A 54,040-nucleotide genomic window follows, 5' to 3' on the forward strand; every position below is an offset into this window, starting at 1 on the left:
GGGAACGCCGAGCCGACATTCACGAAGCGTTCCTCAAACTGGCCTGCTGCCTCATCACCCACCGACAACTCAGGTCATTGTGTTAGCCGTTCTTAACCTTCGTAGAGCAGTTCGTGCCTGCGGCCCTGGAAGAACGACTCGGCAACAGCATTGTCGTAGCCCGAGCCGACCCGCCCATGCTGCGGCGGATGCCGTGCCTGCGGCACACCTTGGCGAAGGCGGCCGTGCTGTGTTGTGCCCCTATGGGTGTGGAGGACGACGCCGTGGGCCCGGCCGCCGGGGGCAGCCGCGGCCATCTCGATCGCATCGGTGACCAGCGAGGTGCACCTGAGTTGCTAGATCCGTTGTTCACCGCCAAGTGGGCCGAACCGTACGGGCGCCCGGTGCACCTGTGCTCCCGGCCCAGACACCCTATCACTCAGCTGACCGCAGTCGCTGCCACGCATCTGACCGGGCAACCGTACCCGCACTCGAAGCGCTGCTCTCTGCCGCAGCAGTACTTCGTCGATGCCCGTAGGCGCGTACCGCCGCGCACCGACAAGGACGGGCTTCCCGCCCGGCGCCATACGCGTTGGAGCGGCTATCTGCTGCACATCACGGAAACATGTACCTCGCCCCCTGTAACCTGGCGGGTGCGAAGCGGCGTTGGTAGCACGGTGTCCTACCCGCCTCCCTGACGAAGTAATTGACACGACCGGAAGGGGCAGGAATGCGTGTTGAGGGCGACGCGTGGGAGGACATTTCCGATCTATCGGAATGGGGCGGGATAGTATTCGTCGACATCGACGGAACCCTCGTACCGGCTCCCGGCTCCGCTGTCCACGTGGCCCGCTACCTCGGCACGGAAAGGGAGATGACGAAGGCCGAAGCGGCCTATGCGGCCGGCCTGTTGACCAACCCTGAAGTCGCGGCGGCCGACGCTCTCGCGTGGGCGGGCCACACCGAAGAGGAAATCGACGGCTGGCTTACTCAACTGCCGCTGGTCGACGGGATTGCAGAAACGGTTGAGTGGTGTCGCGCACATCGCCTTCTGCCGGTACTGGCGACCTTGGCCTGGCAACCGATCGGAAGACATCTTAGCAAGAGGTTCGCATTCGCGGCGTACTGCGGACCTGAACTGGAATGCGTCAACGGGTCTTTCACTGGCCGAGTCCAGGCACCCCTCGACGAATTTGGTAAACGCGACTTCGCGCTGCGCTATGCGAAGCACCTCGGCTTCAGCCCATCCCAGTGCGCCGCCATCGGTGACAGCCGATCGGACCTTCCGTTGTTCGACGCAATCGGCCTCAGTATCGCCTACAACGCGGACCAACAGGCGCGCGACAGGGCCTCGCTGACGGTGGACGGTGGCGATCTGATGGCCGTGACACCGCTGCTGATGAACTGGCTATCTCGCAATCGATGAAGCGACCACCCGGATACGACGGGCTTTCCCATTCGTACCCGGTTGGTGCTGTTTCAGGCATATAACGAGAGCGACCCTGTCATATCGGACGTGCAACCAGGACCCGGTGACCGGTCGGTGTCATGGGCCGGAGCAGAGCGTCCGCGTCCCGCGCGGAACGAGTCTCTCGATCCCAGATCTCCACCTCCCATCCGTTCTTCTCAAAGTGCGCAATCTGCCAGTCTCTTGACTTCGAGAATTCAACGACGACCGCTCCATTTTCGGTAAGCAGCCGCTTCCCCTGCTCCGCAAATACTCGATAGAAGTGGTCAGCCGCCCCACCGGGCCCGTAGAGGGCTTCGTCATCCGTATCCAGCCGGATCTCGTCGCTCACGCTGTCGTCCGCACTGAGGCGAGGAGGGTTGGAAACGATGATATCCACCGGCGGTACGCCGATGAAGGGACTCAGCACATCGGCATGTTCCCGCGCCAGGACGAACTCTACCTGCTCCCGGCGTTCGCCGAGAATACGGTTGGCGTTTCTACGGGCGACTTCCTGTGCGATTGGGCTGACTTCCGATGCAGTGATAGACACAGAGGGCAAAAGACGGGCGAGTTCGATCGCCACTTGCCCGACACCGTGCCCGACCTCAATCGCCCTAGGCCGACTCCGCTCCCGGATCTCATCTGCGGCGATCAGTACAAGCAGCTCACTGGCCGGATGGGGCACGATAACGCCCGAAGCCACTTCGTAACTGCTGCTGAGGAAGTCCTCGAAACCCACGATCCGGCAGATGGGAACTCCGGAAGCACGCCTCCGGGCGAGGCTCAGGATCTCATCTAGGGCCGTTTCCGAGACATGTTGCGGCGAGTTCTCGTCTGCGGGTGTACCACCCAGTGCGAAGGCAACGATGGTACGGCTCTCGGCCGGGAGGTTCATGGTCAGACCGGCCCTACCACGGTGATCACTCCTGGCCAGGATGTTGTGTGCCAGGTCCACGGCGACTGCGAATGACGTCACAAATGATCCTTCCAGAGTGAGTGTTCCGGGGGCCGATCCATTGCGGCAGCGGACCGCGCAACTGCTGGCATCGCAAGATGAGGTCCTCCCAGGGGGAGAGGGCCAGACCGAGCGGACGTATGGCCTCGGCGACGTCGTCTGCGTTAAAGGACGCCGAACAAATCGATGCCACCCGCCGCAGAGCCGTTGCCTCGGCGGTTCCCACGGCGAGCTCGACCAGTTCGGCCTGGCGCCCCCAAATCTGCTGCAACTCCGTCAGGACGCCCTCCGGCTTGGTCGACATGCGCGCGAGGGCGGCACCCTGCTCCTGCCATTTTGCGTAGCCTTTAGGAACAGCGCCGCAGAGACTGTGCACGGCCTCAGCAAAAACCCGACAGGCGACCCACAGCGCACTGGGGAATTCCCTTTCCGGGGTCGGGGCGTCCGAGTCCTGATTCGGCGCCACCTCCCCGCGAACAAAGGACGAAACACCCAGGATTTGTAGTTCCTTCACAGCATGGGCAAGAGAGTCACTGGAATGCATGCAGTTCATGACGGTGTTTTCTGCACCGAGGAGATGCCGAAGGTGCCCAGGACGGCATTCCGCTGGGTCCTTGTGTCCCTTCAGGACGCGAAGGGTGTCGACGAGTGATGGGCCCGAAAAATGCGGCGCCGTCAGCCAGCAAGCGAGACTAGGCCCGCTGGTGAACAGCCTGTCCACCAGGATGTCCTCAGCACTGTCCGTGCCCATACGGTTGGACCCGTAGAGTTCGGCAACCTGACTGTTGGTCACCTTAATCCAACGGAATCCATGGAGCCCGATCCCCATCCCATTCAGATAAGCCAGGGCATCGACGTACGTTCCACTGGCGACCGAGTCGGGCGCGAACAATACGAAGGCGTCCTTCTGACTCGCGGTGAACGGGCCGGCGTCCCCGCACTGGACCATGTCGGCGCACGACCCGCTCATGCCGAGCCACGCGAGCTGTTGGCGACCGGATACACAGTGGTTCCCTTGAACGCCCCTCCCTCGAACCATCCGACGACGCTCTCGATGTCGTGACCGTGCAGCACGGTACAGGTCAGGTCAGCCTCCTCCAGGTACGGAGCAAGGCATTGGTCGATGCTGGTGTGCCCCATCGTGATCGCTTCGGCCGTGTCCACGCTGGTGAGATAAGTCTTCGTCTCGTCTCCAGGACGATAGATACCGGGGACGTTGGTCATGATGGCGAACTTGCTCGCGTCGAAGAACTTGGCGAACCACGCCGCGCAGGAATCCGAAGTAATGTCCCAGGTCTTCTCGAAGACATCCAAATCGATGATCTGCTGCATGGGTAGCATGATCGCGGCGTGCCCAGCGTCGAGGATGGGTTCAAGCTCCACGGGCCGGGTAAAAACCTCGGAATCGGGGCAGAGGTGGGAGAACATGAGCCCAGTCTGATCCTGCGCCCGTGCACAGGCCTGATGGTGAATTTCTGGAGGAAAGTGAAGCGTACGGTCGATTTCCTCGATGTAGTTGTCGATCTCTCCACCACCGGGGAACACAATGACCCGGTTCGTCTTCGCCAGTCGTGAAAGCTCCTCTCCGAGTTCGCGCGCAGCATCTACGTCTTTCATCAAACTGCCGCCGAGCTTTACTAGCACATCGACACCAAAATCACGGAAACCAAGAAGCTTCTTCATTTTCCTCTTTCGCGGAGAATATAATTACATACCGTGCGCGCGCATCAGCGCCTCGAATCTGTCACACATGAGCGTTGCTTCATCCGCAGTGATGATCAGCGGAGGCCTGAACTTGAGTACATTCCCCAGACCGTTCCGGGAAGTACGGATGATCAAACCGAACTCCATCGCTTTGTCAGCTAGATGATTGGTGAGCTTTGCGTTCTCCCTACCGTCCGCGTCTATAATTTCCACACCAATCATCAGGCCGACGCCGCGGACATCACCGATGCAGGAGAAATCGGATTTCAGGGATTCCATGCGCTCCATGATGAGCGCACCCGTACGTCGCACGTTCGCCAGGAAGGCCGGATCGTCAATGACGTCAAGCGTCGCGACGGCGGCAGCCGCAGACATGATATTGGCCCCGAACGTGAAGGAGTGATCATCGGCCGGCAGACCCGAAAGTCCGTCACTGGCCAGGATGGCCGCCACCTGAGCCCCCGATCCACCGAGCCCCTTGCCAAGGGTCATGCCGTCGGGTTCGACTCCGAAATACTCGGCGGCGAACATGTGACCGGTACGGCCGATACCCGTCTGGAGCTCGTCAAGAATGAGCTTGATGCCATGCTGATCGCAGAGATCACGAAGTTTTCCGAAGTATCCCTCCGGAGAGACGATGTTCCCGCCGTTTGCCGAGATGGGCTCGACGAGAATTGCAGCCACGCTGCCGCTACTCGCGAACTCGATAAAGTCGTCGATCCGGTCGACACACATGAGTCCGCAGCTCTCCCTCTGCTGGCCGTAAAAACAGCGGTAGCAGTACGGATCAGGGACCTGAGTGCCAGTGTCCGAGGGAAACGGGACACTCGCCTTGCGAAACGCGTTGCCAGAAAGACTTGCCATCGTCATGGTCTGTCCGACGTGGCTTCGGAAGAGCGTGATGATGTCCCTGCGCCCGGTCGCCCGCTGCGCCATCCGTATGGCGCCCTCGTTGGCCGTGGAGCCACCCGTCACCTTGAGATGCGCGCTAGTGATGCTCTTAGGGGCGAGCCCAACTAACCTCGAGGCGAGCGTGTTGATGAGAGGGTGTTGGAATCCCGACCTAGCGTGGATCAGCTGGTCCGCCTGCTCCTTGATGGCCTCGACCACCGCAGGGTGCGAATAGCCCAGGGAGAGATTGAAGCTCCCCGAGGCACAGTCTATGTATCCATTCCCGTCACTATCATAAAGGTATATCCCTTTCCCCCGCTCCATACGTGAGTCAGAAACCGCGTAGTAGATATCTTTGGCGCTCGTCTGATTCATGCAGTCCGCCTCGGTGTGATCGGTTCGAGTTGGATTTCTGGTGAACGTGCGTTGCGTAGCTGGGGCGCTGAGGCCGGTCAGGTACCGCAAGGAGCACATCCTGCACTGCTCCCGGTGGGAGGAAAGTTGTCCGTCAGGTGCGGTCGTGTTAGCAGAGGACAAAATGCAACGACGCAACACAGGAAGGACAGTGTTTATACGCTGGTGGGTTGCCGGTGCGCCGGGCACGACGCGCGGGATTTTGCTCGCGCGCTGTGACTGGCTCACGCACTGTCAAGGATGACGGAACGGCTCAAGTGGCGCGGGTTGTCGGCGTCGAGGCCACGGACAGCGGCGAGTTGGACGGCTAGTCGCTGGGCGCGGACCAGTTCTGCGAGCGGGTCGAGCGGTCCCTCGATCCACGTGGCCCCAGTGGCGCGGACCTGTTCAGCGAGGCCGGCTGGGGCAACGCCGAACATCCAGGTCACCGTGGACCGCGTCGTGACACTGATTGGGCCGTGGCGGTACTCCAATGCCGGGTAGGCCTCGCACCACGACAGCGAAGCTTCCCTCATCTTCAGTGCGGCCTCTTGGGCCATACCAACGCTCCAGCCCTGCCCCAGGAAGCTGAACTGCGTGGCTTCGGTAAGCGCCGCTGGCAGTGTTTCCGTCAGTGCGCGGCGTCCGTCTGAGATGACGGAGTCGGAGTGCATACCGAGGTGCGCGCGAAGGAGCGTGAGAGCCGAGGTGGCGAACCGGGTCTGTACGACGGACTTCTCGTCGGCGAATTCAAGGACGATGACGTCGTCCGCCGCGTCCATGATAGGCGCCCGCGGGTCCGCGGTCACGGCTGTCGTCCGGGACCGCCCGCGCACCTTGACCAGTACATCGAGCACCTCGGTCGTGGTCCCCGACCGGCTCAGCGCGATCACCTGGTCGTAGTGTCGTGTGTGAGGGAACTCTGATGCCGCGAAAGCATCCGTCTCGCCCTGGCCCGCCGCTTCGCGCAGTGCGGCAACGGCCTCGCCCATGAAACGTGACGTTCCGCATCCCACAATGGCCACCCGCTCTCCGGGTGCTGGGAGTACGGCGGACCAGGTGGCCGCCAACTCGGCTGCGCGCTTCCAGCACCCGGGCTGGCTCTCAAGCTCGGCCTGGACATGGGTCACGCTAATCTCCTCGCAGTAGGTTGATCTTTGCTGCAATATATAGTTCAACTTCGCGCACGGTATGGGACGATTATTTACATCTGGCGAGTGGGCAGCCCCCGCGCTTTGGACTCCGCAACGACGTAGGCATTGTTGTTGGCGGTGGCGTTTGCGTGAGTGGCGCGCAGGAATCAGCGGGTCGTAGCTGAGCTGACCACCGCCTGTGGCCGCGCACATCTGTCAGGCGCAAACGCGTCGTGGCCATACCGGGGTTGTGGCATCAGCGCATAACCCAAGTAGCGAGCCGTTCCAGGTGTCGACCTACCACGGGCGGTGTCACCGGTTCAACCTCAAATTCTCTTCGATTCCTTTTCCGGATTTTTCCGGTAGTACCGATCGAACTCTCACTGTGGCTTCACGTACACCCGACCATCATTGTCCGCGTATCCCAAGTATCCCGTACGAATCAGTTCGGGTTCTGTAGAAACATCTCCATCAGCCTCATCTCCGGACAAGTAGCCGTGCATCGCATAAGAGGTACGGGCACAGAGCTCCCCTACACTTCCATCTTCTTCAAACTCCCTATTTTTCGCTTTAGGAGAGCGGATTTCCATATCGACCCCCCTTACGGGTGTGCCGACACATCCGGGCGACAAGGGGTCACGCCCGGCCAGCCACACCGTGAGAATTGGTCCGCACCCTGATGCGCCCCAAGTCTGCACTATATCCACTTCTTTCATTCGACTTGCTAGGTGCGGCAAAAATTCTTTCGTGCTTGCGGTGCCGTCGATGGAAATCTGACGGAGCGTAGGCACCCTGGCTAAGGCGTTCAACATTGCGTCACCCAGCAGGTCGGGCAAGAGTGTGACATTTGTGGTTCTTACATCCTGCATCTCCCGGACCAAATCATCAGGCGATATCATATTGGATGAAAATGCAATTCTTCCCGCAACTAACATGTGTGCCAGAATTTGGCCAGTGTGGCAAATTCCTAATGTCGGTGAAATCATTATCATTGTCACATCGTCAGCATTGAGGCCGACGGAGTTTGCATATGCGGATGCATTCCCGATGAGTCCCTCCGTAGTATGTATCGCCCGTTTCGGTTGCCCCTCGGCGGCTCCCGTGGGTAGGAGGACACAGCTGCCGTCGTCGAGTTCGGCCAGATACGGAATACAATGCGGCGAGAGACCGCTAAGCTTGGATACTTTAATCGAATCGCCAGGAACCAGGTAAAATAATACGCCATAGCGTGCCATTTCACGTTCGAGCTCTTCTGGGCCAGTTGATGCATCGTACGGAAGAACGTTAGCGCCGAGGTGAAGTGCCGCAAAATACGCCGTCAGGTATCGCGTATTTTGAGTTGCCTCAATCATTACTGGTGCGCCCCGGTGGACACCTAAATTGGCTAGACGCCCACCCTCTACGAGCACCTCCTGCAAAAGCTCCGTATAGGAGAGTTCGCGCACTGTATCCCTCAGTGCCCATCCTGAAGGTCGTCTACTGCTGGCTTCGATTAAAAGTTGGATAATCGGATGCCTGGGCGTTGCAGGGATGAGGCTTCGATATTCGGGACTAATCATTAGGTCTTCCTCACCAGACGATCGCTTCGGAATCAGGGCTAATGACCACATCACACATTTTGAAGGCGTATTTAATAAGCGAATATTACGGATGGGGATAGATTCCGCCCTTCCGGATCGATCGCCTACTCCTAGAAATAATAATCCGAGCGTGATTGAGGGTATTTGAATTCTTCGCTGTACACAGCATCCTCTCATGTCCTCGAAACCAATCGCAAGAGGCTGATTGCTGTGTGAATTGGCATAGACTGCACAGGTCTACCGTTTCCCCATATTTGATAGCGATAGCGAGATCTATCCAACCTTGTGATCCTGGCCGCAAGTCAGATGGTTCTGCGGATCGAAGAAGCCCCTGATAGACGGGTTCTCGGCCAAGGTCGTCTGTGCTACGGCGTCTCAACTACTGAACTTGATTGGGTGATGTCGGGGTGGTTCGCCTGACGACGGCCGGGCGGTGCCGGTAGCTGTGGGGTCCGTGAGGTACGCGCAGGGCGGCGGGTTGACCGACGCTGAGAGGCCAGCGCGAGAGCGGGTGCGACTAGAGGCTGTGGAACGCTTTGAGCGTCCGTCAGATCCGACGTGCGCCCATTGCGCGATGACTACTCCTGCCGCGATCAGCAGCAGAGCCGTCACCAGCGCCACCTCACCGGCGAAGGCGTCTGCCGCCCCATGGCTCTCCTGCTCACGCTGGTCCAGTGGGGCGACGCCCCGCAGATGATTGAGGTCCTGGACCGGATCCGGGTCCCCGGCCGCTGGGCGGCCGGCCCCGAACCCGGCCCGATCATGTCAGCGGCGACAAGGCGTACAGCTCCCGACGCAACCGCCGCTACCTGCGAAGACGCAGGATCAAGCACACGATCCCGGAGCCGAAGGACCAGCAAGCCAACCGGCGACGCAGAGGCAGCACCGGTGGCAGACCTGCCGGGTGCGACCGCGAGCGCTACCGGCGGCACAACGAGGTCGAGCGGACCATCAACCGGCTCAAGAACGCCACCCGTTACGACAAACGCGCCTACGTCTTCCACGGCACGGTGACCGCAGCAGCTATCCGCTTATGGCTCCGCCCGTGATCCGCCGGACAGTACCTAATGCCCAACCTGCAAGTTCAGTCCCTTCAGCCCCTTCGCAGTGGTGCACACCACCGCTGAGCTGGGGTCATGTTCCATAGAGGTTCGGTGCTGAACTTCGCTCCTCGATCGGTCGACCCCTGCGGCGGCCCGTGAGCACCTTGCCGTCGAGCAAGCACGGTGCTGCCGTAGATCCTTCCGGACTCGGCGGCCGCTCAGTTCTCAGAGGGGAGCCGTGCGGCGATCTCTCGTGCGAACCAGTCGGCTTCCTCGCTCAGCTCCTCCAGGCCCTCCCCCGCGATCACCTGGAGAAGGCGCAGCAGATCGTGGCCTTCGTCAAAGGTGAGCATCTCCAGGCCGCGGTGGTCGCCATCCTGGCCGGGATGGGACTGGTTGCGACGCTGGGCTCGTGAATCTCCATGCCGGCTTAACGCGTGACGGTGTCGGCGGATACCTAATGTGAGGGTACTCGGGCAATTGCGGCGCTGGTGCATCCGGCTGGCCGAGGCCTTGGCGCAACAACTTGTTGTGAAGTCGCACAGACGGCAGGCTGTGCCGGTTGACGCCGGAGCCAGGGTGGGGCGCTTTACGCTACGGCAACCTGAACATTCGGCCCCTTCAGCCCCTGCTCAACATGCAACCCCTGCGAGATGACGACCCATAACCGCCGCAGCGAGCAGCGGAGCACATGCTGACGTTAGTGGTCAGGTTCCGGTCGGCATTATCTCTGCGGTGCGCTGGGAGCGTTCCGTCTTTCTGCCGACTTTGCCCGGCTCCACCGTGCAAGGGTCGATTGCTTCCAGGGGTGAGCCGACTTTGTACGGGCCGTCGGGGTCGTCGGGCTGGTTGGGTCGGTCGTGCGGGAGGAGGTAGAAGGTGCGGCGGGCGAACAGGCCGCTGTGCGCGCTACGGGGGGCCTTGGGGCCGAGGTTGGTGTAGCCGATGAGACGGCCGTCGCGCTCGTAGCGCGGCTTGCCTCTGCGAGTGTTGACCTTGTCAAGGGCCTGACGGACGTAGTCGAGGTCGGCCGGGTCCTCGAGCCACACGATCTCGACTTCCTGAGCAAGGTCGCTCTCCTGCGGTAGCGCGCTCATCGGCCCTCCTTCGTGTGGGTGGCCGGGGGTCGGCCTGGCAGTACGGCGCCGGCTGAATGGTTTCTGGCACGCAGCCAGCCTGGGACGCTGTGTCCATCGTACGGTCGTCTTGTGGGAGCGGGCAGTGGCTCTGGGCTCGTCATCGGGTCATGCTTCCGCTGTCGGCGGCTTCCTCGGGGAGCAGGCCGAGCCCGGGGTAGAGCTTGGCGGCATTGCTTTTGATCATGTCGGCGGGGGAGGCGAGGCCCAGTTCCTGACGGATGCGGCTGGCGAAGGCGCGCGGGGTTGAGGCGCGGATGCCTTCATCGGAGCACCAGCGGCCGTAGGTCTCGTAGAGCAGTTTCTGCTCGACGCGCAGCTCGGGGTCGGGGTGTCCGTCGGTGGTCCGGGTGCAGCGCTCGCTGATGAAACGGCCGACGTGGTCTTCGGTGGTCTCGTAGGCGGCGGTGGCTACGCGTACGGAGGCCGGTCCGTGCAGGCGGTCGCGGGTGGCCAGGTAGCGGCGTGCGCCCTCGATAAGCCAGTGCAGGATGCCCGGGCCCTCGTCCCGGACCAGTTCGTCGGCCAGGTTGTCGATCTTGCGTTCGTCAGGGACCCGGCGTTCGAAGGGGATGATCCGCATGCGGCGCCAGAACGCGTGCCCGCCGGTGCCCACTTCGGGCCGGTGGTTGCCGAGCAGCCAGAGCTTGTGGGTGGGCGTGAAGGTGAAGAAGTTCTGGCGCATGCGGCGGGCAGTGATGGTGTCGCCGCCGGTCAGGAGCTTGACGCGGGCCTCATTGAACTTGTCGTTGGGCTTCAGCTCGCTGCACACCACGATGCGGCGCCCGTGCAACTCGGTCAACTCGGTGGAATGCTCAGTGAACTTGCCCTTCTCCATGAGGAACCCGGGCGGCGCCGCGTTCGCGTAGTCACCCAGGATGCGCATGGTGACTTCCAGGAGCACGGACTTGCCGTTGGCCCCGGACCCGTAGAGGAAGGGCAGGACCTGCGCGCCGACGTCGCCGGTGATCGAGTACCCGAGAAGCAGGTGAAGGAAACGCCGCGTCTCTTGGCCCTTGGCATCGTCACCGAAGGTATCGAGTAGAAAGCTCTCCCAGCGCGGGATCGGCATCTGCTGGGGAGCGACGTTGGTGGCCCGTGAGTGCATGTCGGTGAACGGATCCGGCTTACGCAGCTCTCCTGTCCGCAGGTCGACGACCCCGGCCGGGGTGCACAGCGCATAGATGTCGCCGTCCAGCACGTTGGGATCGAGGCGCAGACTCGGAGCGGCCTGCGCCTGGAACAGCATCGCCTTGACGCCGGCCGTGGACTCAGAGTGCCGTCGGTGCGCGGCGAGCTTGCTGGGCGTGAACTGTCCGCTGGGGTCATGGTCCGAGATCTGCTCGGCCATCTCCCCCGCGGCCCAGACTGCTGCTTCGTCTCCACCGATCAGTTTCCAGCGGTAGGTGTCCCAGGAGTGCCAGCCCATCCCGATGACGTAACGGAACTGGTCGCTGTACAGGCGGGCAAAGAGCTTGGCGTTGCCACGGTCAGTCAGCGCGGAGGGCAGCAGCACGTCGGTCGGCGGCGCAGAAAGGGGGCGGTCCTCCTGGGTCTGGGCGGGGAGTTTCGTCGCGGTTTGCTCAGGAAGCCCGAGTTCGAGCGTTGTCTGGCGGATCTGCTCGGCAGCACGCTTCGGGTCGAAGGCGCTGGACTCCTCGCTCATGAGCATCCCCGCAGGCCGGACAGAAGCCTGGCACGGGCAGCAGAGCTGCGAGCGATCAGACGGGCAGGGCCTGTGTGCACGCATGATCCGGACACCAGATCGTCCTTACCCATCGTCAACAACGGTGTGCTCTGAGGGTGTAAGGCGCCGACGCAGTGCGCCCTACGGGGCTGACGGGGCTCATTTTTCGAGACCGCAGGACAGAGCCTAGCCCACAAAAAGCAGCCTGCTAGGAGGGGACACGCCTATGCCGGAAGTTCAGCCCCTTCAGCCCCGCACTGGGCTGGGGCTGAAGGGGCTGAAAGCCTGCCAGCCGGGAGGGAGGGGCTGAGCCCCGTCAGCCCCTCAACAAAAAGCTGCAGGTCAGCGGTGTCCAGTATCCCAGGTGCGGGGCTGACGGGGCTGAACCTTGTAGTTATGAGCCGTACAGAGATTTGGGGCTCCTTCACGTACACGCGCACGAGAGGCTCCTATGCTGGTGATAACTGTAAGGTTCAGCCCCGTCAGCCCCGCCCGGTGTGCCGAGGCAGCTCTGACCTGCACATTTCCTGCGGGGCTGAAGCGGGGCTGAACCTTGTTGACCTCTGCACCTTGCTTCAGCCCCGGCTGCTCGTGAAACTGACGTCAGTTGGTTGATGCGGATCGGCTCCGAACCAGGCGCCGAGCATGAGGCTGGATCCGAAGGCTTGTCTGCCCGATCGAAGCAGGCAGCGAAGCGGGAACACCTCCTTCTCCCTGGCCGCTTCCTCGCGTGCTGCTGCATGATCACGGTGCGGGATGCCGTCCCCGCTCAGGATCCTCGAAGAACGCGGTCAGGAACCGCAGCACGACGCCCAGGACAGCGCGGCCACCCGCACCCGCCAGGCGATGCACTGGCGACGGCTCAACTGGTCACAGGGAGATGTCCTGATGATCTGACGGCAGGTTGAACAGGGCATGAGCCAGGTGGCGGTGGACGATCTCACCTACGGGTGCTGTCTCCCCGGACACAGGATTGGTAACCGGATGGGTGAGCAACCATGTGCTCACGAGAACGGCGAGAGCGGTGTGCCGCTCTCCCAGGGCCTGCAGCAGTCGTTTCTCGAGCTGTGCCAGCCGAGCAGCGGCAGCGCGCACGATGCGCTCGTCCACCTCGTGTTCCATGCCAGCGCCGTGCTCCTGCAACGTGCTGAGGATATGTGTCACGGACGCTGGATCCCAGGCGTCCGGTGTTGCCCCCAACCAGGCAACAAGGCTGCTCAGTTCGTCCTCGTCGCCGTCTTCTGTGCCGTTGTGGGTTGCGGAAGAACCGGACAGTGTGTCGTCGTCAGTCTCGGCAGGCTCGGGCAGAGTTCTGATGATGTCGGGCAGACTGGTCTTCGTCGGGACGAGGTTCAGGACCGTGAAGAAAAGGGTCCTGGTCATCGCACTCAGGCCGCAGCCTGCCACTTCATCGAAGGGCTTGAGCTCCCAGTCCGGGTCGGCAGCAGCTCGCTGTGCATCGGTCTCGAACCGGTTCACCGCGTGCGTGCTCATGTGACCGCGTGGGGCACGCGGGTTCTTCTGCGCCGCCTCCGCGGCCCCCCGGGTAGCCCGCCAGGCCAAGTTGTACATCTCACCGAGATTGCGGTGGGCGGCCGCGCGGTACGCGGCCTCGCGAAGGCGTTCCACGTGCAGGTCCGGCACTTCGGGAAGATTCAGGTCCGCGAGCCGGGCGGTGAAGTAGCGCAGTGCTTCCTCGGCGATCAGTTCTCTGGCCAGAGCCAGCAGATCATCGTGCTGGCCTGCGGTCAGGTGCTCCGGAGCAAGCCTCGCCGTCATCGTTGCATCCAGGCGCTGGCTGCCCGTGCCTTCGCTGGTCCCGAACGGTGCGTAGAAGCTGGCTCTGAGCGGATAGAAGTCGTCTGTCAGCTGCGGTGAGGGGATTTCGTCGCCTTTGGTGTCCGCTGCCATCCTTGCCTGCTCGAGAGTCTCCGGCTCCCACACCATGGCCGACGGCGGGCTGTCAGGATGGATCTGAAGCAACTCGGCGCGCACCAGCTCGCCGAGCAGGGGTACGAGCTGCTCGCGGTTGGGATACCACGGGTCGGCCCAGGCGCCGGCCTTGGACAGGGGCGTTGTGGCGGGGGCGTAACGCATCAATGCGAGCGCGGCTGTCATCTGCCGCACCGACGCTCTTGGGACCTGTTCTTGGAAGACGAGTGCGTAACGCTCTGCCATGACTTCACGCTGTGCCGACGTCCAACGGTCAAGATCCTCCTCCAGCGCCCGCTGCTGCTGTGCACGCTCTCGCGCAGCATCACGCTTGGCCTTGCGCCGGGGGTCGAGCACAGCTTCCACAGCGGCGACGAGGGACGGTGTGCACTTCACGCACGCGGGCACGACGCCTTCGAGTAGCTGAGCAAATGCGGTGCGCGAGGAAAGACTGAGCGGCCCCTCGCATTGCGGGCATTGCCGCCCGCTGACGACCGCGCGTACACCGGCGGCGGCCACGGCGTACAAGGGCTTGCCCCAGCCCTGGGTGTCGATCACTGAGGTTTTCTCACCCCACGCCGGCACGTTGGTGTCGGGGTAGAACCCAGCCAGGTGCCAGTACCTCTCCCCGATCGCCACCAGCTCCGGGTCGGCGCCCTCCAGGGGGCACACCTCCACCGTCACACCGTCCAGCGCGTGACTCGTGCACGGCTCTCCTGCATCACTCACGCTTCGTACCTTACGCACGCGTGACCGCCGAGCCGACCGCAGAATCATCGGCGTCACCGCGCAGCCGAGGCAAACACGCAAAGTGCGTTGCCTGAAAGAGTGACTCTGCTGTAGCCGAGCAGACCCGGGATGTGCCGTCGCATGCCTTGGTGCGCCGAACTCGCCTCAAGTGGAGATGAGTTCAAGCTGGGTGAGTCTCACCTCGTGGTGCGCGGCGATCGCGTCCAGGCGGGCGTTGAGCAGCTGCTCGGCCTTGCGCTGCTCAGCTAGTTCGGCGGCCTGGTCCGCATCCCGCGGCGGTGCCTGGGGGGAGCGAGCCCGGTGGGCCGCGTGAGCGGCATCACCGACCTGGATCACCGTCGCCGAGGTGCGCAGTCAGTCCAGAGCGCTCTAGCTGCGCTCGATGCGGATCCGGCGAGCCACCCGCTCCTCGAGCTCACCCCGCGCAACGTCGGCGCTGACGTAGGTGTTCGGCGATGCGGCTATCAGGGAGCCGCACCGCCAGGCGCTTGGTGCGCGCGCGGGTGCCGGTATAGCCGATGACGACGGCATCGGCGACCCAGGAACGAGAGGAAAGGAAAGGGACGCACGGCCTTGTTCACGGGTAGCGGCTCTGGATCAACTTCTGTGGTCCGTGACTGTGGCTCACCGATTGAGCTTGTCGGCGAGTGAGTCGAATTGGCCGTGAAGGTTGCCCCAGATGACATCGGAGCAGTAGTACTCCCCGCTGCGGGAGGCGCGGTAGCGCTCCAGGTAGCTGCTCTGCACAACGCTGAGGCCTTCGGTCATCAACTGGGTCCACGGGACGTGCTCGTGCTGCTGAACGCTCATGGTGGGCTCCCTCGAGGCGACGGCATGCGCTCGGTGCAGGTCGCCTTGAGCATCCCCTTTACCAGCCTTTCCCGTCGAGGGTGCCGAAGGCCTTGCGCCGGCAGCCTCAGCCCTGCCTGATGGCTCCGCTGAACTCGTAGAGCACTTCCTCCACCAGATGGAACAGCAGCTCCAGGATGGCGTTGCAGGCCGGGTCGGTGCGGGACAGGCAGTGGCCGGTCAGCGCCATGCAAATGCTGCGCTGCACGGTCCGAGGCGGTCCGCTGCGCCCGGCCTCCACGACCAGGCTGGACCTGCTCCGCCGCACCGGCGGTGTGCTGAGTCCGAACCAGCGCTTGGTCGTCCTGCTCTACGCGGCCGTGCCACAACAGCCGGACGGCTCCGTCATGACCCGGGCGACCGAGCTGGCAGAGACCGTGCGTATGACGACGCCGTCGTTCTCCCGAACCCGTAAGGAACTGGTCTCTCTGGGCTGGCTTGAGCAAGCCGGCCGGGTGGCGCAGGTCAAGATCTACCGGCTGGCTGAGCAAGAGGATGAGGCACAGGGCCGCGGGCGTGAGTACCTGCGGGTAGTGGGCTGACACCCGCCTGTCAGAGACGGCTCGTGCGGCTGACAAGTCGTGACGGCTTCTGTTGCCCCAGTGCCTGCGCGGATCGCGTCGGCTCGCCTACGGTCGCCTGTATGAGCAGCGACGGCGTGGTGGTGGATGAGGCGGTCCGTGCGGCGTGGGACAGCTATCGGGTCTTGGAGAAGCGGACGCCCGACGCGGAGCGCCGGGAGGCGCAGCAGCGGGTGAAGGCTGCGATGGATTCCGTGGGGCGTGAGGAGGTCTCGCGGGGCGCGGTGTTCTTGGTGGGGGTGCTGACCGGTTACTTGATCGCTCAGCCGCCCGGGGGCGGGAAGCCTCTCGATCCGCTGAGTGACCTCATCCCGGCAGTGATGCGTAAGCTGCCCACCTTCGAGATGGTCGACCCTGAGCAGGTGCCGATGGCCACTGGGGTCCTGATGGCGGCCGCGATGGGTATGGACACCGTGGCGTGGCGCGACCGGTTCGGGGTGATCGAGCCGAAGGAGGCGATGGTCCACGGCTTCGTGCTGTGGCTGCTCGCGGACCTCTTCGACCCCCTCATCGGCAAGCCGGGCACCATCGACCAGTTGATGCGCGAGACCTTCGAGAGCATGGGCAGGGAGGACGACTGACGTGGGCCAGCCCTGTGGGCCCTGCTCACACGCGGGCGCGATGCTGGTCCGTACCATCCCGGGGTGACCTCGTCTCTCATATCTACCCCGCGCCGTCAGCTCGCCACCTTCGGCACTATCGCGGGCCTGTGCCTGTTCGCCTGGTGGGCCGTACAGCCCGTCGGCGGCGCCTGCCCCAACGAAGGGCTGACCCTGTCTTCCGGCCCCTACGGGTCCAGCTACGACCCTGCCGACACCAAGTCCCAAGGCGACATCGAGTACGAGGGCCGGTACGTGCCGCTCAACGGCCCAGCACCCAGCCCCGGCGTGAGCACTGACCCCCGATGGGACTCCGATACCGCGCTCCGCCCGGGCGACTACGACCCGTGCGGAGCGGAAACCCGGCACCCGCGCCTGTACGGCTGGGTCGGCCTGTAGACGACCGCCTGGCCTGTGGTCTCCCCGTTGATCAAACTCACCTGGCACACGGTCGAGACCACCTGTCAGAGGCCAGTGACGCTGCGCCTCACAGACCCACAGCTCACCTCATAGGAGTCTGTCTACCTGGGAAAACAGGGATCTCGCCTCACAGATATCTGGGACCTTCGACATATTCCGGGCGCGAACTCACAGACTTCCCGACGCGCACCTCAAGCCCCCCGGGGCCTGCACGCCAGGGGCGTCGGTCGTTTGGCGCCGTGCGCAGGTGAGCGGCCCGTCTGCCAACGGGCCGCTCCGGGTACTGCGGTACCCAGACCGCGTGCCGACGGTCGCCCTGCTCGTCGGAGTGCCAGCCCCCGCCATGCTGCTGGAAGGGACGCCGGTCAGGCAAGGCGAGCCGTGGGACACGAGACGGAACGTGAACAACGACCGCGCCGACCGACCCGGGCCGGGCGCACGTCAGGCCCGCGCGAGGGCTGCGGGCCTGACGGTGTCACCACGGGGGACGCGGTTGACTGCGTATCAGGATTGCCCGTCCCAAGCCGGAAGTTCGGCAGCGGTGACGATGCTGCGGACACCCAGATCCGCCCGCAGGGCCGGGGACGTCTGGTCGACGATGACGGAGCAGCCGGCCCACTGCCCGCCACACTCTTCGACCATCGAGCGCACGGCCGACGCCTGGCTGCCCGTCTCAATCCAGTCGTCGACCAGCAGCGCCCGCTCCCCGGGGCCCACCGCCGCCCGCTGTAGACGCAGCTCCTGGCGAGTGCCCCGGTAGTCGGGGGCGCTGCGCCGGGTGACCTTCTCTCCCGGAAAGATCCCCTCGCCTTTGCGTACTGCCACGAAGCCGACGCCGAGCTCGACGGCCACCGCCGCGCCGAGCAAAAATCCCCGCGACTCGATGCCGTAGACGGCCGTGGCGCAGTCGTCCCGGAACGGCCCGGCCAGCCCGCGGACCACCGCGGCGAGCGCCTGGGAGTCGCGGAAAATCTGCCAGACGTCGGCGTGGCCACCGATCCACCGGAAGCGTTCGAGAGTCAGGGCACGTGCATGAGACATCATGATCGCGAGTCTGCGGACGAACTGTCAGGCCAGGCAACCGGATTCTCGTTCAGGGAACGCAGACTGGTGGGCGGCACACCGCCTTCGCAGCGATCCTGATCTGGACCCGAAGCTGACCAAAGAGACAGGCCCTAACGGGGCCATTAGGCACGGGTACGGACTTCTCCCCCAGTCTGTAACCCTCAGTGAAAGAAGTGGCGGAAGCGCCGTTCTGGCTCCCAGATGCCCCAGCTGCCTCCCAGCTCTCTGTCTACCTGGGAAAACACGTGTCCTATGTCCCAGACATTTGGAGTACTTACGGCATTCCTCGCGTGAACCTCCCAGCGTGTCCCAGCCCTGTCCCAGAGCTGGGAGGTAACGCAGAGCAACGCTGAGACAGAGCTGGGAGGTTCACGCCGCCGCAGCTTATGGCCGGACGCGGGTGAGGAGTGAGGCGAGCGCGCCGGTGGCGTGGGGGTCCGCGGTCGCGAGCCGCGCGGCGAACGCCAGCTCGTCGGCGTCGGCGTTGGGGACCAGGCGGGCCAGTTCGGTGAGGAGCGCGGCGTGGGCGAGGACCGGCGTGGGCAGAAGGCCCGCGGCGGCCTGGCGGGCGTCGGGGTCACGGTAGTGACCGAGGCGGGCGGCCAGGGCGTGGGCGAGCCAGCCGTCGACGTCGTCCTGGGCGTAGCCGCCGGCTCGCCGGGTCAGCTCCTCGCGCACCACCTCGTCACCCGCGCGGGGCTCGGTCTGTTCCAGCGTGCCGAGCTCGCGCAGCGCCTGGACCTCGTCGGCGCGGGCCGCGATCCGCGCGGCCGCGCGCAGGTCGGCCTCGCGCGCGGCGGCGGCCGCGGCGTCGGCGGCGAGCTCGGCCTGGACGACGACGTCGGTGTCCGGGTCATAGACGCTGCCCGCAGGTGCGGCTGCGAGCAGCTGGTCGATGCGCTCCCACTCGGCGAGCTCCGCCGGGCCCCGGACGTCATCGGCCAGGGCCTCGTGCCGGGACGCCTGCCGCGCGTCGAACCGCGCGTCGAACCGTGCGTCCGCGAGGGCGGCCGCGACGGCGACGGCATCCATACCTCTCGCCCGCCGGCGCACGACGCGCCGGCCGATGCGGGCCGGATCGACCGGCTCCCGTACCGCGGCGGTATGTGGCGCGAGGGGCCGGCGGGCGGCGACCCCGGGGGGCCAGATCCTGGTCATCAGCGGTCTCGATTCGCGGGACGGATTTCAGAACGGGCCGCCGCCAGAGCGAGATTTCGGCGGCCCGCTGATTGTTTGTAGCAGGCCCTTAATGCGTCCGGCTCAGAAAGGAACCTGGGTGGCTTGAACGACCGCGATATCGGCCCGCGGGCCCGCGGCGCGGGTGCCGCATTCCGTGAAGTACGGCTGGGTGAGGGGCATCCGCACCGAGGGAGTGATCTCGCCGCCTCTAGGCTGGAGCGTGTTCTCCGGCCGGTGTGGGTGCGCTACTCCTGGCAGGGGCGGGCCCGTGGGGCACCGGTCGGGGAACAACCCGGGACGCCGTGCACGGTTGCCGAACCGGATGGTGAGTGGTGTGGTCAGCAGTCAAACTCCCTCACGGCACGCGGGCGGGAGACCGCAGGGGGCAGTTCAGTCGGCTTGGAGGGCCTCGTTGCACAGGGCGCGCAGCAGGGTCAACGCGTCCTGATTGTCCGCGTCGGTGAAGGCGTGGATCGCGAGCAGGATGGATCCGCCGATCCGTTTGGCGGTGACGAGGTCGTCGCCGGCGAGGACGGCCTGGTGGTGCAGGGAGTCGTTCAGAAGGAAGACGATGCGTGCCATCGGATCGCCGTTGAGTTCCGTGAGGCGTGGGCCGAACGCGTCACGGGTCATGGTGGCCTCGATACCGAACACGGCGAGCAGGACGCGCTCGAGCGTATGCTTCCCGTATGCGGCGAGCAGCGCCGCCAGCCGCTCCTCTTGCGGGGCGCCTGCCAGAACCTCCAGGGCACTGTCATCGTTCTGGACGATGGCCTCCAGCGCGGCTAGGGCCCGGAGATGGTCATCATTGGTCATCTGCTCGGCATCCATGTCCCCGCACCCTAATCCGCCGTCCGCGGCACGCGCCGGTGTTCACTGCAACCGCCCACACCGGCACGGCCCGCGCTCTTGCGGCGTTCAGAGGTACTGCTGTGCCCAGTAGGCGAGCAGGCCCATCACGGCCGTGCCCGCTCCGTAGGCCAGGCCTCGTACGAGGTGGGCCAGCACGACCCGCGCGGTGCGGCGCCGTTGCCGGGCGGTGGAGGGGGGTGGTTCGGATGGGGCGAGCGATTCGGACATACCGATCTCCCAGTGGTGATGGTGGTGGTGTCGGGGCGCGGGACGGTTGGGTCAGTGGCTGCACAGGCGGAACAGGTCGAGCGGGAGGGGCTGGTCGATGAACGTGCGCAGGTCCGTCGGCCAGGGGTAGTTGGTGGCGAGCTCGCTGGCGATCCGTTCGCGGGGCCGGTCGCAGTCCTGGACCAGCTGGGGCAGGTGCCGGCGGCCGCGGTAGCCGAGGAAGCGTGCGTACCAGCGCCAGATGCGAGCCTGTTTGAGGGTGGTGTCGTCGATGGCGTAGTGGGTGGCCAGCAGATGTGCGGCCAGGGCGTCGTCGGCGCCGGCGGCGAAACCCCACCAGAAGACGGCGCTGTGGCGGCGGCCGAGCAGGTAGAGCATGCAGGCGAAGGTGCGGGCACCGTCGCGTTCATACAGCTCGAGATGGGTGTCCTCGGCGTTGCACAGGACGGTCTCACACGCCCCGAGCAGGTAGGCACGGGTAGCCGGGGGGCTGGAGAGAAGCTCGCGACGCATCAGGGGAGTCGGGCGCTTGCGGCGTGCTCGGCGGCTGCGAGGGCGGGCCATGTCGTGCCGGGCGATGGCAGGTGGCTGCGCCGGGGGCGGGAGGGGTGCCTCCCGGCCCCGGCCGTCTTCGACGGCGCCGTCATCGGCATCGAAGACGGCGCGGCGCACCCGCGGTGGGCGGGCAGCTTGTTCGGCGATGCGGTGGGCCAGGCGGTGCATGAAGTCGTCGGTGTCGTGGGTGAACACCATGTCGTCGACGGCGCGCGCTTCAGCACGCAGCATCTCCTCGACGTCGGCGTCGTCGGGCTGGGCCGCCGTAGCCTTGGGACCGTCCAGAGGGTGGCTGGTCACTGGTCTCCTTCTTTCCTGGTCGGGCGGAGCAGACGCTGCAGATGCCGGCGTCCCTTGTGGAGGTTGGCGCGAACAGCGGCGGCGGTGGAACCGGTGCGCTGGGCGATGTCGGCGATGGTCAGGCCTTCGAGGTAGTACATGCGGATGCAGCGGGCCTGTACGGGCGCGGTGCGCTCGAGCGTGGCCATGGCGTCGTAGAGCTCGTCGTAGCCGCGCTGCTTGAGCAGTTCGTCGACGCTGCCGCCGTCGGTGATGTAGGGCTGCACGTCGTCGGCGAGGATCTCGCGGCCTGCGGCGCGGGCCTGCTGACGGTAGTGGTCGACCAGGAATCCGTAGACGATCGTGCGGACCAGGCCCATCGCGTTGCCGCTCGCCTCGATGTAGGCCCACCGCTGGTAGACGCGCAGGGCGGCCCGCATCAGGATCTCGTCCGCGTCATAGACGGTGCGGGTCTGCGCGACCAGGTAGCGCAGCAGGGTGTCCTTGTTCTCCCGGAAGAACCGGTCGAAGGAGGCGTCGTGTCCCGGGTAGGAGACGTGGCCCTCCTCGAACGCGTCGGCGTCGCTCACCGTGGCCCCTCCTGCCGGATCGTTCCCGTACCGGACGCGGCACGCGGGGTGCAGCTCTGCCGGCGCCTGTCTGCATGGACCAGGCTGAGGCGGGGGGTGGGACGGCGCGTCGTTGCGCCGATGGCGGTCGCTGCGCGGTAGGAGCGCGGGGTGCGGTAGTCCTCCCGGCGCCCGAGGCGGTTCAGCCTCACGGGGTTCTCCTTGATGTGTGCGCAGGTTCCGTCGATACGGATGCGTCTGCGAACGCGTCGTCGCGTTGTGCCTATAGAACCGATCGCGAGGCGCTCAGAGTTAACCGATGGGCATACCGGATAAGCGGAATGCGATCTTCCATTCAGTTACACAGCGTGTGACCTGCGGCTGACGCTCCGCTCCGAATCGTGATGTGATGCATCCCACGTAGAGGTCACGCGGGCTCCCTCGTAATCGCCACCCCACGCCAGCCCCCGCCGGTGCACAACCCACCTGACAAGGCACTTGGTGCAAGAACAGCCGCACGGAGGCCAGACTCAGCCACCGCGCACCACGGTCGGCACATAAATCTGCCGGTGCAGACCGGGCCCCATTCCGGCACGCAACCCTTCGCCAGACATGTTGCGCTCAGTAATGACAGAAATTGATCGAAAAGCTTCTCGATCCTGCCTGTGTGACAGGCCGCGGGCGTTCGCATGTTCAACGACCAGACGGGCGGCACCCGATGCCACCTCGCCGCGACGCGACCACGCCGATCGCCCGGCACCTCGGCGTCGACCGCTCCACTCGTTACCGGTTTCTGACCGCGTACGAGCCCTCGCAACTACCACAAGTTGGGTCACTTTGTAGGCACACACCCCGCATTGCGGGGTTTCTCATGGTCAAACGGCCGCCCGACTGCGGCCAGGGAAGGGCTAGAAACCGTCGCGTTACCTCAAGTCCGGGTGGGGAGGTATGGGCGGTCGCATGCCCGGAGTAATCAGGGGGTCACGTGGGGTGGAAAGAAGCGTTCGGCGACGCCATGAAGGAACTGGAGGCGATACGCCTGCAACTCGCACGTCTCGATCGTCTCGAAGACCCGACGGTCGGACTGACCGCCCTGCACGGTGACGTCGCGCAGAGCCGCCTGAAGATCCTGGAACAGCTCCAGGGAGGCGTCACCGGGTTGCGGGAGGAAAACCGTGAGGTCCGTCGCCGCCAGGACCGCATGATCAGCGACTTGAATGAGACGCGCGGTGAACTCCGCCAGCTCCTGGACCTCATCGACGTCCTGCAGCCAACCGCCCCTGAGAGGCCAAATGGCACGCCCGGCGAGGGTACGCAGGCCCGTCCCGAGCCGACTGCGCAGCCGCCCGAACCCGAGGCCGGCTACGGCTCGTCTGCCAGCGCCGAAAGCCATCCGTCCGTCTCAACCGGCACCGCCTCCCAGGGGGGAACTATGGACAACACCGGGCACCCGCCCCAGCCGGAGACCGGCGAGGACCAAGACCTCGTGCTGAAATGCGCCATCGAGGCCGCTTACCAGGGCACCGGCACCTCGCCCGGCCAGCAATCTGCTGCCACGCCGCAGACCTCCGTCGGCGGGGAGGATCCGCAGGTCGCCCACGGCGTCCTACTGCTGAAGGCTGCCGGGGTGGCGTCCGCTGAACTGATCGCACACCGCGATACCTGGGAGTGGCTCACCGCCCTGGCTGTCGACCACAGTCACTTCCGCACCCCGCCCTCAGTGGAGGACATCAAGGAGGGCCGCGTCCAGACCGTCCTGTCCGGACGCTCCCTGATCGCCCTGCTCATCGAGCTGTGGAACACCCGCTCCACTGCCACGCCGTTGCAGGGTGACTGGGCACTGGCCATGACGACCTACAACCGCATTGCGGCCGAACTCACCGACGTCACCGGACAAGGCGAGACCATCCGCATCGTCCTGGACGACGGTCTCCCCGCAGAGTCCGGCGACTGACACTTTGTGCCCTCACTCCAGTTCCAGCCGGTGAGGATGAGTGAGGGTAGATAGGTCAGGCCGATGGAGAGTGAGTCTGTGTAAGAAGCAAAAGGCCTGAACTTGTCTACGTAATGCCCCCAACACCAGGGGGTCAGTGATCCTGGAGAGGCGGATTCCTGGTCGGCTTCCCATCACGCCGCGAATCCGATGTTGGTGACGTGCTCGTACTGGCCCCACTGGGAGCCGAGGTCGACGACGTGGTCGACCCAGGCGGCATCCAGGGCCTGGTCGTCGCCGTCGGCCCAGGCCTGCACGAGGCCGTCCCAGTGCCGGACGTTGAGGGTGCGGTGCTCGATCACGCGTTGTTGGGGGCGGGGGACTTGAGCCTGGTTGAGCGGGTGTATCTCCACGCGGGTGCCGCGCCCGGAGCGGTTGAGGCGGGCGGCCAGATGCCGGGCCACGTTCTGCCGGCGCACCTGCCGGTAGGCGTCGTCGATCCGCGCCAGGTTCGCCTTCGACGGTGAGCGCCGTCCGTCCAGCCATGCCTGGATGGTGCGCTCGGTGGCGGTCAGGCCGGCCGCCCGGGCCGCAGCCCGGGCCCGGTCGCTGCGGGTGAGGTAGCGCAGGCGAGCCAGCAGCCCGCGGCGCTGGCTGACGGGCGTGGCGATGAAGCCGGCCAGGGCATCGAGTTGGCGGGCGACGGCCTGGTAACCCTTGATGCCTTGGGCGCCGAACCTGCCGAAGTCCAGGTTGCGGTTAGGCATGGGCGAGCTCCGTTTCGTGGTGGGCGGTGAGCTGGTCCAGGCGCTCGTTGAGCAGCTGCTCGGCTGTGCGCTGTTCGGCCGCGAGGGCGGCCTGCTCCGCGTCGTGCTTGGGGGCGAGCGGGAACCGCTCACGGTGCGCGGCGTAGGCCGCGTCCCCGGCCTCAACTGCCACCGCAGACCGGCTCAGCCGCGCCACGGCGGTGCGCCTGCGCTCAAGGCGGATACGGCGCGCCACCTGCTCCTCAGCCTGGGCCAGCGTTGCCGGGTCATCGCCCCCTGCGGTGCGGGTGAGCAGGGCTCGGGTGTCGGCAGTGCACCGCGTGAGCAGCCCGGCCACCTCGCCCGGGTCGGTGACGTCGGTGCGCGCGGCGAGGGCCAGGTCGACGGCGTCGCGCAGCAGGCGTGCGGTGCTCTCCCGGCTCGCGCAGGTCGTGCAGTGCCCGGCTGCGTCCGGCGCGCCGCAGGCCTGGCAGGGCTGCGCCTGCCGCAGGGCCTGGGCGGCCGCGGCCGCCGCGTCTTTCTGCTCCTGGCGGGCGAGGCGGGCGGCGTGCGCGGCCGCGGCCTGCTGGCGCTCCACCGTGATCCGCTCGCGCCTGCGCTCCAGGGCCTGCGCGTGGGTGGCGGCCTGCTCACGCAGCCGTTCCTCGAGGACCTGCTGGCGCTCGCCGGGAGTCAGGTGCGGCAGCTGCCGGTCGACCTGCGCGGCGACCGATCGGTGGCGGGCGCGCCGCAGGTCGATGACGTTGCCGCAGTTCTCACAGTCGCCGCGGGTGTCCAGCCGCATCCCGTCGTCGCAGCGCGGGTCGGTGCAGGACTGACGCTGTACCAGGCCGCGCCGGGTCAGCCAGCCGAACGGCTGGCGGATCAGGGCCTCGCCGCCGACTTCGCGGAGTCGGGCGCCCAGCCGGTCGGCGAGCAGCTTCGGCGCACCGTCAGGCTGCGACAACAGACCCTTCAGCTGCTCCAACTCCGCCTGCGCAGCGGTCTCGACCTGCTGCTGCTGCCAGCCCGACAGCCGCGCCCACAGCCAGGAGACCGGCTCCAGCGCTACCCGCAGACGAAGATCAGCCGGAAGGGACATCGGCCTCTGCTGCGGCGCCTTTCCCTTCGCAGCCCGCTGCCCCACCTGCTCCTGCTCGTCGACCTGGGGCTCCTTCGGCGTTTCCCCGCGCAGCGGGCCGCCGTTCTCGTGCACGCACGCGCCGTCCGGCAGATCACCGGACCCACGACGGCCTTCGCCGGAAAAGCCACCAGAGAAAGCGGGGGGACAGACGGGAGTAACCAGGTGAGGGTGATCAGTGTGAAGGGCTGCCGCAACGTCGGGCTCTGCAACTCCCGTCACATCCGTCACCGGCCCCCCGCTGACCTGGGCTTCCGTCGCTGTCTCCGGCGCCTCACCAGGCCCTGCCGCAATATCGGGGTCTGAAAACCCGGGCTCCGGGGCCTGCGCACGGTCCTCCTGGACGTCGTCGGCGACCATACGGCCGTGCGCGGCAGCGACCGCCGGCACCATCAGCCGCGACCGGCTGCGCAGACCCGAACCCGTCTTCAGCCGCACCCGCAGCACCAGCTCCCGGTCCTCCAGGCGCTCCAGCACCCGCTCCCCCGCCGACGCCGTGCACCCCAGCAGCCGGGCCACCGTCGCCGCCGCACGGCCGCGCTTGGTATCCACGCTCCCACCGCACTGCCGCACCCGCCCGGTCTCCCGCGCCTCCAGCACCAGCAGCAGCAGCGCCAGGCGGTCCGTCGCCGCGCCCCGACCAGTACGCGTACCGATCAGCCCGGCCGGAGTGACCCGGCCACCCCGGTGCTTCCAGCCCGGCGCCATCACTGCCTCCACCAGCCGCTGCAGCGTCGCGAACTCCTTCTTCGCCAGGTTCAGCGGGTGCCCGACGACGCCCTGAGCCGCCCACAGCGGCAGCACCTTGCACTCCAGGCCGTCGTCCTGGCCGTACTCGCCCTCCACCGTCTCCACGGACACCACGCCCGAGCGGCGCAGCACCGGCACCACCTCGGAGGCCGTGTACGACGCGGACGCCCCGATCCACCGGCCCAGCTCCGAGGTATAGATCTCCACCACACCGGTCTCCGACGGCGTACGCGACGCCAGCACCAGCACCGCCAGACGCACCGCGTCCGACACACCGGCCAGGCCGGCCGTGTCCAGCAGCCTTCGGATCGCGCCACCCAGACGGGCACGCGCGTCCGGCCCGAGCGACAGCGGATGCCCCGCCGTCCGCTCCGGGACCGGCCCGGCCGGGACGGACCGCAGCCAAAGCCGCGAGCTCCCGCCCGACGGGACGTCGAAGGAGTTGCCGACAACGCCCCGGAAGTCGCGGTCCAGCACGGCTTCGGCCGCCGCGCCCGCGCTCACAGGGACACACCCCCGCCCAGACGGCACACCAGGGGAAGCCGGAACGGCACGAGGAGATCAAGAGTCCGCATACCTTCCCGAAGGAAGGCCGCAGCCCAAAACGTGACCGCGCAAGCGGAAAAAACTTCCCCAGCACCACGGGAGCGGTCCCCAGCGCACGTCAGATGATCAGTAGCCCTCACACCATGACCAAGTACGAGCGAAGGCCAGAAAAGGACATCAAGGGCCCGACTGTTTTCAGATTCCCCGCAGCCGGGCGCCAGCGGGCGCACCCCGGCCTGCTCACGGCCGGGCATCATCACAAGATCCATCCCCGGACCCTGCACCGGGTTGCCTGTGGATAGATCTGCGCGGCCAGACCCTCCCGTCCCGCCCCCCGCAGCCTGCTCACGGTCGGCGTAGAGGGAACCATGACCACCGGGACTAAACGTACATACCGGGCACGCGAGCCTGGTCACACACTCGGAATCATTCCGGCTAAACGCCTGGAAACGGGCAAAACTCGGCTTTTCATGCGCCAGATCTTCGGGCACTATGACGGAGACACCAACCTTTATATGGACGCCCCGACCGGGACCAGGCCCCTGCCAAAGGGACCGAAACCACGGCCGAGCGCTCTGTACGGACGGAGCCCCGAGCACCGAACGGCTTGCCAAAGCCGCCGGAACCCGGGGTGACGCTGATGGCCCAACAGAGGCCCCCTGCCAAAGGGGCTCCTGGACAGCCGGGGTGGCCCGCTTGCCAAAGCGGACCGGGTGCCCGCCTGCCAAGGCGGGTTTTGCGATGGGAGTGACCCAGCTCGATGAGCTGGAGCCCAGAACCGGGTGCGGATCCGGAGACTGGGCGGCCGACCTGACGGTCGGCCAGACGGGCCGCGCGGCCAGTGGATTGCCAGTCCACGTCTTGGTGCGCGGCCGATGACTTAGGTCATCCCGACCCCCTTGATTCCGAGGCCGGCGTCGGCATGCCCGAATCCGGGATGGCCGCGTCGGGGTATTGCTCGGCAAGGCGCCGCAGCAGATGCAGGTAGGCCGTGCGGTGCGGGCGCCGCGGGTAGGTCTCGCCCGACTCCCAGCGGACGACGGCGAGGCGTTTCACGCCGAGCGCCTCCGCGACTTCCTGCTGACTGAGCCCGCCCGCACGGCGCAACTGCCCTCGCACAGACGGCGGGGGCAGCCGGTCGTCCAGCAGGGCGTCGACTCGCCGCAGAGGATCCGCGTCGGACATGACCCCACCCTTCCATGATCAGTGATTCTCTGAAAGATACATGATCGGGAGCGCTTTGGGGATCAAGTTCCGATGCGCCGATAGGGTCGTGTCCATGCTGGCCCTCTTCGACCTGGACAACACCCTGGTCAACCGCGGCATTGCCGTCACCGAAGCCGTCACGGCGCTGTGCAACGACTACGGGTACACATCGGTCATCCGGGACTGGCTGCACACACGGCTCGCCGACCGGGCCAACCCCGCTGACTTCGCCCAGCTCGTCACCGACCACGGCCTGCACGACGACCCGGGCCGGCTGTGGCACGACTACGTCGACCGCATCGCCACCGCCGTCACCTGCCGCCCCGGAGTTCTCGACGGCTTGGCCCAACTGCGCTCCGTCGGCTGGACGATCGGCATCGTCACCAACGGCGCCTCCGACATCCAACGCGCCAAACTCACCGCGACCGGCATCACCGATGTCGTCGACGGCATCGCCGTCTCCGGCGACCTCGAGATCCGCAAACCCGACCGCGAGCTCTTCGAGCTCGCAGCGCACCGCTGCGGAAGCGAACTCAGCGGCGGAGGCTGGATGGTTGGCGACAACCCAGCCGGTGACATCGGTGGCGGACGCAGGGCCGGACTGCGCACCATCTGGCTGCGCGGCCGGCCCTGGCCCGCAGGGCTCCCCCAGCCGGACCACAGCGTCAACGTCATCACCGAAGCCGTCGCCCTCCTGCTCACCGAAACGGAGTAGCACCATGGACCAGCAGCCGACTGTCGGCATCCTCCACCCCGGCAGCATGGGCGCGGCAGTCGCCGCCTGCGCGGCCCGCAACGCCGCCGACGTCCTGTGGTGCGACGCCGGACGCAGTCCCGCCACTGCCCAGCGCGCCGCGCAGTTCGGCTTGACCCGGGTCTCCACTCTGGGCGAGCTGCTAGGGCGCAGCGACATCGTCATCGGCCTCTGTCCGCCCGCGGCCGCCGAGAACCTGGCCCGCGACGTCGCCGAGCATGGCTTCGCCGGCCTGTACGTGGAGGCGAACGCCATCAACCCGGAGCGCACGGCACGGATCGCCGACCTGCTCAGCACCACCACGACCGTCGTCGACGGCGGCGTCGTAGGCTCCCCGCCCATACACGGCAAGACTCCGGCCCTGTACCTGTCGGGCCCGGCCCCCGCCACATCGTCCGTGGCACGGTTGTTCGCCGACACCGACGTACACACCACGGTGCTGGGAACTGCGGTGGGCCAGGCCTCCGCACTCAAGCTGTCGTACGCCGCATTCCAGAAAGTCTCCCGCGTGCTGGTAGCGCTCTCCACCGGCCTGGCCCGCCACCACGGCGTCGACCAGGAGCTGCTGACCGTGGCAGGCAAACGCCACGACTCGTACCTCTCGGAGCCCGAGTACGTGGCCAAAGCCGCCGCGCGCGCCTGGCGCTGGGGCCCGGAGATGCATGAGGTCGGCGATGCACTCGAGGCGGCAGGCCTGCCTTCGGACCTGCTCCGCGCAGCCGCGGCGACACTGTCACGGTGGGACGACGCCAAGGACGACGACGAGCTCACGCTCGCAGACGCCCTGGACCGACTCGCCCAGCCGTAACCCGCACTCATGCCGGCGCCGCCCCCGTCTGCTGTGTGAGCAGCTGGTCGATGAGCCGCGCCGCGCCCTGCGGAGACGTCGCCATCGTGTCCACCGTCAGGTCCCAGGCCAGACCGGGGTGGGCGTCCAGGTCCTCCTGGGTCGTGTCCCACGCCGCCAGACGTGCAGCGGTGTCAGCGTCGCCGCGGCCGGCCGACCGCTGTGCGGTGACCTCGCGCGAGCACCACAGCAGCACAAGGGTCCAGCTGGCCGGATAGCCGTCGACCAGGGCGCGGATGCCCTCGACCTGTCCGAGGTGCACCACCGGCACGCCGGCGTCGAACGCTTCATCCAGGCCCGGACGGTCGATGACGTACGTGTTGCCGTAGCGGGCGTTCGCATAGACCACATCACCTGCGGCTTCAAGGACGTGCAGCTGCTCCGCCGTGCCCATCCGGTAGCCAGCCGACTTCCCGGTCCCGATCTTGAGCCGGGCGAACTGCCTGTACACCGGGCGGAGTTCGGCGAGCGCCGTCGTCACCGTGTCTTTGCCCGACGCCGGCGGCCCGTACAAGATGACGCCCTGCTTCGTCACTGCGCCATCGCCCCGATCGCCTGACGAGCCTGATCGGCCAGAGAGATGGCCGACCCCAGCGTGTTGTCGACCACCAGATGCGGAACCGCCGGCCGCAGCTCGAGGTCGATCGTCTCCAGGTACTCCGCCCAGCGCTCCAGCTTCCACGTGTCGCGCGCGGCGCCGCGGGAGGAGATGTACTCGTGCATCGACTCGACGTCGCACCGCACCCAGATCGGCGCGACGTCCACGCCCTGAGCGGCGCACCGGTTGATCAGCCGCTGCATCCACGCCTCGTTCGTCAGCTCCGCGATGAACGGCGCGGTGACCACGGAGCTGATGCCGCACGCGATGTTGGAGTGCACCACCTGCATCAGCGCCGCGTACTCAGCCGGCCGCACCTTCTCTCGGTAGACCTGAGTGTGACGGTCATGCGGTTGCGCCCCCAGCGCCATCAGTAGCGGCTCCACCAGGGGCCTGGTCAGCGGGTCCTTGTCGACCAGCGGCCAGCCGGTGAGCTGCGTCAGGAAACGGGCAAACTCGGTCTTTCCGGATCCGGCGAATCCGCCGACCAGGACAACACAAGGCTTGTGGGGATCACCGCCCGTACGACGACGCTTCCACGCCTCCATCACGCGCTTCTGCCAGCTGTAACTGTCGAACCCTCCGCCGTCCGCGATCCGCGTCAACGCTCGCTCAACGGCAAGGACCTGGGATCCGTTGCGCTGCTCCGGCAGAGGAGTGACCTCAAACTGAGCTTGCTCCTCACCCGGAAGCGCCGGCCGAAAGCCGAGCGAAGGCTCCGTCGCTCGGTACAACAGGCAGTACACGCGTCGGTAGGGAGGACCGGGATAGCTCTCTCCCGTCTCATGCATGCTCAACGTCTGAGGGTTCGCCGCTGGGACCTCCAGCCTCGACTCCTCAGCAATGAACCGAAGTCGCTCCCCAGCCTCCTCAAGGGTCAGCCCGTGTGCCTCGCGGTGCTCGCGCAGTTTGTCCGGACGCCATCCCGCACGCCGTCTCCCCACCGCTGAACCTTCCGTATGCGCCATGATCCGGACCCTAAGCGAGAGGCCCGAAATCCCGTGTGTAGCTACTCGTTGAAAACTCGTTGAGGCATCTCTGTACGGACTTGATGAGCTGGCTGTGATGTTCCGCCGTGTGCTTCGGAGGTGTGATTGCACCCACTTGAAGGGAGCGCAGAGCATGCGGAACAGCCACTCACGACCGCGTATGCCACATCCCTGGACGGAGGACGTCTTCCCAGACCTCCAACGGGCCGTCGTCGTCCGAGTAGACCGTCCTGAGTACAAGGATGGGGATGTCGACATCAGGCGCGACGTCGATGTTGAAGTCGGCCAGCTCCTGGGTGGAGGCGATGCGGGCCGCGCTCTTCTCTGGGCCCGCCGTGATCGTCATACCGGTGCGCTCCGCGTACAGGTCGTGCCGGAACTTGGGCATAGGGCTTTCGTCGAGCAGTTCGGGCAGAGGGCCCAGGGCTCGCGTATGGATGATGTTCAGCGCCAGAGCCATGATCCGGTCGTTCTTCACAAAGGTCCGGCTGCGCACTACGACCTCGTCGTAGAGCTCAATGTTGAGGAGTTCGGCGATCTGCTCATCGGCGCAGGACCTGAGAACCGACCGAGGGTTCACGTAGGTCTCCCCCGGAGTGAACGGGTGACCCGTGCGGCGAAGTCGATCCAGGCGCGCGGCGCCAGTCAGGAACGTGGTCGGTGCGTCGCCGGGACCAAGCACGATCGTGCCGCTTCCGAAGACCGTGCGGACGATCCCTTCTGCTTCCAGAGCTTGGTAGGCCCGATGCACCGTCGCTGTGGCGCCCTTCCCAGCGGCTACCTGAGACTGCACCGAAGGGAGGCGATCGTTCGGGGCGTACTCCCCGTTGGCGATCTGAGCTGCGACTTCGTCTGCGATTTGCCGCCACTTCGGTGGCTGCTTCGGCGACGGCATGAGGGACTCCTTCGGTTGGTGCTTTCAGTGAATCGAATTCTAGAAGGGTTGACAACCCTTCTAGAAGGGTTCATTGTCGTTCTTGTGTCCACCGCATCTCACTGAGTAGCGGTTACGACACACGCAGATGACTGTCCGCTTCGGCGGCCGGGGTTGATGGCATCACCAAATCCTCCGGGTTCTCGGTCTCTGCATGCACGTTGCAGCGCTATGCGCTGTCCGTCCGTCAGGGCGCCGGGGTCTCCCGCGGCCTGGTGGGCGGAGAGAGCACCGCGACGCAGCCCTTCCCCTTCGCACATGAGGAGATCCCGCATGTCCGTTACCGCCGCGATGCCGACCGCCAAGAAGCGCCTTCGCCGAACCCGTACGAAGCGGGTCAGCAACCTCCCCGCCATCAAGCTCTCCAAGCTCCTGCCCTCTCACATCGACCTCCGCAACCCGCTCAAGGCCGTCCTGGTCTGCGAGGACTGCGGAACCTGGGTGCCCATCACCGGAATGCAGAGCAAGGTGCAGAAGCTGGTCCCGCACCACACTGGCAAGGCCGGCGTCGACGCCGCACTCCACTGCCCGAGCAGCAACCGCCGCATCGAGTGGGACATGACGATCCCTGAGTGGCGCCAGGCCCTGACCGACGCGGTCAAGGAAGCCTCCAGCCGCCAGGTCACCGCGGTGCTGCCCAAGGCATTCAGTCCCGCGACCGACCGAACCTTGCAGACCCGCGCCGAGCGCACGCCATCGGGGCGCCGGGCTGACTGGGACGCCGTATCGAACCGCGTGGCCACTGCTGACAGGCAGCGTCGTGCAGTACCGCGCGGCGACGCCCCGGCTGAGGCCCCGCAGGTTCCGCAGGCACCGCCCAACGCGACGGCGTTCGACCGGCGTCAGACCGAGCTCGGCAAGCAGTACATGCGAACGGCAGCCCTAGCAGCCTCAGAGGAGTCCTGATGTCTCTGTTCTACCTGGCACTGGCGATCGTCGTCGTCTGGATCTTGCGTACCCGGACGGCGCGCAGGCTGGAAGAGCTTGCTGCGCAGCGCGGACGAGAGTCGCGCTGCTGCCACCACCACACCTGCACGTGCCGCTGATCCAGCCGATGTAACGACGAACGACCACGGCCCCGGCCCTCCCTGCTTCGCGGCGGGGACGGCCGGGGCCGTGGCTGCTCGTACGACCAGCCGAAACAACGCCAGCCCCGGGGGTGCATCCCCGGGGCTGGCTCACATCACCGAAACCCAGCAGGAGGTCTCGATGACCGTCAGCATGGCACACCCCATCCCCCGCCCGGCCCCACTGCCCAGCCGTCCGGCGCCACTCTCCAGCGTCAGCGACCGCTTCATCCGTGAGGCACTGGAGCGCGTGATCGACGCGCAGATCGGCCCGCGCGGTGTCGGCGCCATCTACCGCAACAGCGACGGGGCGTTCGAGGTCGTCGCGGTCGTCCGCGACCACGCCATGGCCAAGGGCCTGCTGAAGCGCCGGTGCGCGCAGTGGGCGCTGATCGTTAAGGACGTCCTGCGCGCGGACGGTGAGCCGTTCGCGGTGGGCAGCGCGTGGACGAATAGCGACCACCTGGTACGCGAGGCCTTGAAGGCGGTGCGGTGATGGAATGGCGTGATCGCGCGGCCTGCCGCGACGAGTACCCGGACCTGTTCTTCCCGATCGGCGCTACGGCCGCTGCGTTGGCACAGACCGAAGAGGCCAAGCGCGTCTGCCAGGGGTGCCCGGTCAGTGTGCAGTGCCTGCGGTGGGCGCTGGAGACCGGCCAGGAGCACGGCGTCTGGGGCGGCCTGACGGAGGACGAGCGGCGCAGGCTTCGGCGCCGCCGGGCCCGGCAACAGGCGAACGAGGCGGCATGACGGACGCCGAACGCCAGCGCCTCGAGGACGCGCTCAAGAAGACGAACCGCGACCACAGCTTCGGGCGGCGCGCGCATGGCTGACCCGCTGCACGAGCGGTACATGAAGGCCACGCGCGCGCACCAGTCACACGAAGCGAGCTGCTCCACCTGCCTGCCGGGCACTCGGTGTGCGGCCGGGGAGCGTCTGTACGAGTCGTTCGCCCGGTTGCAGGACGCCTACCTCGCCCAGCAGAGGAAGCGCGGCTGACGCGCCCCGCACCACACACCCCCCCACCCCCATGACGACTTCACCCAGGCCGGCCGCCCGCACGACAGGCGGCCGGCCTTTCACACGCTGGAGACACCCGATGGCCACGATGACCCCGCTCCAGACCGGCACCGAGGACACCGCCCGCGAGTCCGCGTTCGCGATCTTCGGTACCGACCTCCCGCCCATCACCCCGGACGACACCGACGGCAGCTGGCGCACCACCCTCCACGTCATCGCGGAGGAATGGGAGGGCGAGGGCCGCGTCGAGCGGCACGCCGCCCGTACCGCGGCCGCCATCAACGAGCTGCTCGCCACCCAGAAGCAGTTCGGCGTCGGCTCGCCCGAGGTCCTCGCCGACGGCGACCGGCTGCGCCCCCTGATCGACCGGTGCCGGCACTTCGGCATCACCACCGCCGACCTCGCCCGGCACGGCGCCCGCTTCGTCGAGAACTGAGCGGGTTTCGCGCCCGCACGGCGGGAGCCGCACCGAGTTTCGAGACCACCCCGCAGCACCCCGTGATGACCGCCGCCGCCCCACGGCCCGGCGGTCCTTTCATGCGAGCGCAGCGGGTAGCACCGGTGTCCGGTTCGCACCCAGCTCCCGCCGTTTCGCGAACGCCCTCCGGCGTTTCGGGAGCAGCCCCCGCCGTTTCGCGCACGCCCTGAACGACCCCCGTGGAGGCCCCCATGACGATCACCGACATGCCGCAGACCGCGGCTCCCGAGACCCCCGTTTCGCGGCCGCCCGGTGCCGTTTCGGACCCACCCGAGCACGTTTCGGGAACGGCCCGACGCGTTTCGCGGACGGACAAGCGGAAGACGATCAAGCCGGGCCGTGACCGGCTGATGACCGCCCTGTCGCTCGTCGCCGCGTTCGGCGGCACGCTCGTCGGCGTCATCGGCTTTGCGATGTCCTACAGCACCCTGGCCAAGGTCGCCCTGCACTGGGGATTCAGCGCCGATCTGGCGCCCTGGTTCCCCGTCGGCGTGGACGCGTCGATCATCGCGTTCCTCGCCCTGGACCTGTACCTGATCCGCAAGGGCACCCCGTGGCCGCTGCTGCGGATCGCCGCGCACGCCATGACCGGCGCGACCATCTGGTTCAACGCCAGCTCACAGGGCCACATCAGCGCCGACCCGGTCAAGGCCGCCTCCCACGGCGTCATGCCGATCCTGTTCGTGATCGGTGTGGAAGCCGCCCGCCGCCTGATCATCCAAAAGGCCCGCCTGGAGGCAGGCGCCGTCACCGACCGGATCCCGCTGCACCGCTGGATCCTCGACCCAATCGCTACCCCGAAGTTCTACCGCCGGATGCGTCTGCACGGGGTCACCTCCTACCTGGAGATGATCGCTCGTCAGCAGGAGCTCACCGGCTACGAGCAGTGGCTCAAGCGCCGCTACGACGGCGACCTCAGCAAGGCAACGGAGGATGAGCGCCTCCCGATGAAGATGGCCCGCTACGGCTTCACCGTCACCGAAGCCCTCGCCATGCCTGAGCAGCAGGAACGCGCTGCCGAGGCCCGCGCGGAGGAAGCCGAGCGTCGGCGCTTGGACGCGGAGACCCGCCAGGAACTCGCCCGCAAGAAGGCTGAGGCTGACCGCCTGGAGGCGGAGGGGCAGCTCGAGGCGGTCCGAGCCCGGGTGGAGGGCGAGACCGGGCAGGCCCGCGCATACGCCCGGGCCCAGGTCAGCGCCGCCGAACGCGCCGCTGAACTGGAGGAAGCCGCTTTGGAGACGGCCGTCATCGCCGAAGCCCGCGCCCGCCAGGCGGAGGCGGAACGCAAGGAGACCCACGAGCGCGAGATCAAGGCCGCCGCCGATCTCCGTGCGGCGGAACTGGAGCGGCAGGCGGCGGAGAAGCGGAAGGAAGCGGCGGAGGCCGACCGGGTCGCCGCGGCGGAGGCGAAGGCCGTGGAGACGGCCACGATCGCGATGGCCCGCAAGCGTGCCGCCGAAGCGGATCGAGTCGCTGCCGAAACGGAAGCCGCTGCTGCCGAAACGCGGCGACGCGCTGCCGAAACCGACCGGATCGCTGAACAGGAGAAGAAGCGTGCGGCGGAGGCCGCCGCGAATATCGAGGCCGCGAAGCTGCGCCAGGCGCAGACCGCTGAGGCTGCTGCCGAAACGCGGCTGGCCGCTGCCGAAATTGAGCGGCGTGCGGTCGAAACCGAGGACGTCGCCAAGCTCAAGCCACGCGAGCGGGCGGTCCGCCGGGTCGCCCGGATGATCCTCGCGACAGGCGGCGACGCCGACCGGCTTCCTCTGGCCACCATCCAGCACGAGCTGGCGATCACCTCGCCCGGCACCGCCTCGGAGTACCGCCAGGAGGCGGCCGAACTACTCGCCGGCGGCTACCGCCCGCAGGCGTGACCTGCACGTTCACTCAAATTTGAGGAGCTCGCGATGAGCAATCTGCGGTACGCGATCGGCGTGATTCTGGTCCTGGTGTCCTTGGCCACCGTGCTGGCCACTCCGTTCCTGATCGTCCACTCCCGCAGCCCGTACGACCACGGTCCGGACTGCTGGTGGTGCCACCCCCGCCTGCGGCCGCGTAAGTGGATCTGACCTGTACGAACCGCAGTTTCGACGGTTCCACCGGCCCCCGAGATGCCGTCAACAACTCGGGGACGCGGTGAAGGCGCCGAAACGCCTCGACCAGCCTGCCAGAACATCCACGAACCATCCCCCGGTACAGCAGGAAGGGAACCCCGCAGTGAACAGCAGCGACGCCCGTTTCGATGACGGGTTCAACGAGAACACGGTCGCCTCGGACGGCCCGTTGAAGGCGATCGCGGAGAACCCGGCCGCCTACGACTCCTACCTGCAGCATCTGCAGTCGGTGCTGCTGCAGATGAAGCGCAACGTGGAGACGCTGGAGACCCACGTGCGAGTCCACGCCCGCAGCCAGCGGGTGCAGGGCGACAAGTGGGGCCAGGCCTGGCTGCGGGCCCTGCCGCTCGAGCACTCGGTACGCAGCATGATTTCCGACCTGGAAAGCACCACCAAGCAAATGGAAAAGTCCGCACACCGGCATCACGCGCACGCCGAAAAGGTGCAGGAAATCGCCAGGCAGCGAAAGGACAAGGCGCTGGAGAAGGCGCGGAAGAAGAATCCGCTGCCGCAGGCCGTTCCGCAGCAGCAGTCTCCGCAGGCTGGACAGACCCAGAATTCCGGCTATGCTGGTCCTACGACCCTGTGGGGCCTCGACGATCGGGATTCGGCTTGAGTGCCGGTCGTCCGCTGACGAAAGTCGAGCGGAAGAAGTTCAACCGTGCGGAACATGAGCGCAAAATCCGGAAGGATTTGATCGCGCAGCACGGCGAGGAACTCGGTAATTTCTATTTCTGGCTCCGGTTGATGAATATCCGGGGCACGCAGGCTTTCCGCGAGGGGGACACCCGGTTCATCCGGGAGGTCGCCCTGGCCCTGCAGAACGTCTACAGCCGCCACAACGGCTGACCTCATCACGCACCCCGTGAAGCGGGCCGCTCGGAGTCTCGGGCGGCCCGCTTCGGGCTGCCAACGCGTGCCGCGCGTGACGCGTGCCGCGCGTGGCGCGCACGCGTGTACGCGAGGCGCGCACCGTCTGTCAAGATCCGAAGGAGGCTGCCGGTGTCCGATGACGACGACGGCACGAACGTTCTCCATTTGCCCACCAGGGGAGGCAATTCCGGCCCGGTCCCCCGCGCCCCGGACGCCGGGAGTCTTTTCTACACACCCGCCCCCGACACCCCGGAACCCGATATCGACGGCGAGCCGGAATCAGATTCCGGAACTCACGGTGGAGTTCATATTCCGGCCCTGCGGGATCCGGCTTCTTTTCTCCGTGAGCCGGGAATCATTCCGGCACCGGATGTTTCCGGAGAGGATGAGGAATCGGAGTACGAGGGGGAATGTGAATACCCGCGTACTCTGGCCGACCGGCTGGGTGACTGGCTGGAGCTGCGCCTGGATATCCGCCGGGCCCGGCTCGACGCCGAAGCGCCATGGCGGGAAGCGGAAATTGCGCGGAAAGTCGCCCTGATGGAGTCCCAGACCGCCGCTGAGACCGGAATGATGGAGGCGCAGAACAAGCTGCGTCAGGCCCACGTCAAGGCGCGCACCGACAAGGCCGGCGCCCGCGGCGGCTCCTCGTCCGGGTTCGGCGCGGACAAGGGCCGGGGCGGATCCGGGGGCGGACGCGGTGGCGGTCTGGGTGGGGGGCGCGGTGGCGGCCGCGGCCCGGGCGGCGGATCGTCCGGGGGCGGCAAGGGGCCGGGTTCCGGCTCCGGGCGCGGTGGCTCCGGCGGTGGTCTGGGCGGCGGGCGCAACACGCCGTCCCGCTCCAACAGCGGTTCCGTCAAGCCGACTTCCACCGACAAGTCCCGCGCGCAGACGCCCGGGAAGGGCCTTGGGGGCGGCTCTGGCGGCCGTTCAGGGGGCGGGGCGACAAAGGGCCCGCAGAGCGGGTCTCGGGGCTCTCAGGGTGGTGCGGGAGGCTCGCAGAAGAGTCGCGGTGACGGGCCGCCGAAGAACCGCAACAACGGTGGCGGTGGCAGCGGTGGCAGTCAGCGCCCTGCCCCGCACCGGACGGTGGATCCGCACAAGCCCGGCAACCGGCCCTGGCGGAACAACGGTGGCGGTGGCGCGGCGAAGAAGTTGCCTGGTGCGGACAAGCCCGTCGGTCCGTGGAAGGACAAACCGGCCAACAAACCGAGCCCGGCCAAGCCGTCGGGTGGGGCGGACCGCTGGCCGGTCAACAAGCTGCCCCGCACGATCGACCCGCACAAGCCAGGCGACCGGCCCTGGAAGGACGGCGGCCGCACCCCGAGGCCGGGCAAGAGCGATACGGCCAGGCCCGGAGACAAGAAGGCGCCGGCCAGCACGACCGCACCGGCCGGCGGCAAGGGAAAGCCCGGGCTGAGCGGGCCGGTCATCGATCCGCACAAGCCGGGTGACCGGCCCTGGAAGACACCACCCCCGGCCGCCCCGGTCAACACCAGCACGACGATCGCGGATGGGCCCAAGGACGGCGCCTCCACGCCACCCGGCACAGAGAAGCCCGACCTCACCAAGAAGCCCAGGACGCCCCCGGGTGCTGAGGAGAAGGCGAAGCGTCCCGGGGAAGGCGGCCGCCCGGACGGCACCGCGGGGTCGTCCAAATCCAGTGCCAAGGACAGGAGGAAGCGGGCAGCCGACGAGGCCCGGGCGCGCGACGAGGCCCGGGCGTACGAGGAAGACCTGGCGCGCGAAAAGGACCGGCTGGAGCAGCGGTTCACCACCTGGTGGATCAATAACAGGGCCCGCCTGCTGGCGATGTGGCGGGACTGGACGGACGAGGCGATCGACGCTCACCTCAACCAGCTGCTCAAGGACACCGAGTTCGACCGCCGCAGCTTCCGGCACCGGCTCAAATCATCGCTCAAGGACTACAAGGACTACCTCGCCGCCCGGCGGGAGGCCCGTGAACGAGCCGAGCGCGCGCAAAAGGAACGCGAGAAGAACGAGTCCGAGGCCGCCTCGAGGAACACCGTGCCGCCGGAGGCGGTCGGCATCACCACCGAGTTCGGCGTCCCGAGGGCGAACAGCACCCCTGCCCCGCCCTCCGGGCCTGAGCCGAGTCCACCGGCTGCGCTGCCGCGCAGCAGTGAGGGCGACGTTCCCGGTACGAGCGAGGGCGATGCGCCCGCACCCGAAACACCCACCCGGCCGGGCACGTCCCGGCCGGGCCCAAGCAAGGAGGAACCCGTGGCCGATACGCAGGTGGCACCCGCCCGCAGCGGGCAGAGCGGCCTGGCCGCCAAGCACGCCAGTGACATCACCTTCGGCGAGTACCTGATGGAGATGGCGTCGATCGCGGTCACCGCCGCCATGGACGGCGAGCGCTCCGAGGCGCTCACCCAGGTCATGACGCAGGCCGCCGAAACACTGGAGGAGATCGCCGCCGACCTCGCCGACGACCACAACGTCGACAGCGAGATCACCGACATGCTCTCCGGCCTGGCCGACCGGGCGGGCGACATGAAGCAGATCGCGGAGCGGTGCGCCGCGGAGTGCGCGGACGCGGCGGAGGCCGCCAAGCTCGCCGGCTCCCGCGTCGCCCGGGTCTACGGCCAGGACATGGCCGCCAAGCAGGACGGCGGCCTCAAGCACGCCTCCGCCGCCGCCCACCACGCGTAACGAACAGGACGGACACGCACATGAGCGACATCACCCCCGTCGGGACCGGCGCGGCCTCCGACGACAACAGCTACAGCGCGCTGCAGACCAAGCTGAACGTGCTGATGAAGATGCTGGACGACGGCGCCACCGAACTGGGATCGGTACGCGCCTCGATGATGGGCAACGCCAAGCGCTGCGACAGCACGGTCACCGCGATCGAGAACGCCGACTTCGACGGCGAGTTCATCGAACTGACCAGCCTCGTCAGCACCGCCCTGGTCGGCGCCGCCGGACAGGTCAGGCAGCTCGAACAAGGCGCACTCGACATGGCCGAGGAGACCCGCCTGGTGCGCCAGCGGCACGCGAAGAAGTACGGGCCGCTGGACGCCGTGCGCAGCGGCCGCCGCCACAAGACGCCCAAGCCCGGCGTCTTCGAGGAGTAACCCCCGCCAGCACCGTCAGCCCCACCGCGCCCGAGGCGGCCCTCATACCCCCGAGGGTCGCCTCCGGCTCTTCGTCTCTCCCCCGCTTCCTCCCCCACCCGCCTCTTATGACCGTGAAGGAGCCTGCTGTGTCCATGCCGCGCGCTGCTGCGCTAGAACGTCTCGCGTACACCCTGGCCGCGCCGGTGCTGGCCGCAGCCCCCAACCTCGACCCCGGCGGCCCGGTCACCACCTCGATCGCCGCAGCCGGTGTCATCGGCGTCGGCGGGATCGCCGCCGCCAGCAAGTCCCTGGAGGGGCGCGGCCGCAAAATCCTGCGCTGGCTGCCCCTCCCCCTGGCGGCCGCCATCGACGTCGCCGCCAGCTACACCCCCGGCTACGGCCCCTGGTACTGCGATGTGACCGCGGCCGCCGTCTTCACGGCGGCCGGCTGGCTGGTCATGCCGATGTCCCGCCACGCCCGCCGCCACCACCGCCCCGCCCTCGCCGCCCCGCTCACCACCCTGCAGCTGCAGGAAGCCCCTGCTGCGCCCGCTCCGGTCGATCACGGTGGGGATGCGCTGACCTGGGGCATGCAGCAGATGTGGGAGCGCGCTGGGATGCCCGCCCGCACCGTCGTCGTCAAGGCCGAGCGCCACCCGGGCCGCACCCACGACCTGACCGTGCTGCTGGGTGCAGCCGAACCCGGCCGCCCCATCACCGGGCTGACCACCGCGGCCGTGGCCGCCGCGGTCGGCGTCGACGACGATCCGGGCGTCATCCACATCGGTCCAGTCGTGCAGATGAAGGGCCGCCAGGCCGGACCCGGCTGGGCGGAAGTCCAGATCACCCCGGAGGCGGCCAAGCGGCGCCGGCAGAACCCGACCGCGCAGGAGAAGTGGACCGACCGGATCGCCGGCCCGCGCGGCGGCGCCCCCGGCACCGAACTCACCGACGAAGCCCGGGACGACCAGCGAGGTGTCACCTTCTACCGCGGCCGTGCCGCCGACTCGGGCGACCTGCCCCGCATCGACCTGATGAAGGTCCTGCGAGAGCTGGGCCTGCCGGAGGACGACAGCCGCGCGTTCCTCATGGTCGAAGGAGCCGAGTTCCTGATCAGCGTCTTTGACCGGCCGCCGCTGTCGCCGACGTTCAAGGCCACCCGCGAGCTGCTCACCCCGGATGCGAAGAGCGGGCGGTACGTGGCCGGGTTCAGCATCACGGGTCAGCCGGTGACGAACTTCGTGTTCCAGCACGACAAGAACGCCGCCAAGCACGGCCTGGTCCTCGGGGTCACCCGAGGCGGCAAGACCCAGTTCTTCGCGGTCACGATGATCGCCGAGTCCAACGCCGGACAGATCGTGTGGCTGTCCAGCTACATGAAGGACGAGAAGACGACCGCGCTGGGCGAGCACATCGACTGCCAGGGCGTCGGTGCCCTCTACATGGCTCGCCAGCTCCGCGCGGCCATCGCCCTGTGTGAGATCCGGGCGAACATGCCCTGGCCGCACGACGGCAAGCCCCACGACTACAAGCCCGGCGATCCCCGCTGCCCCTACCGTCAGCTCAACGTCTACACGGACGAGTTCATGTCCGCGACGGCCGATGCCGAGTACGGGGAGTTCATCCAGACCGACGCCGACGCCCTGACCGTGATGAGCCTCAAGGCTGGCATCGGCTTCAACCCGGCCGGGCAGTCCCCGTTCGCGCATGAGGGCTTCTCCACGAAGATGAAGGACAACCTCAAGCAGAACAGCAGGCCCGTGATCTTCAACATGGGCTCGCCATCAGCGACCCGCAAGGCGGCCGAGGGCACCATGGAGAACGTCTACGACATCCCCTCCATCCCCACCCGCTACGCGCCCGTGGAAGGCTCCGCCATCGAGCGAGCCATGGCCGGCGAGGCCGAGCCCGAGACCGGCGTCTCCACCGGCGGTGTCGCCATCGTCGTCCTCGACAACGGCCGCCCCATGCTCATGAAGGCCCTCTACGTCGACTTCGACGAAGACCTCGCCGGCCTCTTCCCTGACGAGGTGTACGGGCTCACCGACTACGAGATCAGCGAGCTCGAAGCGCGCGGCCTGTGGTTCGACTGGAGTGAACCCGAGCCGCGGCCCGGCGAGTTCTGGCCCGAGCCCGACGACGAGGACGACGACAGCGGGAACGCAGGCGGCCGGCCGCGCAAGGGCCGGGGCAAGAGCGGCGGCAAGCGCGCCCCTCAGATCGCCTCCGCCCGCCAGGCCCTCGACGCCATGCGGGCCCTGACCGACGCCTGACCCACCCCACCTACACCGCAGCCCGGCCGCTCACCTGCGAGCGGCCGGGCTGCCCCACATCCGAAGGAGAACCCAGCTCCATGGCCGTGTCCCTGTCCCTCACCCTGCTCCTGGCCGTCATCGTCGTCATCCTGCTGCGCACCGGCAGCGTCCGGACCGGCGGTGCCATCGCGTGTGCTCTGTTCGGGTTCGCGCTGGCCAGCACCGGCGCCGCCCCCGCGATCAACTCATTCCTCGCCTCGCTGGCCGGCCTCATCTCCGGCCTGTAGACCCCTGGGGCGTCGGCAGCTGCTCAGGCGGGTGTCCAGGGCGGGTACGGCGTCGTGTTGGCCCCGTCGCAGTTCCAGCAGTCGAACACCTCGGGGTCCTCGAACCGGTTGCCCCAAAAGCCCGCCCTGCGGCAGAACACCACGCACTCTTCGTCGCACCAGTAGCACACGAACACGAAGTTCATCCTTCGCCTCCTTAAGCGCCCTTCCAGGCTGCCCGCTCCTACGGCCCACCACAACATCCTGATGGGGCAGGTCAGTTGGTTACGGAGACGACCACCGCCACGGCATGCCTCCCACTCGCACTGTCACGACACGGGCCCCGTCGCGGGACTCGTGCCCTGCCCGTGCCCGCATGGAGATCCGATGCACGCACCCACCCCCATCCCGGCCACCAGCGCTGCCCCCACTTCCCCGCCCCGCGCCGCGGCCGCGACGCCGGCTGCGCCGCTGTCCCTCGAGGAACGCCTCGCCCTCATCAACACCGCGATGACCGCCCGCCTGGACGAGGCCGCCGTCGCCTACGAGGTCAACACCGCCCACATCGACACCGGCCCGCTGGCCCTGGCCGACGTCGTCACCGTGCCACTCACCCCACACCTGACCCCCGATCCGGCCCGCACACGGGTCGCCGGCCTCCTGTACCGCGCATACCAGCTCCTGCAGACCGACGGCTGGTGCACCGGCACCCTCACCGACACCGACGGCGCACGCTGCATCCTCGGAGCCCTCCGCGCCGCCTCCCGCGGCGACCGCGGCCTGGAGCAGACCGCGGCCGACATCGTCCTGGGCGCGATCCGCGCCGAGTTCGGCGACGACGTCGATACCATCCCCGCTTTCAACGACGCCTGGGCCAGCGCCCACACGCCGCTGCGCCTGGTCGACGTCGCCGCCCGCCGCGCCGACGTACGCGGCCTGTGACCACCGTGCACCTCACCGCGCTGCTCCGGATCACCTGCCTCGTCCCCGCCCCAGCCATCGGCGCGGTTGCGGGCCAGGCCATCCGGCCCGCCCATCCCACACCGTCACCGCACCGTTTCGAAGGAGCCATTTGTGCCTCAGCACCCCGACTTCCCCCAGCCGCAGACCAACGACGAACAGCGCACGACGACGAAGCGGGCGGCCAGGCCGTCGCCGTTGGCCGACCTCACGGCGCGCTCGCGGCGCATGTGGGAGCAGGCCTGGACGGACGGCGGTGTCCTGCACGGCCTGTGGCAGGACATCCGCACTGCCCCGCGCCGTGGCGCGGACATGGCCCACTGGCTCAAGGCCCTGCTCATCCTCGCCGGGCTCTCCGTCGTCGTCCTGCTCGCGGAGGCGGCCGGCAGCGCGATCGGCCACGCCGTCGGTGACCTCCTGGCCGCCGCGCCCACCGTCGACATCGGCACGGACACGTCCTCCGGCGTGTGGACAGTGATCGACAACCCCATCCGCATCTACCTCGCCCAGCACTCAGTCGGGATGGCAGTGTCCGGCTCCACCCTCTACACGCTGTGGCAGGTCGGCGGCCTGTACGGACTGATCGGCGGGTTCACGGGCTCCACCATCGCCCGCCTGGTCTGGACGGCATGGGGCGCCGCGTCGGCGGCTGCGATCTGGGTCACCGTCCCGTCCGTCAACCGCACCCTCGCCGTCGCCGTCGCCGTCCTCGCCTGGGGACTCGCCTCCCTGTTCGCGCTGCGCGGCCTGCGGCTGCTGCCCAGCGTCCGCATCGTCAACAACCCGACGATCAAGCCGTAACTGCACCTGCCCAGCCAAAAGGGCTCCAGCCCGTTCGAGGCGCTGCGCAGCACGGTGCAGCGTCCCGGCTCGCAGCGCTGACACCCCCGGTCGCTCCGCCTGGTCCTCGCCCCGCCCCGCAGCCGCGGGGGCCGGGCGAGGACCGGACAGGCCGACCGGCCTCACGCACCACCCGACCTGTCCCCGACCGAATGGAGAACACGTGGCCGTCATAGGCGTGCTGACGGAGCCGACCCCGCCCACCTGGTGGCGGGCGAACCGGCACAAGGTCTACGGCGTGCTCGGACTGCTGATCGGCTACCTGATCGGCACCCACCTGCACGGCGCCGCTGACCCGCAGCCCCAGCACCCGCGCCCGAGCCACACCACGCCGGCCCCGACGACGACCGGCGCGCACCGCACGCACACGCCCGCCTGACCCGTCACCCCGCTGCGCCCCCGCCGACGCTGCTGTCGGCGGGGGCGCAGCGCTGTGCACCGAGCTTTGGAGGAACCGAACGTGCTCATCCCGCGCCCGCGCCTCCGCATCGGCCGGCCGCGCCCGCAGCGCCCCGGCCCCCGCTACCCGCACCAGCCCGCCCCGAGCCTCCCCGCCCGCCGGAACCCCCGATGAGCGACACCGACCGGGACGAGGACCTGGTCGACGTCGACGTCCACGACGACGGCACCCCGTACACCTTCGGCTGGCTGCAGGCCCCGAACGCCGCCGCCGTCCTGGCCGCCGTCCGCGGCGACGGACCCATCCCCGCGACCGGCCTCGCCACTCGCCACCAGCTGCGCGCGCTCGGCCTGCGTCCCCGGCGGCCAGGAGCCGGTGCCCGCGCCGCTGTCCTGGCGAGGTGGCCGGCGCACCGCGTGGCTGTACCGGATCGAGCTCGCGCTGCCCAAGAGGACGCCGACGCTGGCCCAAGAGGCGGTGCTTGATGCGGCCATGGCCAAGCGGCAGACCTGTCAGGTCTGTAGGCGCCGATATTTTGCGTGCTTGCCGTTGCGGACCTTGGGTCACTGCGACGCGTGCGAGGGCGGCTACATCCCCAGCCCCGACACGGTCATGCACGACCCCACCCCCTCCCGCATCCCGCCCACCCCGTCCCGCATCTCGCCCGTCCCGGCCGCGAACCGGCCGGCTCCGGCGGTCCTCGCGGCCGCCGGTTGAGCACCCGCCAGCGTCCCCACACCTCCATGCCGTGGCGGCCCCCGCCGCCCGGCGCACAGTCGTGCATCAACCCCGACAAGGAGCCACCGTGGCCCTCACCTTCTTCACCCGCCGCCCCTCCCCCGTTCCTACTGCCGCGTGCGTACCCGAGCCGTGTCCGCAGACGGGCGAGACCTGGCAGCCCGAGGGCGTCAGCGTCCGCGAGCGGTACTACAACCAGTCGCAGGCAATCGTCCTCGTGTACTGCCTCGACAGCGAAGGAGGCGCATGCTTCGTCGCGTGCCTGGGCTGCCACTACGCCTCCGCAAGAGACACGGACAGCACCTACCGCACGTGCTACAGCCTCACCGACGCGGCGAAGGCGGCGAACACGCACGCCACGGCGTGCCGCGCGCTGCCCCGCGCGATCCCGGCCCGCCCGGACGACGACACCGTGCGCGAGCGCCTGCACTCCTGGGCGCGCGGCCGTCGCAGCCGCAAGGAGGACGTCCAGCTCTGGTTGAGCGAACTGGATTTTAGCCGCCTCGCGCTCCAACGGTCCAAGGACTGGATCGTGGACGCGCTCCAGCAGCTCGCCACCGACCAGCCGGACATCCTCCCCGTCTCCCGCAGCGACTACGGCGACCACGTCTACACCAGCTACTACGCCTGCCGCCTGCAGGACTGACCGCCAGTTCGCCACGCAGCCCACCCGCCCCACTCGCTTCATGAGATTCGGAGAACCGATGCACACCGTCGACATAACTGACTCACCGCTGGAGCAGCTGCTGTCCCTGGTCGGCGAGCGCCTCGCCGATCAGCAGGCGGAGCAGGGCGAGAACGCCGCCGCGGCCGCCGCCGCGCACATCTACGAGCGCTACCCCGACACGCTGCGGCTCGTGGTCGACGAGGACGACTGGCGCGGACACCCGGCCGTCTCCGAGCACCGCCTCGCACCGGCTGCGAGCGCCCACATCGGGCAAGGTCTGTGGCTGGTCCACACCGGCACCAGCGCGAGCGACGACGAGGAACTGCGGCTGCTGATCCCCTGCGCGTGTGAACGCGGCTACGTCGACCTGCTCCTGGACGGCGACATGGATCTGCTCGGCATCCTCGCCGACTGCCAGCATCAGCCCGTCCGGATGCCGCACGGCAACCCCTACGACTGCGCCAGCCTGCCCGACTCCCGGCCCGCCACGGTCTGATCCGGCGAGCACCATCGGCCCCGCCCTCCCCGCCAACTGTGCGGTGGAGGGCGGGGCCGTGTGGTGCCCGCCGGACCACACCGGTCCGACGGCAGCCCTGGCAAAGGAGAGAACGATGCGTATCCCTTTCTTCGGCCGGCGCAAGCCGACCCAGACCCCCGCGGTCCCCGACAGCCCACTGTCGCTGCTAGACGAGGTCCTGACCCCCACCAGCAACGGCGAGCACATGGCCCTGCGCGGCGCCGACGACATCGCCGCCGTGCTGCATGAGCAGACCGAACGCGCCTACAGCGAGGCCATTCACGAACGCGCGAGCGCTGCCCGGCTCAACCAGACCGAGCTGCACCTCCAGCCCGGCGTCATCAACGCGCGCGGCGACGTCCTGGCCGACGTCCTCTACCTCGAGGCCGTCCTGCACGGCGCCCGCGACCGGCGGCTGGATCCCGCGCTCATCGTGCGCCTGGAAACAGCCGTCGACACGGGCCACGACCTGGTCGTCACGCTCGCCGAATGCGCCATCGCCACCGCCACAGCAACAACCCCCGGCGCCTCCTGACCTTGGCGCCACTCCAGCTCGCACCCGCCCTCGTGACCCGGACTTCTGGAGGCATCACTCCGTGCACCCCATACGCCGCACCGCCCCTGTCACCGTCGCTGCCCTGATCCTCGCGGTGACGCTCACCGCGTGCGGGGCGGGCACCCAGTCCCCCGCCCACCACGAGAGCCGGACGAAGAAGGCCGCCGGTATCGGACCTGTGTCCATCGTCTGCAACAAGGACATGTGGACGGACACCCGCCCCGACGACCTGAAGAAGGTGACCACGACGCCCGCCGACGGTGAACGAGGCAGGCGGGGCATGGTCCGCGTCACCCTCACCGGCGCCCAGCTCGTCACCTACTACAACCAGCTGGACCGCGACGCCCACCCCGGCTGGGACGGCGCCCAGCGGCCCGATCAAGAAGCTGTCTCCGGCCGCGTCTACGACGCCCTCACTACCGCGATCGACAAGGCCACAAAGGCACGCTCCAGCGCCGACCCGGCCCCCGAGATCGTCATCGACGACACCCTCGCCACCCAGGCCCCGTAGGCAGCAGGCGAATCCCGCCGACGGCGTCCTAGTACGCAGTAGCTCCGCCCCGGGACAGCCGCCCTGCTTGACCGGCTGACGACTGCCCCGGGCCCATCCATCCGTACGAGACGAGACGGAGAACCCAAGTATGTCCTCCCTCCTGCGCTTTCAGGCCCGGATCGGGCAGCGCACGCTCTTACTGACGACCGCCGCTCTCCCTCTGACCGGCTGGGCGGTCCACGCGACCGTACTGATCAAGCAGAACGCCGCTAAGGACAGGGACCCGCTGACCGGCCTGTTGCGCCGTGACGCCTATACCGCCCGCGGCCGCCGGCTCCTGGCCCGCCACGGCGACAAGGTGACCGTGGTCATGGTCGACGCCGACCATTTCAAGCAGATCAATGACGGCATGGGCCACGAGGCCGGGGACACGGTCCTCGCCGCGTTCGGAGTCCGCCTCACCGCGTGGGCGGGCCCGCGCGCGTCCATCGGCCGGCTCGGAGGCGATGAGTTCGGCGTCGTCCTGGAGCTGCCCGCCAGCCGACTGGAGCAGCGCCTCGCGCAGTTGGTCCGCATGCTGCACACGCCCGTCGTCCTCGAGGACGGGCGCGCCGTCGACGTGGCCGCCTCGGTTGGCGCCGCGACCCCGGCCTCGGTCGGCTCCCACGACCTGAGCCTGTTGCAACGGGCCGCCGACGCCGCGCTGTACGGCGGCAAGCACTCGGGTCGTGCGGTCGTCGCATCGCCCGCGCACACCACGGTGGCGACGGTCAACGGCCGTCGTGCCGGGCGTCCGGGCACGGCCGTGTGGGGGCGAGCGGCATGAGCACTGGACCCCTTTCGCCGGCGGGCGACTGGATCCGCGGCATCAGCATCCGGCAGCCGTGGGCCACCGCCATCGCCGCCGGGGCCAAGCCGATCGAGAACCGCCCGCAACCCTGGTTTTGGCGCGGCTGGCTCCTGTTGCACGCCGGTGTCCAGACCGACCGGCCTGCCCTGCGCCTGCCGCTGGTCGCCCGCGCGATCCGCGGCCGCGACCTGCCGACCGGCGCCGTGATCGGTGTCGCCCGGCTGACCGGTTGCCACCAGGACCCGGACGGGGCGCCGCCCTGCGGGCCATGGTCGGAGCCCGGCCAGTGGCACCTGGAGCTCGCCGATGTCCAGGAGCTCGCGCTGCCGGTCCCCGTCCGCGGTCGGCTCGGGCCCTGGAAGCCCAGCAAGGACCTGGTTGCCCAGGTGCTCCAGCAGCTGCCCGACTTCCGGCCGTGACCAGCCGGAGCATGAAGAAGCCGTCGTTCGAGCCGGGCCTGATCCCGGCTCCCGGCGCGCTCCTGGAATGACGCGACAGCCGGCACTTCGACCACTGGCAGGACCGCCCCTGCGTGTTGTGCGACAGGCCGACGCCGATGCGCTCCCACGCCAATGAGGCGGTGCACAAGACCTGCGCCGAAGGGTGGATCGCGGCGAACCCTGTCGAGGCCCGTCTCGGGCGGTTCGCCTCCGACGTCCAGGCCAAGCGCCGGCGCGACAACACCCACGCCTGACCCCTCCCCCGTTTTTCGCGGGCACCGGCCACCGGCCGGTGCCCGCCCCTGCGTATGCACGGAAGGAACCCAACTATGGCGACCTCCGCCATCACCGGTCCGTCGGCGCTCACCGCCGGCGAGGCCGTCGCCCTGACTCTGCTGCGCGACGGCTACACCCAGCGCACCATCCACACCCGCACCGACATCGACCTCGGCGCCCTGTACCGGCTGGCCGCCCGGCACAACGTCACCGCCCCGCACGGCACTTGTGAGGGCCACGACTGCTACGAGGCCCGCGGCGAGGACCCGTGCCGGCCCTGCGAACTGGCCCGTGCCCGCACCACCGCGCGCGCCCTGGCCCGCCAGCGCAGGACGATCCCGGCCGCCCTGCGCACCCGCCTGACCGCTAGCGCCCGCCGCAGGGCGGTGACCCGATGACATCCCACAACGCCCCGCGCATCCCCTTCCCGCACTCCACCACGCCCCTGGCCTGCCGCACCAACCCGGTCTGGTTCGCCCACGAACGGACCGACAACCCGGCCGCGCGCAAGGACATCGAGCGGGCCAAACAGGCCTGCTCCACCTGCCCCATCGCGGCCGACTGCCTGAAGTGGGCCCTGGCCCACGCCGACCTCATCCGCATCGGCATATGGGCGGCCACCACACCCCGCCAGCGCACTCAGCTGCGCCACCGCCTGGAGGATCGCCTCGGGCCCGACTGGGTCAACGTCATCGCCCGAGCCGACGCACGCGCCCGCCAACGCGCCACGCGCCCGCCGGAACCCGACTCCAGCCCGGTCCCGCAGGTGCACCCCCTTTGGTCCCACCCCTACCAGCCCTGGCGCGAGCCGCTCACCCCCGACCGGCAACAGCACAACCGCGAGCTGCTGCAACAAGCCCTCACCCAACTCACCACCCACGCTCCCGGCCCCACCGACACCCTGGCGGAGGCCCGCTGATGCACACCCAGCACTGCACCGTCGACGGCTGGGTCGACGCGATACCCGCCCCCGGGCCGAACGGCACCGCCGCCTTCGACCTGATCATCCAACCCGCCGACCTCGACATCGACGCCGTACCCGTCGCCAACGTCGTCGTCGACGACACCCCCGACACCGTCATCACCTGCACCAGCGACGACCCCCGGATCACCCGCGAGCTCCTGAACGGCATACAGCCCGGAGACCTGCTGCGCGTCACCGGCACTCTGGCCCAGCCTCCGGCAGCCGGGAAGAGCGCCCGGCTCACCGTCGGCATCCTGGAGGTCCTGGACACCGGACTCATCCCGGTCCTGAGCGACATGGTCCTCGACCGGTACGCCGACTACGTCGTCATTTTCGACGGAGAGAGTGGCCAGGTCCCCGTCTTTACCGCGAGCGGCCGGTGGGCCGGCCTGGCCGACAACCCCGACGCCATCGCCACCCTCATCGACACCGACCAGCGCGTGAACGGCGGTGACGCCTGATGGTCACCACCGCGCCCGCCCGCACCGTCCTGGAGCGCTTCCCCGTCGGCCACCCCCGCAGCTCCTGGCCCGCCGACGAATACGCCGCCGCCCAGCGCGATCAGGGCCTCGACGCACACGTCGTGATGGACCTGCGCACCGACCAGTTCCTCGTGGTCACCGACACCACCCACTGATCCACCACTTCACCGAGAGGCACACATGACCGAGACCGAGACCACTCGCTACACCGCCGACGTGGTCGCCCTGACTCCCGACGGCAACGTCCTGCTGATCGAGCGCGACTGGCCGCCGTTCGAGGGCGCCTGGGCCTTGCCGGGAGGCCACCAGGACGAGGGGGAGACCAGCCGCATGGCGGCCGCCCGGGAACTCCTGGAGGAGACCGGGGTCCGCGTCGACCCCAACCAGCTGCGCGAGATCGGCACCTGGAACCAGCCGGGCCGCGACCCGCGCGGCAGGTACAGCACCGACGCCTACCTCGCCGTCGTCCCCGCCGACACCCGGATTGCCGCCGGGGACGACGCCCGCACCGCCCGCTGGTGGCCCCTGGACGCGCTGCCGGAACGACTCGCATTCGACCACGCCGACATCCTCCGCGCGGCCACAACCTCCTGAGACACCGCCACGCGACACCAAGCGCCGCGCCCCGACCGGAAGGCCGGGGCGCGGCGCTTCCCCGTTCTCTCCCCTCCCCAGCACACCAGAGGAGACCCCACTTGTTAGCCACCCTGATCACCGCCGCCCTCGCGATCGTTGCCACCCTGCTGGGCGCGATCGTCAGCGGCCACTTCCAGGAGCGCGCCGCCGAACGGCAGGTGCGCGTCAGCCACGGCGAGGCAATCCGACGCGACCGCCTGGAGGCCGTCACCGCGCTCGCCTGCGCCGCCAGCGACCACCGCACGACGATGTGGAGGCGCGGCGACGCCGTCCTCAAGGGCGCCGGCCCCAAGCGGCTCGAAGCCCTGCGCGGCGAGAGCCACCTGACCCGCAGCGCGGTCACCCGCCCCCAGGTCGCGCTCCGCGTCCTCTTCGAGGACCAGGCCGTGCGCGCCGCCGCCGACCGCATGATCACGCTCACGTACGCGATCCGGGACGCGTACGCCACCACCGAGGACCTGACCGCCGCCCGCGAGGCCGCGAAGGTCGCGCACGACCAGTTCGTGAACACCGCCGCCCGCTACCTGAGCCTGGCCCCGTCGACGGCCAACCGCAACCCCGAACAGGAGCCCACCCGATGAAGCGCCCCACCTTCCGCCGCTGCGGGACCGCTCCCGGTGCCCTCTCCCCCGAGGACCAGGCCGTCGTCGACCAGTTCCGCGCGATGCTCGCCGCCGTACGCAACCCGCAGCCCTGGACGCCCGGCGACTCCCAGGAACGGGTCGGCCCGTTCGTGGAACGCGCGCACACCCGGCCCGGCGACGACCACGCCCCCGAGATGTCCTGCCCGCTGCACGCGGCCGCCGCGCTCATCACCGACAACGCTGGCCTCCAGACCTACTACGCCGCCCTTGCTCTCGACCCGCAGGGAGAAGCCGAATGAAGACCTTCCACCTGGACAACGCTCTGCCCGTCGACACGACGATCCCCGACCCGTCGCTAGCGGTTCTGATCGGCGCGGCCGGGTCGGGCAAGTCGACGTGGGCGCGGACCTGGCCCGCCACAGAGGTTCTGGAGCTCGACAGGTTCAGGGCCCTGGTCAGTGACGACTTCTCTGTCAAGTTCAGCGTGTTGAGGTGAAGTAGCCGCCCTGCACGGCCTCGGGACTGGTGAGCTCGATGGTGAGGTGTCGCGCATTCAGCTCAAAGGGCCGATCGGTCACTTTGGGTCATGCGGGCGGTGTCTAAGGTCCGACCCGGAGCGAATATGGTCGTCCGATCGCGCGTTCGAAGCGCTTCGGGAGAGGAGAGTGCCGGTGGACGTCGTCGCGATTATGGAAGCACTGGTTGAACAGGGCGTAACGGTGCTGTTCAAGGCCGACGCTGAGCGGATGGCAGAGGGGGGCAAGCCTTGGACCTTCGTCGCCAGTGGAGCGCCGTTGCGCGAGGACGTCCTTGTGCGAACCGATGCCGCGTCTGTGGAGCAATGCTTCGCAGCGTGCTTGCCCCGCCTGCGTGAGCTGGGCTTTTCGTTCCCTGAGTGAGAGAGCGGGTGTGAGCGAACCGCCGCCCTGGATGTCAGTGCCGGCTGCTTACATGAGCCCATGGACACCGTGCACACGACCGCCGCTCTCCTCCCGGACCCCGCCGAGCTCCGCGCGCACCTGCGCGCGCTGGCCGTGCTGGACCAGGCGATCTGCCGCGACCCGCGGTTCTCCCGCTACTCCTTCTCCACCACCTGGGGGCCTGGGACGGAAGCGGCCCTGATGGACAACGGCTCGGGTGACGACTTCTCCGTCCTATTCACCCCGGCCGGTGTGCTCGTCCGCGGCTTCGACCACGAGTCGGAGATGAGCCCGTACGGCACGAACGA

At 67.9% G+C, this 54,040-nt stretch carries 68 protein-coding genes and 4 pseudogenes (1 of these 72 cut by a window edge); 45 read left to right on the plus strand and 27 right to left on the minus strand.

The features are described from left to right. Positions 1–86 (plus strand): annotated as a pseudogene (locus tag ABZY33_RS21735) (IS5/IS1182 family transposase); the annotation flags it as partial. 15 nt (positions 87–101) lie between these two features. On the opposite strand, the pseudogene ABZY33_RS21740 reads toward ABZY33_RS21735, so the two are convergent. Further along, positions 102–323: pseudogene (locus tag ABZY33_RS21740) on the minus strand (IS3 family transposase); the annotation flags it as partial. A 386-nt stretch (positions 324–709) separates the two neighbouring features. Between ABZY33_RS21740 and ABZY33_RS21745 the strand changes: the two are divergent. Continuing rightward, on the plus strand, positions 710–1,405 hold the full coding sequence (locus tag ABZY33_RS21745; protein WP_356493267.1) for a haloacid dehalogenase-like hydrolase: 696 nt from the start codon (positions 710–712) through the stop codon (positions 1,403–1,405). Between the two features lie 79 nt (positions 1,406–1,484). On the opposite strand, the gene ABZY33_RS21750 is transcribed toward ABZY33_RS21745, so the two are convergent. The 6 genes from ABZY33_RS21750 to ABZY33_RS21775 form a co-directional block, all read right to left on the minus strand. Continuing rightward, the gene (locus tag ABZY33_RS21750; RefSeq protein ID WP_356493268.1) at positions 1,485–2,405 is read right to left on the minus strand and encodes a methyltransferase; all 921 of its coding nucleotides are present in this window, start codon (positions 2,403–2,405) and stop codon (positions 1,485–1,487) included. Next, entirely contained in the window at positions 2,350–3,423 is a 1,074-nt protein-coding gene (locus ABZY33_RS21755; RefSeq protein ID WP_356493269.1) for a nucleoside-diphosphate kinase, read from the minus strand. Before ABZY33_RS21755 ends, ABZY33_RS21750 begins: the two co-directional genes overlap by 56 nt. Next, on the minus strand, positions 3,351–4,067 hold the full coding sequence (locus tag ABZY33_RS21760; RefSeq protein ID WP_356493270.1) for a hypothetical protein: 717 nt from the start codon (positions 4,065–4,067) through the stop codon (positions 3,351–3,353). Before ABZY33_RS21760 ends, ABZY33_RS21755 begins: the two co-directional genes overlap by 73 nt. Positions 4,068–4,091: 24 nt before the next feature. After that, positions 4,092–5,354, minus strand: a complete 1,263-nt coding sequence (locus ABZY33_RS21765) for an aspartate aminotransferase family protein (RefSeq protein WP_356493271.1) — start codon at positions 5,352–5,354, stop codon at positions 4,092–4,094. Positions 5,355–5,617: 263 nt separating this feature from the next. Further along, a complete protein-coding gene (locus ABZY33_RS21770) occupies positions 5,618–6,502 on the minus strand; it encodes an SIS domain-containing protein (protein WP_356493272.1) in 885 nt (294 codons plus the stop codon). A gap of 383 nt (positions 6,503–6,885) precedes the next feature. Then, positions 6,886–8,262: an AMP-binding protein gene (locus tag ABZY33_RS21775; protein ID WP_356493273.1), complete on the minus strand. Its 1,377-nt coding sequence runs from the start codon at positions 8,260–8,262 to the stop codon at positions 6,886–6,888. Between the two features lie 441 nt (positions 8,263–8,703). Here ABZY33_RS21775 and ABZY33_RS21780 point away from each other — a divergent pair. Continuing rightward, a pseudogene (locus ABZY33_RS21780) lies at positions 8,704–9,134 on the plus strand (transposase); the annotation flags it as partial. Between the two features lie 212 nt (positions 9,135–9,346). On the opposite strand, the gene ABZY33_RS21785 reads toward ABZY33_RS21780, so the two are convergent. The 7 genes from ABZY33_RS21785 to ABZY33_RS21815 all read right to left on the minus strand — a co-directional run bounded on the left by ABZY33_RS21785 (position 9,347) and on the right by ABZY33_RS21815 (position 15,690). Continuing rightward, complete coding sequence (locus ABZY33_RS21785) at positions 9,347–9,625, minus strand: DUF6417 family protein (RefSeq protein WP_356493274.1); 279 nt, start codon at positions 9,623–9,625, stop codon at positions 9,347–9,349. A gap of 210 nt (positions 9,626–9,835) precedes the next feature. Next, entirely contained in the window at positions 9,836–10,225 is a 390-nt protein-coding gene (locus tag ABZY33_RS21790; RefSeq protein WP_356493275.1) for a DUF6009 family protein, read from the minus strand. 139 nt (positions 10,226–10,364) lie between these two features. Further along, positions 10,365–11,936 (minus strand): phage/plasmid primase, P4 family, encoded by a 1,572-nt coding sequence (locus tag ABZY33_RS21795; protein WP_356493276.1) that lies wholly within the window; start codon positions 11,934–11,936, stop codon positions 10,365–10,367. Positions 11,937–12,821: 885 nt separating this feature from the next. Continuing rightward, entirely contained in the window at positions 12,822–14,612 is a 1,791-nt protein-coding gene (locus tag ABZY33_RS21800) for a hypothetical protein (RefSeq protein ID WP_356493277.1), read from the minus strand. A 165-nt stretch (positions 14,613–14,777) separates the two neighbouring features. After that, a complete protein-coding gene (locus ABZY33_RS21805; protein ID WP_356493278.1) occupies positions 14,778–14,969 on the minus strand; it encodes a hypothetical protein in 192 nt (63 codons plus the stop codon). A gap of 288 nt (positions 14,970–15,257) precedes the next feature. Then, on the minus strand, positions 15,258–15,443 hold the full coding sequence (locus ABZY33_RS21810; RefSeq protein WP_356493279.1) for a hypothetical protein: 186 nt from the start codon (positions 15,441–15,443) through the stop codon (positions 15,258–15,260). 106 nt (positions 15,444–15,549) lie between these two features. Next, positions 15,550–15,690: a hypothetical protein gene (locus tag ABZY33_RS21815; RefSeq protein WP_356493280.1), complete on the minus strand. Its 141-nt coding sequence runs from the start codon at positions 15,688–15,690 to the stop codon at positions 15,550–15,552. A gap of 88 nt (positions 15,691–15,778) precedes the next feature. On the opposite strand from ABZY33_RS21815, the gene ABZY33_RS21820 reads away from it, so the two are divergent. The 3 genes from ABZY33_RS21820 to ABZY33_RS21830 all read left to right on the plus strand — a co-directional run bounded on the left by ABZY33_RS21820 (position 15,779) and on the right by ABZY33_RS21830 (position 17,061). After that, complete coding sequence (locus tag ABZY33_RS21820) at positions 15,779–16,024, plus strand: replication initiation protein, RepL2 (protein ID WP_356493281.1); 246 nt, start codon at positions 15,779–15,781, stop codon at positions 16,022–16,024. Positions 16,025–16,125: 101 nt separating this feature from the next. Then, a complete protein-coding gene (locus ABZY33_RS21825; protein WP_356493282.1) occupies positions 16,126–16,644 on the plus strand; it encodes a hypothetical protein in 519 nt (172 codons plus the stop codon). A 63-nt stretch (positions 16,645–16,707) separates the two neighbouring features. Then, positions 16,708–17,061: a hypothetical protein gene (locus ABZY33_RS21830; protein ID WP_356493283.1), complete on the plus strand. Its 354-nt coding sequence runs from the start codon at positions 16,708–16,710 to the stop codon at positions 17,059–17,061. 525 nt (positions 17,062–17,586) lie between these two features. Here the strand turns inward: ABZY33_RS21830 and ABZY33_RS21835 are convergent. The 6 genes from ABZY33_RS21835 to ABZY33_RS21860 all read right to left on the minus strand — a co-directional run bounded on the left by ABZY33_RS21835 (position 17,587) and on the right by ABZY33_RS21860 (position 21,830). After that, entirely contained in the window at positions 17,587–18,126 is a 540-nt protein-coding gene (locus ABZY33_RS21835) for a phosphoribosyltransferase family protein (RefSeq protein ID WP_356493284.1), read from the minus strand. Between the two features lie 405 nt (positions 18,127–18,531). Continuing rightward, positions 18,532–19,305: a hypothetical protein gene (locus ABZY33_RS21840; protein WP_356493285.1), complete on the minus strand. Its 774-nt coding sequence runs from the start codon at positions 19,303–19,305 to the stop codon at positions 18,532–18,534. Positions 19,306–19,716: 411 nt separating this feature from the next. Beyond that, entirely contained in the window at positions 19,717–20,157 is a 441-nt protein-coding gene (locus ABZY33_RS21845; protein ID WP_356493286.1) for a hypothetical protein, read from the minus strand. A gap of 87 nt (positions 20,158–20,244) precedes the next feature. After that, a complete protein-coding gene (locus tag ABZY33_RS21850) occupies positions 20,245–20,406 on the minus strand; it encodes a hypothetical protein (protein ID WP_356493287.1) in 162 nt (53 codons plus the stop codon). Between the two features lie 51 nt (positions 20,407–20,457). Continuing rightward, positions 20,458–21,261 carry a hypothetical protein gene (locus ABZY33_RS21855; RefSeq protein ID WP_356493288.1) on the minus strand — a complete coding sequence of 268 codons (804 nt, stop codon included), beginning with the start codon at positions 21,259–21,261 and terminating at the stop codon, positions 20,458–20,460. Continuing rightward, positions 21,258–21,830, minus strand: coding sequence for a sigma-70 family RNA polymerase sigma factor (locus tag ABZY33_RS21860; RefSeq protein ID WP_356493289.1), 573 nt, complete (start codon positions 21,828–21,830; stop codon positions 21,258–21,260). The genes ABZY33_RS21855 and ABZY33_RS21860 overlap by 4 nt, the downstream gene beginning before the upstream one ends. A gap of 994 nt (positions 21,831–22,824) precedes the next feature. Between ABZY33_RS21860 and ABZY33_RS21865 the strand changes: the two genes are divergently transcribed. Continuing rightward, positions 22,825–23,763, plus strand: a complete 939-nt coding sequence (locus tag ABZY33_RS21865) for a hypothetical protein (protein WP_356493290.1) — start codon at positions 22,825–22,827, stop codon at positions 23,761–23,763. Between the two features lie 173 nt (positions 23,764–23,936). On the opposite strand, the gene ABZY33_RS21870 is transcribed toward ABZY33_RS21865, so the two are convergent. The 3 genes from ABZY33_RS21870 to ABZY33_RS21880 form a co-directional block, all read right to left on the minus strand. Continuing rightward, entirely contained in the window at positions 23,937–24,509 is a 573-nt protein-coding gene (locus tag ABZY33_RS21870; protein WP_356493291.1) for a transcriptional regulator, read from the minus strand. Beyond that, positions 24,502–26,883, minus strand: coding sequence for a hypothetical protein (locus ABZY33_RS21875; protein WP_356493292.1), 2,382 nt, complete (start codon positions 26,881–26,883; stop codon positions 24,502–24,504). Before ABZY33_RS21875 ends, ABZY33_RS21870 begins: the two co-directional genes overlap by 8 nt. Before the next feature lie 927 nt (positions 26,884–27,810). Then, the gene (locus tag ABZY33_RS21880) at positions 27,811–28,110 is read right to left on the minus strand and encodes a helix-turn-helix domain-containing protein (RefSeq protein WP_356493293.1); all 300 of its coding nucleotides are present in this window, start codon (positions 28,108–28,110) and stop codon (positions 27,811–27,813) included. Between the two features lie 94 nt (positions 28,111–28,204). Between ABZY33_RS21880 and ABZY33_RS21885 the strand changes: the two genes are divergently transcribed. Both ABZY33_RS21885 and ABZY33_RS21890 read left to right on the plus strand, forming a co-directional pair. After that, positions 28,205–28,846: an HAD family hydrolase gene (locus ABZY33_RS21885; RefSeq protein WP_356493294.1), complete on the plus strand. Its 642-nt coding sequence runs from the start codon at positions 28,205–28,207 to the stop codon at positions 28,844–28,846. Between the two features lie 4 nt (positions 28,847–28,850). Beyond that, on the plus strand, positions 28,851–29,693 hold the full coding sequence (locus ABZY33_RS21890) for a DUF1932 domain-containing protein (protein ID WP_356493295.1): 843 nt from the start codon (positions 28,851–28,853) through the stop codon (positions 29,691–29,693). Between the two features lie 7 nt (positions 29,694–29,700). Here ABZY33_RS21890 and ABZY33_RS21895 read toward each other — a convergent pair whose 3' ends face one another. The 3 genes from ABZY33_RS21895 to ABZY33_RS21905 form a co-directional block, all read right to left on the minus strand. Beyond that, the gene (locus ABZY33_RS21895; RefSeq protein ID WP_356493296.1) at positions 29,701–30,267 is read right to left on the minus strand and encodes a guanylate kinase; all 567 of its coding nucleotides are present in this window, start codon (positions 30,265–30,267) and stop codon (positions 29,701–29,703) included. Beyond that, positions 30,264–31,274 carry an AAA family ATPase gene (locus tag ABZY33_RS21900; protein WP_356493345.1) on the minus strand — a complete coding sequence of 337 codons (1,011 nt, stop codon included), beginning with the start codon at positions 31,272–31,274 and terminating at the stop codon, positions 30,264–30,266. The genes ABZY33_RS21895 and ABZY33_RS21900 overlap by 4 nt, the downstream gene beginning before the upstream one ends. Positions 31,275–31,467: 193 nt before the next feature. Continuing rightward, positions 31,468–32,214, minus strand: a complete 747-nt coding sequence (locus ABZY33_RS21905) for a GntR family transcriptional regulator (RefSeq protein WP_356493297.1) — start codon at positions 32,212–32,214, stop codon at positions 31,468–31,470. 312 nt (positions 32,215–32,526) lie between these two features. Here ABZY33_RS21905 and ABZY33_RS21910 point away from each other — a divergent pair, with 312 nt between their 5' ends. From ABZY33_RS21910 to ABZY33_RS21975, 14 genes are all read left to right on the plus strand, one after another. After that, entirely contained in the window at positions 32,527–33,159 is a 633-nt protein-coding gene (locus ABZY33_RS21910) for a hypothetical protein (protein WP_356493298.1), read from the plus strand. Beyond that, positions 33,159–33,299 carry a hypothetical protein gene (locus ABZY33_RS21915; protein WP_356493299.1) on the plus strand — a complete coding sequence of 47 codons (141 nt, stop codon included), beginning with the start codon at positions 33,159–33,161 and terminating at the stop codon, positions 33,297–33,299. Before ABZY33_RS21910 ends, ABZY33_RS21915 begins: the two co-directional genes overlap by 1 nt. A 163-nt stretch (positions 33,300–33,462) precedes the next feature. Then, on the plus strand, positions 33,463–33,816 hold the full coding sequence (locus ABZY33_RS21920) for a hypothetical protein (RefSeq protein ID WP_356493300.1): 354 nt from the start codon (positions 33,463–33,465) through the stop codon (positions 33,814–33,816). Then, a complete protein-coding gene (locus ABZY33_RS21925) occupies positions 33,816–34,070 on the plus strand; it encodes a WhiB family transcriptional regulator (protein WP_356493301.1) in 255 nt (84 codons plus the stop codon). Before ABZY33_RS21920 ends, ABZY33_RS21925 begins: the two co-directional genes overlap by 1 nt. 75 nt (positions 34,071–34,145) lie before the next feature. Further along, positions 34,146–34,319, plus strand: a complete 174-nt coding sequence (locus ABZY33_RS21930) for a hypothetical protein (RefSeq protein WP_356493302.1) — start codon at positions 34,146–34,148, stop codon at positions 34,317–34,319. A gap of 100 nt (positions 34,320–34,419) precedes the next feature. Next, complete coding sequence (locus tag ABZY33_RS21935; RefSeq protein WP_356493303.1) at positions 34,420–34,776, plus strand: hypothetical protein; 357 nt, start codon at positions 34,420–34,422, stop codon at positions 34,774–34,776. Between the two features lie 233 nt (positions 34,777–35,009). Next, positions 35,010–36,692, plus strand: coding sequence for a DUF2637 domain-containing protein (locus ABZY33_RS21940; RefSeq protein ID WP_356493304.1), 1,683 nt, complete (start codon positions 35,010–35,012; stop codon positions 36,690–36,692). A gap of 33 nt (positions 36,693–36,725) precedes the next feature. Then, positions 36,726–36,887, plus strand: a complete 162-nt coding sequence (locus ABZY33_RS21945; RefSeq protein ID WP_356493305.1) for a hypothetical protein — start codon at positions 36,726–36,728, stop codon at positions 36,885–36,887. Between the two features lie 148 nt (positions 36,888–37,035). Next, positions 37,036–37,548 (plus strand): hypothetical protein, encoded by a 513-nt coding sequence (locus tag ABZY33_RS21950; protein WP_356493306.1) that lies wholly within the window; start codon positions 37,036–37,038, stop codon positions 37,546–37,548. Further along, the gene (locus ABZY33_RS21955; protein ID WP_356493307.1) at positions 37,545–37,781 is read left to right on the plus strand and encodes a hypothetical protein; all 237 of its coding nucleotides are present in this window, start codon (positions 37,545–37,547) and stop codon (positions 37,779–37,781) included. Before ABZY33_RS21950 ends, ABZY33_RS21955 begins: the two co-directional genes overlap by 4 nt. A gap of 153 nt (positions 37,782–37,934) precedes the next feature. After that, the gene (locus ABZY33_RS21960; RefSeq protein ID WP_356493308.1) at positions 37,935–40,481 is read left to right on the plus strand and encodes a hypothetical protein; all 2,547 of its coding nucleotides are present in this window, start codon (positions 37,935–37,937) and stop codon (positions 40,479–40,481) included. 20 nt (positions 40,482–40,501) lie between these two features. Then, positions 40,502–40,906, plus strand: coding sequence for a conjugal transfer protein TraB (locus ABZY33_RS21965; RefSeq protein ID WP_356493309.1), 405 nt, complete (start codon positions 40,502–40,504; stop codon positions 40,904–40,906). A 134-nt stretch (positions 40,907–41,040) separates the two neighbouring features. Next, the gene (locus ABZY33_RS21970; RefSeq protein ID WP_356493310.1) at positions 41,041–43,161 is read left to right on the plus strand and encodes a chromosome segregation protein ParM; all 2,121 of its coding nucleotides are present in this window, start codon (positions 41,041–41,043) and stop codon (positions 43,159–43,161) included. A gap of 80 nt (positions 43,162–43,241) precedes the next feature. Further along, positions 43,242–43,430, plus strand: coding sequence for a hypothetical protein (locus ABZY33_RS21975; RefSeq protein ID WP_356493311.1), 189 nt, complete (start codon positions 43,242–43,244; stop codon positions 43,428–43,430). Positions 43,431–43,453: 23 nt separating this feature from the next. Here ABZY33_RS21975 and ABZY33_RS21980 read toward each other — a convergent pair whose 3' ends face one another. After that, positions 43,454–43,615: a hypothetical protein gene (locus tag ABZY33_RS21980; RefSeq protein ID WP_356493312.1), complete on the minus strand. Its 162-nt coding sequence runs from the start codon at positions 43,613–43,615 to the stop codon at positions 43,454–43,456. A 181-nt stretch (positions 43,616–43,796) separates the two neighbouring features. Here ABZY33_RS21980 and ABZY33_RS21985 point away from each other — a divergent pair, with 181 nt between their 5' ends. The 22 genes and pseudogenes from ABZY33_RS21985 to ABZY33_RS22090 form a co-directional block, all read left to right on the plus strand. Then, the gene (locus ABZY33_RS21985; protein WP_356493313.1) at positions 43,797–44,351 is read left to right on the plus strand and encodes a hypothetical protein; all 555 of its coding nucleotides are present in this window, start codon (positions 43,797–43,799) and stop codon (positions 44,349–44,351) included. 132 nt (positions 44,352–44,483) lie between these two features. Next, on the plus strand, positions 44,484–45,170 hold the full coding sequence (locus ABZY33_RS21990; protein ID WP_356493314.1) for a hypothetical protein: 687 nt from the start codon (positions 44,484–44,486) through the stop codon (positions 45,168–45,170). A 202-nt stretch (positions 45,171–45,372) separates the two neighbouring features. Further along, entirely contained in the window at positions 45,373–45,588 is a 216-nt protein-coding gene (locus ABZY33_RS21995) for a hypothetical protein (protein ID WP_356493315.1), read from the plus strand. A 191-nt stretch (positions 45,589–45,779) separates the two neighbouring features. Beyond that, positions 45,780–46,094, plus strand: coding sequence for a hypothetical protein (locus tag ABZY33_RS22000; RefSeq protein ID WP_356493349.1), 315 nt, complete (start codon positions 45,780–45,782; stop codon positions 46,092–46,094). Beyond that, positions 45,985–46,326 (plus strand): RRQRL motif-containing zinc-binding protein, encoded by a 342-nt coding sequence (locus tag ABZY33_RS22005; RefSeq protein WP_356493316.1) that lies wholly within the window; start codon positions 45,985–45,987, stop codon positions 46,324–46,326. The genes ABZY33_RS22000 and ABZY33_RS22005 overlap by 110 nt, the downstream gene beginning before the upstream one ends. A gap of 88 nt (positions 46,327–46,414) precedes the next feature. After that, positions 46,415–46,993 carry a hypothetical protein gene (locus tag ABZY33_RS22010; RefSeq protein WP_356493317.1) on the plus strand — a complete coding sequence of 193 codons (579 nt, stop codon included), beginning with the start codon at positions 46,415–46,417 and terminating at the stop codon, positions 46,991–46,993. Between the two features lie 40 nt (positions 46,994–47,033). Further along, positions 47,034–47,510 (plus strand): hypothetical protein, encoded by a 477-nt coding sequence (locus ABZY33_RS22015; RefSeq protein WP_356493318.1) that lies wholly within the window; start codon positions 47,034–47,036, stop codon positions 47,508–47,510. Positions 47,511–47,625: 115 nt separating this feature from the next. Beyond that, positions 47,626–48,066 (plus strand): hypothetical protein, encoded by a 441-nt coding sequence (locus ABZY33_RS22020; RefSeq protein WP_356493319.1) that lies wholly within the window; start codon positions 47,626–47,628, stop codon positions 48,064–48,066. A 61-nt stretch (positions 48,067–48,127) separates the two neighbouring features. After that, positions 48,128–48,598, plus strand: a complete 471-nt coding sequence (locus ABZY33_RS22025; RefSeq protein ID WP_356493320.1) for a hypothetical protein — start codon at positions 48,128–48,130, stop codon at positions 48,596–48,598. Between the two features lie 130 nt (positions 48,599–48,728). Then, positions 48,729–49,406, plus strand: a complete 678-nt coding sequence (locus ABZY33_RS22030; RefSeq protein ID WP_356493321.1) for a GGDEF domain-containing protein — start codon at positions 48,729–48,731, stop codon at positions 49,404–49,406. After that, positions 49,403–49,849 carry a hypothetical protein gene (locus ABZY33_RS22035; protein ID WP_356493322.1) on the plus strand — a complete coding sequence of 149 codons (447 nt, stop codon included), beginning with the start codon at positions 49,403–49,405 and terminating at the stop codon, positions 49,847–49,849. Before ABZY33_RS22030 ends, ABZY33_RS22035 begins: the two co-directional genes overlap by 4 nt. A 113-nt stretch (positions 49,850–49,962) precedes the next feature. Continuing rightward, a complete protein-coding gene (locus ABZY33_RS22040; RefSeq protein WP_356493323.1) occupies positions 49,963–50,124 on the plus strand; it encodes a hypothetical protein in 162 nt (53 codons plus the stop codon). A 75-nt stretch (positions 50,125–50,199) separates the two neighbouring features. Next, entirely contained in the window at positions 50,200–50,544 is a 345-nt protein-coding gene (locus ABZY33_RS22045; protein ID WP_356493324.1) for a hypothetical protein, read from the plus strand. Continuing rightward, positions 50,541–51,065, plus strand: coding sequence for a WhiB family transcriptional regulator (locus ABZY33_RS22050; RefSeq protein WP_356493325.1), 525 nt, complete (start codon positions 50,541–50,543; stop codon positions 51,063–51,065). The genes ABZY33_RS22045 and ABZY33_RS22050 overlap by 4 nt, the downstream gene beginning before the upstream one ends. After that, positions 51,065–51,571 (plus strand): hypothetical protein, encoded by a 507-nt coding sequence (locus tag ABZY33_RS22055; RefSeq protein ID WP_356493326.1) that lies wholly within the window; start codon positions 51,065–51,067, stop codon positions 51,569–51,571. The genes ABZY33_RS22050 and ABZY33_RS22055 overlap by 1 nt, the downstream gene beginning before the upstream one ends. After that, positions 51,571–51,747 carry a hypothetical protein gene (locus ABZY33_RS22060; protein ID WP_356493327.1) on the plus strand — a complete coding sequence of 59 codons (177 nt, stop codon included), beginning with the start codon at positions 51,571–51,573 and terminating at the stop codon, positions 51,745–51,747. Before ABZY33_RS22055 ends, ABZY33_RS22060 begins: the two co-directional genes overlap by 1 nt. A gap of 25 nt (positions 51,748–51,772) precedes the next feature. Next, a complete protein-coding gene (locus ABZY33_RS22065; RefSeq protein ID WP_356493328.1) occupies positions 51,773–52,186 on the plus strand; it encodes an NUDIX hydrolase in 414 nt (137 codons plus the stop codon). A 101-nt stretch (positions 52,187–52,287) separates the two neighbouring features. Next, positions 52,288–52,809: a hypothetical protein gene (locus ABZY33_RS22070; protein ID WP_356493329.1), complete on the plus strand. Its 522-nt coding sequence runs from the start codon at positions 52,288–52,290 to the stop codon at positions 52,807–52,809. Further along, entirely contained in the window at positions 52,806–53,111 is a 306-nt protein-coding gene (locus tag ABZY33_RS22075) for a hypothetical protein (protein WP_356493330.1), read from the plus strand. Before ABZY33_RS22070 ends, ABZY33_RS22075 begins: the two co-directional genes overlap by 4 nt. Beyond that, positions 53,108–53,278, plus strand: a pseudogene (locus ABZY33_RS22080) (ATP/GTP-binding protein); the annotation flags it as partial. The gene ABZY33_RS22075 and the pseudogene ABZY33_RS22080, both read left to right, overlap by 4 nt. 205 nt (positions 53,279–53,483) lie before the next feature. Beyond that, positions 53,484–53,711, plus strand: coding sequence for a hypothetical protein (locus ABZY33_RS22085; protein WP_356493331.1), 228 nt, complete (start codon positions 53,484–53,486; stop codon positions 53,709–53,711). Positions 53,712–53,771: 60 nt separating this feature from the next. Continuing rightward, positions 53,772–54,040 carry the 5' portion of a hypothetical protein gene (locus ABZY33_RS22090; protein WP_356493332.1) on the plus strand. 901 nt of this gene lie beyond the right edge of the window, so 269 of the gene's 1,170 nt are visible here — the first part of the coding sequence; it begins with the start codon at positions 53,772–53,774; its stop codon lies beyond the right edge, outside the window.

Origin of the sequence: Streptomyces sp. NPDC006552, assembly GCF_040611655.1 — a bacterium.
In the GTDB taxonomy this organism is placed as follows: Bacteria; Actinomycetota; Actinomycetes; order Streptomycetales; family Streptomycetaceae; genus Streptomyces.

Coding starts and splice junctions, on each gene's coding strand:
- ABZY33_RS21745 (WP_356493267.1), top strand. CDS start 710: ATGCGTGTTGAGGGCGACGCGTGGGAGGACATTTCCGATCTATCGGAA.
- ABZY33_RS21755 (WP_356493269.1), bottom strand. CDS start 3,423: ATGGTTCGAGGGAGGGGCGTTCAAGGGAACCACTGTGTATCCGGTCGC.
- ABZY33_RS21760 (WP_356493270.1), bottom strand. CDS start 4,067: ATGAAGAAGCTTCTTGGTTTCCGTGATTTTGGTGTCGATGTGCTAGTA.
- ABZY33_RS21765 (WP_356493271.1), bottom strand. CDS start 5,354: ATGAATCAGACGAGCGCCAAAGATATCTACTACGCGGTTTCTGACTCA.
- ABZY33_RS21775 (WP_356493273.1), bottom strand. CDS start 8,262: ATGAGAGGATGCTGTGTACAGCGAAGAATTCAAATACCCTCAATCACG.
- ABZY33_RS21785 (WP_356493274.1), bottom strand. CDS start 9,625: ATGCACCAGCGCCGCAATTGCCCGAGTACCCTCACATTAGGTATCCGC.
- ABZY33_RS21790 (WP_356493275.1), bottom strand. CDS start 10,225: ATGAGCGCGCTACCGCAGGAGAGCGACCTTGCTCAGGAAGTCGAGATC.
- ABZY33_RS21795 (WP_356493276.1), bottom strand. CDS start 11,936: ATGCTCATGAGCGAGGAGTCCAGCGCCTTCGACCCGAAGCGTGCTGCC.
- ABZY33_RS21810 (WP_356493279.1), bottom strand. CDS start 15,443: ATGAGCGTTCAGCAGCACGAGCACGTCCCGTGGACCCAGTTGATGACC.
- ABZY33_RS21825 (WP_356493282.1), top strand. CDS start 16,126: ATGAGCAGCGACGGCGTGGTGGTGGATGAGGCGGTCCGTGCGGCGTGG.
- ABZY33_RS21835 (WP_356493284.1), bottom strand. CDS start 18,126: ATGATGTCTCATGCACGTGCCCTGACTCTCGAACGCTTCCGGTGGATC.
- ABZY33_RS21840 (WP_356493285.1), bottom strand. CDS start 19,305: ATGACCAGGATCTGGCCCCCCGGGGTCGCCGCCCGCCGGCCCCTCGCG.
- ABZY33_RS21845 (WP_356493286.1), bottom strand. CDS start 20,157: ATGGATGCCGAGCAGATGACCAATGATGACCATCTCCGGGCCCTAGCC.
- ABZY33_RS21850 (WP_356493287.1), bottom strand. CDS start 20,406: ATGTCCGAATCGCTCGCCCCATCCGAACCACCCCCCTCCACCGCCCGG.
- ABZY33_RS21865 (WP_356493290.1), top strand. CDS start 22,825: ATGAAGGAACTGGAGGCGATACGCCTGCAACTCGCACGTCTCGATCGT.
- ABZY33_RS21870 (WP_356493291.1), bottom strand. CDS start 24,509: ATGCCTAACCGCAACCTGGACTTCGGCAGGTTCGGCGCCCAAGGCATC.
- ABZY33_RS21880 (WP_356493293.1), bottom strand. CDS start 28,110: ATGTCCGACGCGGATCCTCTGCGGCGAGTCGACGCCCTGCTGGACGAC.
- ABZY33_RS21885 (WP_356493294.1), top strand. CDS start 28,205: ATGCTGGCCCTCTTCGACCTGGACAACACCCTGGTCAACCGCGGCATT.
- ABZY33_RS21890 (WP_356493295.1), top strand. CDS start 28,851: ATGGACCAGCAGCCGACTGTCGGCATCCTCCACCCCGGCAGCATGGGC.
- ABZY33_RS21905 (WP_356493297.1), bottom strand. CDS start 32,214: ATGCCGTCGCCGAAGCAGCCACCGAAGTGGCGGCAAATCGCAGACGAA.
- ABZY33_RS21910 (WP_356493298.1), top strand. CDS start 32,527: ATGTCCGTTACCGCCGCGATGCCGACCGCCAAGAAGCGCCTTCGCCGA.
- ABZY33_RS21915 (WP_356493299.1), top strand. CDS start 33,159: ATGTCTCTGTTCTACCTGGCACTGGCGATCGTCGTCGTCTGGATCTTG.
- ABZY33_RS21920 (WP_356493300.1), top strand. CDS start 33,463: ATGACCGTCAGCATGGCACACCCCATCCCCCGCCCGGCCCCACTGCCC.
- ABZY33_RS21925 (WP_356493301.1), top strand. CDS start 33,816: ATGGAATGGCGTGATCGCGCGGCCTGCCGCGACGAGTACCCGGACCTG.
- ABZY33_RS21930 (WP_356493302.1), top strand. CDS start 34,146: ATGGCTGACCCGCTGCACGAGCGGTACATGAAGGCCACGCGCGCGCAC.
- ABZY33_RS21935 (WP_356493303.1), top strand. CDS start 34,420: ATGGCCACGATGACCCCGCTCCAGACCGGCACCGAGGACACCGCCCGC.
- ABZY33_RS21940 (WP_356493304.1), top strand. CDS start 35,010: ATGACGATCACCGACATGCCGCAGACCGCGGCTCCCGAGACCCCCGTT.
- ABZY33_RS21945 (WP_356493305.1), top strand. CDS start 36,726: ATGAGCAATCTGCGGTACGCGATCGGCGTGATTCTGGTCCTGGTGTCC.
- ABZY33_RS21965 (WP_356493309.1), top strand. CDS start 40,502: ATGAGCGACATCACCCCCGTCGGGACCGGCGCGGCCTCCGACGACAAC.
- ABZY33_RS21970 (WP_356493310.1), top strand. CDS start 41,041: ATGCCGCGCGCTGCTGCGCTAGAACGTCTCGCGTACACCCTGGCCGCG.
- ABZY33_RS21975 (WP_356493311.1), top strand. CDS start 43,242: ATGGCCGTGTCCCTGTCCCTCACCCTGCTCCTGGCCGTCATCGTCGTC.
- ABZY33_RS21980 (WP_356493312.1), bottom strand. CDS start 43,615: ATGAACTTCGTGTTCGTGTGCTACTGGTGCGACGAAGAGTGCGTGGTG.
- ABZY33_RS21985 (WP_356493313.1), top strand. CDS start 43,797: ATGCACGCACCCACCCCCATCCCGGCCACCAGCGCTGCCCCCACTTCC.
- ABZY33_RS22000 (WP_356493349.1), top strand. CDS start 45,780: ATGAGCGACACCGACCGGGACGAGGACCTGGTCGACGTCGACGTCCAC.
- ABZY33_RS22015 (WP_356493318.1), top strand. CDS start 47,034: ATGAGATTCGGAGAACCGATGCACACCGTCGACATAACTGACTCACCG.
- ABZY33_RS22020 (WP_356493319.1), top strand. CDS start 47,626: ATGCGTATCCCTTTCTTCGGCCGGCGCAAGCCGACCCAGACCCCCGCG.
- ABZY33_RS22030 (WP_356493321.1), top strand. CDS start 48,729: ATGTCCTCCCTCCTGCGCTTTCAGGCCCGGATCGGGCAGCGCACGCTC.
- ABZY33_RS22035 (WP_356493322.1), top strand. CDS start 49,403: ATGAGCACTGGACCCCTTTCGCCGGCGGGCGACTGGATCCGCGGCATC.
- ABZY33_RS22045 (WP_356493324.1), top strand. CDS start 50,200: ATGGCGACCTCCGCCATCACCGGTCCGTCGGCGCTCACCGCCGGCGAG.
- ABZY33_RS22050 (WP_356493325.1), top strand. CDS start 50,541: ATGACATCCCACAACGCCCCGCGCATCCCCTTCCCGCACTCCACCACG.
- ABZY33_RS22055 (WP_356493326.1), top strand. CDS start 51,065: ATGCACACCCAGCACTGCACCGTCGACGGCTGGGTCGACGCGATACCC.
- ABZY33_RS22060 (WP_356493327.1), top strand. CDS start 51,571: ATGGTCACCACCGCGCCCGCCCGCACCGTCCTGGAGCGCTTCCCCGTC.
- ABZY33_RS22065 (WP_356493328.1), top strand. CDS start 51,773: ATGACCGAGACCGAGACCACTCGCTACACCGCCGACGTGGTCGCCCTG.
- ABZY33_RS22075 (WP_356493330.1), top strand. CDS start 52,806: ATGAAGCGCCCCACCTTCCGCCGCTGCGGGACCGCTCCCGGTGCCCTC.